At 33.3% G+C, this 57,671-nt stretch carries 54 protein-coding genes (1 of these 54 running past the window's edge); 20 read left to right on the top strand and 34 right to left on the bottom strand.

Translation table 11 applies throughout. The features are described 5' to 3' along the window. Nucleotides 1–1,877 carry the 3' portion of an excinuclease ABC subunit UvrA gene (uvrA, locus tag KO493_RS14860; protein ID WP_216068775.1) on the top strand. Its footprint begins 907 nt before the window's first position, so only the last 1,877 of its 2,784 coding nucleotides appear in the window; its start codon lies off the left edge, out of view; it ends in the stop codon at nt 1,875–1,877. Between the two features lie 123 nt (nt 1,878–2,000). On the opposite strand, the gene KO493_RS14855 is transcribed toward uvrA, so the two are convergent. Next, nucleotides 2,001–2,732, bottom strand: coding sequence for a hypothetical protein (locus KO493_RS14855; protein ID WP_216068774.1), 732 nt, complete (start codon nt 2,730–2,732; stop codon nt 2,001–2,003). Between the two features lie 592 nt (nt 2,733–3,324). Between KO493_RS14855 and KO493_RS14850 the strand changes: the two genes are divergently transcribed. Then, nucleotides 3,325–4,449: a hypothetical protein gene (locus KO493_RS14850; protein ID WP_216068773.1), complete on the top strand. Its 1,125-nt coding sequence runs from the start codon at nt 3,325–3,327 to the stop codon at nt 4,447–4,449. A gap of 84 nt (nt 4,450–4,533) precedes the next feature. Here the strand turns inward: KO493_RS14850 and KO493_RS14845 are convergent, their stop codons facing one another. Genes KO493_RS14845 through KO493_RS14830 form a run of 4 tightly spaced genes read right to left on the bottom strand, consistent with a single transcriptional unit; the run spans nt 4,534 to nt 10,056 of the window. After that, on the bottom strand, nt 4,534–5,991 hold the full coding sequence (locus tag KO493_RS14845) for a polysaccharide biosynthesis C-terminal domain-containing protein (RefSeq protein ID WP_216068772.1): 1,458 nt from the start codon (nt 5,989–5,991) through the stop codon (nt 4,534–4,536). Continuing rightward, on the bottom strand, nt 5,992–7,272 hold the full coding sequence (locus tag KO493_RS14840; protein ID WP_216068771.1) for a glycosyltransferase family 4 protein: 1,281 nt from the start codon (nt 7,270–7,272) through the stop codon (nt 5,992–5,994). Nucleotides 7,273–7,325: 53 nt separating this feature from the next. After that, a complete protein-coding gene (locus KO493_RS14835) occupies nt 7,326–9,761 on the bottom strand; it encodes a YfhO family protein (RefSeq protein WP_216068770.1) in 2,436 nt (811 codons plus the stop codon). 31 nt (nt 9,762–9,792) lie between these two features. Next, complete coding sequence (locus tag KO493_RS14830) at nt 9,793–10,056, bottom strand: DUF4834 family protein (RefSeq protein ID WP_216068769.1); 264 nt, start codon at nt 10,054–10,056, stop codon at nt 9,793–9,795. 145 nt (nt 10,057–10,201) lie between these two features. Between KO493_RS14830 and KO493_RS14825 the strand changes: the two genes are divergently transcribed. Beyond that, complete coding sequence (locus KO493_RS14825; RefSeq protein WP_216068768.1) at nt 10,202–11,212, top strand: transporter; 1,011 nt, start codon at nt 10,202–10,204, stop codon at nt 11,210–11,212. Between the two features lie 31 nt (nt 11,213–11,243). Beyond that, complete coding sequence (locus KO493_RS14820; RefSeq protein ID WP_216068767.1) at nt 11,244–12,365, top strand: GTP cyclohydrolase; 1,122 nt, start codon at nt 11,244–11,246, stop codon at nt 12,363–12,365. A 112-nt stretch (nt 12,366–12,477) separates the two neighbouring features. On the opposite strand, the gene KO493_RS14815 is transcribed toward KO493_RS14820, so the two are convergent. The 3 genes from KO493_RS14815 to KO493_RS14805 form a co-directional block, all read right to left on the bottom strand. Next, nucleotides 12,478–13,737, bottom strand: a complete 1,260-nt coding sequence (locus KO493_RS14815) for an aminotransferase class I/II-fold pyridoxal phosphate-dependent enzyme (protein ID WP_216068766.1) — start codon at nt 13,735–13,737, stop codon at nt 12,478–12,480. Between the two features lie 251 nt (nt 13,738–13,988). Beyond that, complete coding sequence (locus tag KO493_RS14810; protein ID WP_216068765.1) at nt 13,989–15,029, bottom strand: PLP-dependent cysteine synthase family protein; 1,041 nt, start codon at nt 15,027–15,029, stop codon at nt 13,989–13,991. Nucleotides 15,030–15,104: 75 nt separating this feature from the next. Continuing rightward, a complete protein-coding gene (locus KO493_RS14805) occupies nt 15,105–17,246 on the bottom strand; it encodes a S9 family peptidase (RefSeq protein ID WP_216068764.1) in 2,142 nt (713 codons plus the stop codon). Nucleotides 17,247–17,314: 68 nt separating this feature from the next. Here KO493_RS14805 and KO493_RS14800 point away from each other — a divergent pair, with 68 nt between their 5' ends. Further along, a complete protein-coding gene (locus KO493_RS14800; protein ID WP_216068763.1) occupies nt 17,315–17,638 on the top strand; it encodes a YbaB/EbfC family nucleoid-associated protein in 324 nt (107 codons plus the stop codon). Nucleotides 17,639–17,735: 97 nt separating this feature from the next. Then, the gene (locus tag KO493_RS14795) at nt 17,736–18,065 is read left to right on the top strand and encodes a YegP family protein (protein ID WP_216068762.1); all 330 of its coding nucleotides are present in this window, start codon (nt 17,736–17,738) and stop codon (nt 18,063–18,065) included. Nucleotides 18,066–18,085: 20 nt separating this feature from the next. Here KO493_RS14795 and KO493_RS14790 read toward each other — a convergent pair whose 3' ends face one another. Beyond that, on the bottom strand, nt 18,086–19,105 hold the full coding sequence (locus tag KO493_RS14790; protein ID WP_216068761.1) for a threonine aldolase family protein: 1,020 nt from the start codon (nt 19,103–19,105) through the stop codon (nt 18,086–18,088). Between the two features lie 92 nt (nt 19,106–19,197). Here KO493_RS14790 and prfB point away from each other — a divergent pair. The 4 genes from prfB to KO493_RS14770 all read left to right on the top strand — a co-directional run bounded on the left by prfB (nt 19,198) and on the right by KO493_RS14770 (nt 23,885). Beyond that, nucleotides 19,198–20,308 (top strand): peptide chain release factor 2 gene (gene prfB, locus KO493_RS14785; RefSeq protein ID WP_216068760.1). Its coding sequence is split into 2 segments (ribosomal slippage): nt 19,198–19,260 and nt 19,262–20,308, totalling 1,110 coding nucleotides; the frame shifts between segments, so codons are not numbered across the junction. After that, a complete protein-coding gene (locus tag KO493_RS14780) occupies nt 20,305–20,922 on the top strand; it encodes an HAD family hydrolase (protein WP_216068759.1) in 618 nt (205 codons plus the stop codon). Before prfB ends, KO493_RS14780 begins: the two co-directional genes overlap by 4 nt. Continuing rightward, nucleotides 20,922–21,263, top strand: coding sequence for an arsenate reductase (glutaredoxin) (arsC, locus tag KO493_RS14775; RefSeq protein ID WP_216068758.1), 342 nt, complete (start codon nt 20,922–20,924; stop codon nt 21,261–21,263). The genes KO493_RS14780 and arsC overlap by 1 nt, the downstream gene beginning before the upstream one ends. Nucleotides 21,264–21,350: 87 nt before the next feature. Continuing rightward, nucleotides 21,351–23,885, top strand: coding sequence for an outer membrane beta-barrel protein (locus KO493_RS14770; protein WP_216068757.1), 2,535 nt, complete (start codon nt 21,351–21,353; stop codon nt 23,883–23,885). Nucleotides 23,886–23,966: 81 nt separating this feature from the next. Here KO493_RS14770 and KO493_RS14765 read toward each other — a convergent pair whose 3' ends face one another. Together KO493_RS14765 and KO493_RS14760 are read right to left on the bottom strand one after the other, a co-directional pair. Continuing rightward, entirely contained in the window at nt 23,967–24,140 is a 174-nt protein-coding gene (locus KO493_RS14765) for a hypothetical protein (protein WP_216068756.1), read from the bottom strand. Nucleotides 24,141–24,234: 94 nt separating this feature from the next. Beyond that, the gene (locus tag KO493_RS14760; RefSeq protein WP_216068755.1) at nt 24,235–24,876 is read right to left on the bottom strand and encodes a peroxiredoxin; all 642 of its coding nucleotides are present in this window, start codon (nt 24,874–24,876) and stop codon (nt 24,235–24,237) included. Nucleotides 24,877–25,078: 202 nt separating this feature from the next. Between KO493_RS14760 and fumC the strand changes: the two genes are divergently transcribed. After that, a complete protein-coding gene (gene fumC / locus KO493_RS14755; RefSeq protein ID WP_216068754.1) occupies nt 25,079–26,476 on the top strand; it encodes a class II fumarate hydratase in 1,398 nt (465 codons plus the stop codon). Between the two features lie 261 nt (nt 26,477–26,737). On the opposite strand, the gene KO493_RS14750 is transcribed toward fumC, so the two are convergent. After that, nucleotides 26,738–27,316: a Crp/Fnr family transcriptional regulator gene (locus KO493_RS14750; RefSeq protein WP_216068753.1), complete on the bottom strand. Its 579-nt coding sequence runs from the start codon at nt 27,314–27,316 to the stop codon at nt 26,738–26,740. A 199-nt stretch (nt 27,317–27,515) separates the two neighbouring features. Beyond that, a complete protein-coding gene (locus KO493_RS14745; RefSeq protein ID WP_216068752.1) occupies nt 27,516–28,400 on the bottom strand; it encodes a chromosome partitioning protein ParA in 885 nt (294 codons plus the stop codon). A gap of 106 nt (nt 28,401–28,506) precedes the next feature. Here KO493_RS14745 and KO493_RS14740 point away from each other — a divergent pair, with 106 nt between their 5' ends. Beyond that, nucleotides 28,507–29,526 (top strand): formimidoylglutamase, encoded by a 1,020-nt coding sequence (locus tag KO493_RS14740; RefSeq protein ID WP_216068751.1) that lies wholly within the window; start codon nt 28,507–28,509, stop codon nt 29,524–29,526. A 7-nt stretch (nt 29,527–29,533) separates the two neighbouring features. Here the strand turns inward: KO493_RS14740 and KO493_RS14735 are convergent, their stop codons facing one another. Together KO493_RS14735 and KO493_RS14730 are read right to left on the bottom strand one after the other, a co-directional pair. Then, nucleotides 29,534–30,094, bottom strand: a complete 561-nt coding sequence (locus KO493_RS14735; RefSeq protein ID WP_216068750.1) for a GNAT family N-acetyltransferase — start codon at nt 30,092–30,094, stop codon at nt 29,534–29,536. Nucleotides 30,095–30,116: 22 nt separating this feature from the next. Continuing rightward, nucleotides 30,117–30,701, bottom strand: coding sequence for an NUDIX domain-containing protein (locus tag KO493_RS14730; protein ID WP_216068749.1), 585 nt, complete (start codon nt 30,699–30,701; stop codon nt 30,117–30,119). A gap of 200 nt (nt 30,702–30,901) precedes the next feature. Between KO493_RS14730 and KO493_RS14725 the strand changes: the two genes are divergently transcribed. Beyond that, the gene (locus KO493_RS14725; protein WP_216068748.1) at nt 30,902–31,159 is read left to right on the top strand and encodes a hypothetical protein; all 258 of its coding nucleotides are present in this window, start codon (nt 30,902–30,904) and stop codon (nt 31,157–31,159) included. A 38-nt stretch (nt 31,160–31,197) separates the two neighbouring features. Here the strand turns inward: KO493_RS14725 and ettA are convergent, their stop codons facing one another. Both ettA and KO493_RS14715 read right to left on the bottom strand, forming a co-directional pair. Next, entirely contained in the window at nt 31,198–32,889 is a 1,692-nt protein-coding gene (gene ettA / locus KO493_RS14720; protein ID WP_216068747.1) for an energy-dependent translational throttle protein EttA, read from the bottom strand. Nucleotides 32,890–32,925: 36 nt separating this feature from the next. Beyond that, nucleotides 32,926–33,108: a CAL67264 family membrane protein gene (locus KO493_RS14715; RefSeq protein WP_216068746.1), complete on the bottom strand. Its 183-nt coding sequence runs from the start codon at nt 33,106–33,108 to the stop codon at nt 32,926–32,928. Nucleotides 33,109–33,480: 372 nt separating this feature from the next. On the opposite strand from KO493_RS14715, the gene KO493_RS14710 reads away from it, so the two are divergent. Next, nucleotides 33,481–34,656: an MFS transporter gene (locus tag KO493_RS14710; protein WP_216068745.1), complete on the top strand. Its 1,176-nt coding sequence runs from the start codon at nt 33,481–33,483 to the stop codon at nt 34,654–34,656. A gap of 73 nt (nt 34,657–34,729) precedes the next feature. On the opposite strand, the gene KO493_RS14705 is transcribed toward KO493_RS14710, so the two are convergent. The 4 genes from KO493_RS14705 to KO493_RS14690 form a co-directional block, all read right to left on the bottom strand. Continuing rightward, nucleotides 34,730–35,722, bottom strand: coding sequence for a DUF4421 family protein (locus KO493_RS14705; RefSeq protein ID WP_216068744.1), 993 nt, complete (start codon nt 35,720–35,722; stop codon nt 34,730–34,732). Between the two features lie 111 nt (nt 35,723–35,833). Beyond that, a complete protein-coding gene (locus KO493_RS14700; protein WP_216068743.1) occupies nt 35,834–36,556 on the bottom strand; it encodes a pirin family protein in 723 nt (240 codons plus the stop codon). A gap of 43 nt (nt 36,557–36,599) precedes the next feature. Then, nucleotides 36,600–37,037: a MarR family winged helix-turn-helix transcriptional regulator gene (locus tag KO493_RS14695; RefSeq protein ID WP_216068742.1), complete on the bottom strand. Its 438-nt coding sequence runs from the start codon at nt 37,035–37,037 to the stop codon at nt 36,600–36,602. Between the two features lie 3 nt (nt 37,038–37,040). Continuing rightward, a complete protein-coding gene (locus KO493_RS14690) occupies nt 37,041–37,571 on the bottom strand; it encodes an NADPH-dependent FMN reductase (RefSeq protein WP_216068741.1) in 531 nt (176 codons plus the stop codon). Between the two features lie 201 nt (nt 37,572–37,772). Here KO493_RS14690 and KO493_RS14685 point away from each other — a divergent pair, with 201 nt between their 5' ends. Both KO493_RS14685 and KO493_RS14680 read left to right on the top strand, forming a co-directional pair. Further along, nucleotides 37,773–39,401, top strand: a complete 1,629-nt coding sequence (locus KO493_RS14685; RefSeq protein ID WP_216068740.1) for an acyl-CoA carboxylase subunit beta — start codon at nt 37,773–37,775, stop codon at nt 39,399–39,401. A gap of 57 nt (nt 39,402–39,458) precedes the next feature. Continuing rightward, nucleotides 39,459–39,881, top strand: coding sequence for a DoxX family protein (locus tag KO493_RS14680; protein ID WP_216068739.1), 423 nt, complete (start codon nt 39,459–39,461; stop codon nt 39,879–39,881). 55 nt (nt 39,882–39,936) lie between these two features. Here the strand turns inward: KO493_RS14680 and KO493_RS14675 are convergent, their stop codons facing one another. The 11 genes from KO493_RS14675 to KO493_RS14625 all read right to left on the bottom strand — a co-directional run bounded on the left by KO493_RS14675 (nt 39,937) and on the right by KO493_RS14625 (nt 52,693). Further along, nucleotides 39,937–40,611, bottom strand: coding sequence for a peroxiredoxin family protein (locus KO493_RS14675; RefSeq protein ID WP_216068738.1), 675 nt, complete (start codon nt 40,609–40,611; stop codon nt 39,937–39,939). A 201-nt stretch (nt 40,612–40,812) separates the two neighbouring features. Beyond that, nucleotides 40,813–41,067, bottom strand: coding sequence for a WG repeat-containing protein (locus KO493_RS14670; protein WP_216068737.1), 255 nt, complete (start codon nt 41,065–41,067; stop codon nt 40,813–40,815). A 28-nt stretch (nt 41,068–41,095) separates the two neighbouring features. Then, complete coding sequence (locus tag KO493_RS14665) at nt 41,096–42,892, bottom strand: AMP-dependent synthetase/ligase (RefSeq protein WP_216068736.1); 1,797 nt, start codon at nt 42,890–42,892, stop codon at nt 41,096–41,098. Nucleotides 42,893–43,003: 111 nt separating this feature from the next. After that, nucleotides 43,004–44,767, bottom strand: coding sequence for a signal peptide peptidase SppA (sppA, locus tag KO493_RS14660; RefSeq protein ID WP_216068735.1), 1,764 nt, complete (start codon nt 44,765–44,767; stop codon nt 43,004–43,006). A gap of 51 nt (nt 44,768–44,818) precedes the next feature. Then, on the bottom strand, nt 44,819–45,886 hold the full coding sequence (locus KO493_RS14655; protein WP_216068734.1) for an AMP-binding protein: 1,068 nt from the start codon (nt 45,884–45,886) through the stop codon (nt 44,819–44,821). Next, nucleotides 45,870–46,847: a CPBP family intramembrane glutamic endopeptidase gene (locus tag KO493_RS14650; protein ID WP_216068733.1), complete on the bottom strand. Its 978-nt coding sequence runs from the start codon at nt 46,845–46,847 to the stop codon at nt 45,870–45,872. The genes KO493_RS14655 and KO493_RS14650 overlap by 17 nt, the downstream gene beginning before the upstream one ends. Before the next feature lies 1 nt (nt 46,848). Further along, complete coding sequence (locus KO493_RS14645) at nt 46,849–47,886, bottom strand: o-succinylbenzoate synthase (RefSeq protein WP_216068794.1); 1,038 nt, start codon at nt 47,884–47,886, stop codon at nt 46,849–46,851. 5 nt (nt 47,887–47,891) lie between these two features. After that, complete coding sequence (locus KO493_RS14640) at nt 47,892–50,216, bottom strand: patatin-like phospholipase family protein (protein ID WP_216068732.1); 2,325 nt, start codon at nt 50,214–50,216, stop codon at nt 47,892–47,894. Between the two features lie 23 nt (nt 50,217–50,239). After that, nucleotides 50,240–50,917, bottom strand: coding sequence for a metal-dependent hydrolase (locus KO493_RS14635; RefSeq protein ID WP_216068731.1), 678 nt, complete (start codon nt 50,915–50,917; stop codon nt 50,240–50,242). Nucleotides 50,918–50,951: 34 nt separating this feature from the next. After that, on the bottom strand, nt 50,952–51,854 hold the full coding sequence (gene menA / locus KO493_RS14630) for a 1,4-dihydroxy-2-naphthoate octaprenyltransferase (RefSeq protein WP_216068730.1): 903 nt from the start codon (nt 51,852–51,854) through the stop codon (nt 50,952–50,954). Then, a complete protein-coding gene (locus KO493_RS14625) occupies nt 51,854–52,693 on the bottom strand; it encodes a 1,4-dihydroxy-2-naphthoyl-CoA synthase (RefSeq protein WP_216068729.1) in 840 nt (279 codons plus the stop codon). The genes menA and KO493_RS14625 overlap by 1 nt, the downstream gene beginning before the upstream one ends. Before the next feature lie 484 nt (nt 52,694–53,177). On the opposite strand from KO493_RS14625, the gene KO493_RS14620 reads away from it, so the two are divergent. Further along, a complete protein-coding gene (locus KO493_RS14620) occupies nt 53,178–53,354 on the top strand; it encodes a hypothetical protein (RefSeq protein ID WP_216068728.1) in 177 nt (58 codons plus the stop codon). Between the two features lie 54 nt (nt 53,355–53,408). Here KO493_RS14620 and KO493_RS14615 read toward each other — a convergent pair whose 3' ends face one another. Together KO493_RS14615 and holA are read right to left on the bottom strand one after the other, a co-directional pair. After that, on the bottom strand, nt 53,409–54,074 hold the full coding sequence (locus tag KO493_RS14615; protein ID WP_216068727.1) for a uracil-DNA glycosylase: 666 nt from the start codon (nt 54,072–54,074) through the stop codon (nt 53,409–53,411). Between the two features lie 12 nt (nt 54,075–54,086). Further along, nucleotides 54,087–55,091 carry a DNA polymerase III subunit delta gene (gene holA / locus KO493_RS14610; RefSeq protein ID WP_216068726.1) on the bottom strand — a complete coding sequence of 335 codons (1,005 nt, stop codon included), beginning with the start codon at nt 55,089–55,091 and terminating at the stop codon, nt 54,087–54,089. Nucleotides 55,092–55,194: 103 nt separating this feature from the next. Here holA and KO493_RS14605 point away from each other — a divergent pair, with 103 nt between their 5' ends. The 3 genes from KO493_RS14605 (at nt 55,195) to KO493_RS14595 (ending at nt 57,555) form a co-directional block, all read left to right on the top strand. Next, nucleotides 55,195–55,641, top strand: a complete 447-nt coding sequence (locus KO493_RS14605) for a type I restriction enzyme HsdR N-terminal domain-containing protein (protein ID WP_216068793.1) — start codon at nt 55,195–55,197, stop codon at nt 55,639–55,641. Next, nucleotides 55,638–56,627, top strand: a complete 990-nt coding sequence (locus tag KO493_RS14600; protein ID WP_216068725.1) for a glycosyltransferase family 2 protein — start codon at nt 55,638–55,640, stop codon at nt 56,625–56,627. Before KO493_RS14605 ends, KO493_RS14600 begins: the two co-directional genes overlap by 4 nt. A gap of 91 nt (nt 56,628–56,718) precedes the next feature. Next, nucleotides 56,719–57,555, top strand: a complete 837-nt coding sequence (locus KO493_RS14595) for an OmpA/MotB family protein (protein ID WP_216068724.1) — start codon at nt 56,719–56,721, stop codon at nt 57,553–57,555. The last annotated feature ends 116 nt before the right edge of the window (nt 57,556–57,671 follow it).

Below are 57,671 nucleotides of genomic sequence, written 5' to 3'. Positions count from 1 at the left end.
ACACTGGACTTTCAGTTTACGAAAGTGCTATATTTCCTTGGCGAGGGGACAGCATGAGTTGGTATAAGGATCAACTAGTTAACAATTCTCATAAATTTGACTTCCCAATCCACAAACCTTATTTCGAACTTTCTGAAGCTCAAAAACAACTTATTTGGACAGGAAACGAATACTTCGAAGGTTTAAATTCATTTTTTGCTGAACTAGAAGCTAAAGCTTATAAAATTCAAAACCGTGTGATGCTTTCGCGTTACCGCGGAAAAACAAAATGTAAGGCTTGTGATGGTAAACGCTTAAGAAATGAAGCAAATTATGTAAAGGTTTCTGAGGCTACAATTTCAGATCTAGTAGAGATGCCCTTAGATAAGCTTGCTGTTTTCTTTAAAGCGTTAAAATTAAACGATTACGATTTCAAAATTGCCAAAAGACTTCTAAAAGAAATCAATAATAGACTCAGCTTTTTAACCAATGTTGGTCTTGACTATCTTACTCTAAACAGAAAGTCAAACACCCTATCTGGAGGAGAAAGCCAAAGAATCAACCTCGCAACCTCCTTAGGTAGTAGTTTAGTGGGCTCGATGTATATTTTAGACGAACCTAGTATTGGATTACACCCTAAAGACACTGAAAAACTTATAGTGGTATTAAAAGCGTTAAGAGATCTAGGAAATACAGTAATTGTAGTTGAGCATGATGAGGATATCATGAAAGCTTCAGACACGATTATTGATATTGGACCCGAAGCTGGAACTTTAGGCGGAAATGTTGTCGCTGAAGGTGATTTTGAAGCTATTTTAAATTCAGAATCTCTAACAGCTAAATACCTAAATGGTGATTTAAATATTGAAACTCCAAAAACAAGAAGAACTTCTAAATATTATATAGATATTCTTGGAGCCCGAGAGCACAATTTAAAGAATATCGATGTTCGTTTTCCACTTGGAATGCTTACAGTTATAACAGGAGTGTCGGGAAGTGGAAAAAGCACATTAGTTAAAAAAATACTATTCCCGGCGTTACAAAAAAAACTAACAGATTTTAGCGATAAAGCTGGACAGTTTTCATCGCTTGAAGGTAGTTTTAGTAATATTAATCACATTGAATTTGTCGATCAAAACCCGATAGGAAGATCCTCTAGATCTAACCCTGTAACTTATATTAAGGCTTACGATGATATACGCGCATTATATTCAAAGCAGAAATTAAGTAGCATTCGAAACTATCAAGCAAAACATTTTTCATTTAATGTAGATGGCGGACGCTGTGAAACTTGTAAAGGTGAAGGTGAAGTAACCATTGAAATGCAGTTTATGGCCGATGTGCATTTAGAATGTGAAACATGCAAAGGCAAACGCTTTAAAAAAGAAGTTTTAGAAGTGACTTTCGGAGGAAAAAATATTGATGATATTTTAAATCTAACCATTGACGATGCCATCACTTTTTTTGAAGCCAATGAACAATCTAAAATTAAAAACAAATTACAGCCGCTACAAGACGTTGGTTTAGGCTATGTGACTTTAGGACAAAGCTCTTCAACCCTCTCTGGCGGTGAAGCACAACGTATAAAACTAGCCTCATTTCTAGGAAAAGGAAACAATAAAGAGAAAGCTTTATTTATTTTCGACGAACCTACAACGGGACTCCATTTTCATGACATACAGAAGCTTTTAAAATCTTTTAATGCTTTAATCGAAAAAGGCCATTCCATTATTGTTGTAGAACATAATATTGATTTAATAAAATGTGCCGATTTTATTATTGACTTAGGGCCTAGTGGTGGCGAAAACGGCGGAAATATTGTAGCTACAGGAACACCAGAGGATATTGTTAAAAACAAGAGATCTGAAATAGGCAAATACTTGTTAGAAAAGCTTTAGTGCGCTCTAATCATTACTAAAACCCAAAATCGATATTTCCCAATTCATGACTTCACCCTGAAAAAAATAATATAAAAAAAGGAGCCTCTTACAGCTCCTTTTTTAACACATGAATTAATAAATTTACTTAACAAATTTTAAAACACCTTCTTGGGTAGATAAAATATACATCCCTCCCTTCAAAGAAGATGTACTAATTTCACTAGAAATAAGGCCTTTTGTAATTGCTCTCCCTGATAAATCGTAAATAGCATAGTCTCCACTTAAAGTTTGATCCATTACGATCGCATCAATATTAGAGTTGTAAAAAGCTCCCAATTTGTTTTTGTTGAAGTCTTTCGAGCTTAACACAATTTCCTCTTCTATATTAGACACATAGTTAATGTAAGTTTTTCCACCTCCATTAGCTCCAGCCACCTGAATCACCCACAGATAACCACTTTCATAATCAACAGTCTGACCCACGGGCAGTGTGCCACTAGGCAGACTTACAGTAACTGTTGCTGCGCCGTTTGTGAAATCTGCAGCAGAAATAGTCTTCAATAAAGTTTCGTTGTCAGAACCCCAATTAAGCGCCCCATGCCCAAAACCAACTCTTAAAAGTTTGATATACAGTTCCGCCCCAACCTCCGGGTTAGATTCATCGAAATCAGTAATTTCAAAGGTTATAGCACTACTATTCGTATTATTAAACGAATGATTACCTACGCCACTCCAATCATACCCAGCAAAACTCTCTGTAGAAAGATAAGGAGTACCACCATTCATACTTGAAATATAATTCGTCTGAGCTTTCAAGTTTGTTGTGTAGGTTATCACACCCAACATCATCAACAATAAAGTAATTTTTTTCATAATCTTAAATATTTAGTTAAATTGTTTCACCAAATATAAATTTTGACGTCGTATTTTATCAAAATCACAACTCGATACAAACTCATCAACAAGATTATTAGTGGCATTTAAAACTAGATTTAAACTAGACAAATCAATAAAAACCAACTAAACCCCATGGATTGAATGACCATAAACTACATCGCTAATCACTTAAAAACAGTATTTTACGTAAAAAAAGTTGCAAACTAAAAAAAACAAGTATTCAAAACCTTATTTAAGGTTAAATCCTTCAAAACTTCAAAAGCTTAAAGGTTAATAAAGAAAAAATACATAGAATAAGAACTGTTATAAAAATTACGGTTTAAAGAAACACTTTACTCAAAACAAACGTAATTAACAAGAACCAACCAAAGTTGTTCGCTAAAGTTTTTTTATACACTCCCAGCTAGGTGCATCCAACAAAAAACAAATTAAAAAATCAGGGTTACAAGTCTCCACACGACAAATCACACATATATAACCTACTGATATTAAGTCGGTTAATGACCACTGTTGTTTTATGGCACGCTGTTTGTTTAGAAGTCATTGTTAACTTAAAAAATTTACAATTATGCAAAACATTCAAAAACTCTACAGCAGCACGTCAAAATTAAATAGACTAAAACACAAAATGCTTTTTTTACTGGTTTGCTTAAGCCTTTCTTTTTTAACAAATAACATATATGCTTACGAAAAGAATTTTGAAGCTATAAATAATTACAATAATGGCTACGGAAAGTCATTCATATTTGTGGAAAACAATATCGAATTTTCGATCTTTCCTGATGGGCAATTTGATTTTAATATTTTAAGAAACAATAACACTGTTAACGTTTCAATAAACACTAGAAACACAAGCATTAGCTTCAATTCTGGACACAATTACAACAGCTATGTGCAATATGACGAGTATGGCGCAATAATTCAAATTGAAAACACCCCAATTTACTATGATCCATATGGTCGCATTACACAAGTTGGAAATATTAATGTTTTTTATAACAATTTCGGAAACATAGCCCGTATAGGTAGTTTAAATGTGTTTTACAACACTAATAACTACTTCGCGTACACCTCAGGATACATCAATATCTATAATAGAGGATACATCTACCGCCCATGGCACAGATATTACCGTGTTCCTCGTCCGAACTACTGTGTGGTTTACTCGAGACCTTACAGAACACATTACCGTCCTGTTAGATACAACTACGTGAGACCTTTTGTTAACAACAGCAGACCACGAACTTCTATAGCCACAAGACGAGGACATCAAGTAAAGAGAAACCAAAACTACGCTACAGCATACAGAAGCACTAAAAATGTAACGACAAGAAGAAATGTAGCAAAAAATTCGAATAATAGAAAATACAACAATCGCAACAACAATAGTTACAACAACAATAAAGCTACGGCTAAAAATAGTCGGTCGGTAAATAGCAGAAACACCAAAATCAAAACGGTTAGAAATAAAACGGTTACAAAAAATCCAAATAATAAAAATACGCGTATATCAAATACAAACGCAAATAAGACTAGAAACAGTCAAAAGGTAAATCAGGTAAAAAACAACCAGAGAACATCAAAAAAATCGACTGTTTCAAGTTCAAGAGATCGTAATTCACAAAGAACTGCTCAAAATCGAACGAGCAGATCTAACAATAATACAAGATCGTCAAGCAGAACACGATCTTAAAGACTTTTTTGGTTGGTTAGTATTGAAATCCCCGCACATGTTTTTTTTAACATTGTGGGGTTTTCTTTTTCTACTAAAGTTACCTTATTTTAATTTCAAGAAGCGATTTACAAGAGATGTTAGATCTTCAGAAAAATTATAACGATACACCACCCCCCCATAAAGAATAGCAACTAAAGTTGATTTCAGTGCAATATTTACAACAGGATGAAAAGGGAATTCCCAAAAATAAAATAGCAGCACACTTACTAAAACCAAACCTCCTATCTTTAATGAATCAATTGTAAAAGGGAACATATTAAACTTACGGTAAACAAAATACAGCTTAACTGAATTATATGAAAAAATCGCTATAAAAGTAGCTAAACCCGCACCATTAATACCTAACCTAGGAATAAAAAACATATTCAACAACACCATTAGCACCACTAATACAACACCTAGCACCAATACGATTCTGTAATAATCACTATTAAACAAAATGGCATTATTGCTTCCTAATGCTGTATCATAAAGCTTCGAAATACTAATAATAAATACAACAAACAAGCCACCGCTAAACTCTTCTGGTATGATATAATACAACTCATTAATATTTAAAACAATTAACAAGAAAATAAAACCTCCTACTGCAAGCAAGTTTAAAGAACTTCGTTTATATAAATTTCCCAAAGATTCAAAATCTCTATCATTCAGATACTTAGCAGATAAAGGCATTAAAATTTGATGCATAGATCGCTGAGGCACACCAATAACAGCCGTTATAAAAATGGCTACGCTGTAATATGCAACCTCCTTAATTTCAATATAATGTCCAAGCATAACCTTATCAATATCTAACAAAACAGTAGCGATTGACCCGGCTATGATTATTAATAATGAATAATTTAGAATACTGCCTAGACTATTAAGGCGCTTAAATGAAATCACAGGAAACTTAACACTAAACGCATAAATTTTCATGACTATCATCCGAAGTATATACACCACAACAATCCCATTCATAAATTGCTCAACACCAATCACTTTAAAATATAGCAAAAACAACAAAACCATAGTGCCAACTCGGTGAAATACCTCTTTCATAAAGTTACCAACCACCGTTTGCATCTGCACTTTAGCCCATGCAAAAAACACCTCAAAATACGCCAAAGCAATCGCTATAAATACAGTATGCCACAAATAACCTTTAATAATGGCATTTTTTTTGGAAAGTAAATCAGCAATAGTTTCATAACCGAAATAAGTAATTATTACAACAGGAATAATCACTAACAAAGGCAAAAACAGCATCAATGTTAAAAAACTATTCAATGACACCCTTGTTTTGAAGGAAGAATAAAATTTTACCAAAGTATTATGCATTCCTAAAGCCATAATTGGCATTACAACATAAGCAAGTGACAACATATAACTAACCATGCCATAATACTCATCACTTAAAAATTCGGTATAAAGAAATAAAGTATTTATTGCGCCAACAAAAAAACCAAGGTAAGTAGAAAGAATATTTTTAAAAGACTGTATTGCAACGACTCCCATTTAAAGCATTTTTGACAAAGATTTTGTTAATGCTTTTCTGTGATATTTCTGCAACCCTATTGGATGTGTTTGCAACCTCCCTTTTTTAAAAGCATAATAATGCTCTAAAATAGTGTTTTTTAAAAGGTCAAAATCATTATAATTAAAACAATTCCCTGTATTGGTTTCTTTTATGATTTTTTCAACATCCCACCCCTTCGGACCAATAGCTACTATAGGTCTATTTGAAACCATATATTCAAATAATTTTCCAGGAATAATACATTTGGTTTCTTCAGAATCAATTTCAATTAGCAGTAAAATTTGTGATTTTTTCTGAAACACAACAGACTCACTGTGCGAAACATAACCCTCATCATTTAAAAAACTACTTAAACCATGAATCTTAATAGAATTAATCACATCTTCACTTACCGAACCAATAAAATTCAACTGAAAATCTTTAGAAAATTCTACATTTTCATTCACCAATTCACTTAAAGCACGCCATAAGATTTCAGGATTCCTTTTGGATAATAGAGAACCTATATGGGCTAAAGAAAACTTTGAATCCATCTTACAAGCCATTGAAACTTCATCATCATATCCGTTAGTAATAACTTCGATAGGTTTGTCTGTGATATTTAGAAATTCTGTCTTTGTCGTAAAACTTGTCACTATTATTTGATCGGCTTTATTTAACACCTGCTTTTCAAAAGACTTATGTTTTCTTTCCGAAGACGCCGTCAATTTTAATTGCTTATGATATCCAATTGTGGTCCATGGATCTCTAAAATCAGCCAACCACTGAACTCCCAGCCTTTCTTTAAGCTGCAAACCAATAAGATGCATGCTATGTGGTGGCCCTGAAGTAATAATGGTAGTAATTTTTTCTTTTTCAATATAATCAGAAAGATATCTCACAGAAGGTTTCACCCAACCCACTCGAGCATCTGGTATAAAAAAATTACCTCGAACAAAAAGCATAAGTTTTTCTAGTACTGATTGTTTTTTTTCTTCTGAAATAATCCCTTTACTAATTGTTTTAGATGAATTTTTAGAAAATACACCGGCCAATTTGTATGGCTCTTTAATTGGTTGTTTTATTACCGTTAATGCACTCGAAACTTCTGAAGATAAACTCTCATCAAGCAAAGGGTAGTTAGCGTTTTCCGGCACATAAACAACAGGTTCAATATTGAACTCAGGTAAGTATTTTATAAATTTCAACCAGCGCTGCACCCCAGGACCTCCCGCAGGTGGCCAATAATAGGCTATAATTAGCACTTTTTTTTGTTCCATTGAAATCTGTAAATTGGATTTTAAAAAATCTAAATCGCTAAATTTTAGTCTTTTTATGAGTTTTCAGGTTTGCGCCTGAATTCATAAAACAGCCCACACAACAATAAAATAACTAGTAACACCGAACTTGCAAGTGTAATTTTACTTCCGGTTTTAACAACGTCTGGATCAAACTTAAATTCTATAACATGACTTCCAGCAGGGACAGGCATACCTCTTAAAATATAGTTTACACGCATAAAATTAGCTGGTTCACCATCAACAAAAACCTTCCATCCATTACCATAATAAATTTCTGAAAAGACAGCAAAACCATCATTTTTATTGTTAGACTTATACTTCAAATAATTTGGCTTATAATCCAATAAATTAATGGATGAAACCGAATCATTCTTAAAACCACCCTTGTGTTCTCCAACAAGCTCACTAGCTACATGAGGCATGTAAACAGCAGTCATTTTCGTATTTAAACTGTCTAATTCTAAAATTTCTTCATTGGCAGAATTAACAACTTTTAAACTATCAATAAACCATGCGTTTCCATTTATCTCCTCATTTTCATACGGAAATGCATTCCCCTTATCATCCTGAGCAACGATATATTTTGTATTCAACATACTGAGGACATTTATGTTGTTTTTTGAAATATAAAAATCAAACACCTCACGATAACGTCTTAATTCCGCAGCATTATAACCATTTAATGAATTATGATAATATGAAGGCTTTGAAGGTCCAGAAACTAAATCATAAACACGATAATTAGTAGTGTCCTGTAAAATATATTTATCAACTTCTGAAGCCTGAAACGGCTTGCTCATTTTTACACCTGAAACAAAATCATCATTATTCACATAGCGTCTATCTACTCCAACTAAATCGAATAAAATAAGGAAACAAAAAGCAGTAATCACCCATTTTTCTTTCAACTTATCCTTTAAAAACATAAAAATAGCCCCTGCTGAAAATAAAACCAACACCAAAGTTCTTAAACTATCTTTTGTAAATACAGATTTCCTATCAGACCTAATGGCATCAACAAAATCCTGTCCGTAATTCTGACGATACACACCATCATTAATACCCACGAAATCAAATAAATAAGATTTAAATAATAAGAAAACCAAAGTAAGTCCTCCGGTAATTATGGCTGTAAATTTTAAAGCATTTAACTTTTCTTCTTTTTCAATTGCATTATTAAACAACCCAACCAAACCAAAAATCGCTAAAGCAGGTATACATAATTCTAAAAGAACTTGTATGGAGCTTACGGCTCTAAATTTATTATATAATGGAACAAAATCGATAAAGAAATCGGTTAAGAACCCTAAATTTTTTCCGTATGAAAGCAATAGAGATAATATCGTTCCGCCTACAAGCCACCATTTTAAACGTCCACGCACAAGAAACAATGCAAAAACAAATAAGAATAAAACAACAGCCCCTATATAAGCAGGTGCTTCAACAATAGGTTGATTACCCCAATATAAAGGCGCACGCTTCGATTCTTGTAAAGCCTGTGTTGTCGTAGCCCCTAGTTTACGGTACGCATTATATGTGGCAGATTCTTTACCAACATCTTCATAATTCCCTCCACCAACAAACCTTGGGATGAATAAATTAAAAGTTTCAACAATACCATAACTAAACTGTGTAATATAATCTCTATCTAAACCATTGGATGCTACTTTTGGTGAACCATCAGGATTAATTGTTAATTCACTTTTACTACGTTTACTCTCCTTAACATACTCTTGTGTTGCTAAAATATTTGTAGCATTCAAAGCAATTGAAAGTACTACTGCTCCAACTAAAATACCAACAGATTTATAATATTGTAGCAGAGTTTTCTTTTTATAAGCATCAACCAAATAGGCGATTCCCAATACAATCACCAAAAACATTAGATAATAAGTCATTTGAAAATGGTTTGACACCAACTCTAAACCCATCGCAACTACTGTTAACAAAAAACCCCAAATGTATCTCTTCCTAAAAACTAAAATAATACCACTTAAAACCAATGGCATATAAGCGATAGCGTGAGCTTTACTATTATGCCCCACTCCTAGAATAATAATTAAATAGGTTGAAAACCCAAAAGCTAAAGCACCAAGTGCAGCAAGTTTATAATCTACTTTTAAGCTTAATAAAAATATATAAAAACTCAATAAATAAAGAAAAAGGTAATCTGCAGGTCTCGGTAAGAAACGAAGTGCTAAATCTAACTTTTTAATGTAATTGTGTGGATATTTGGCACCTAACTGATACGTAGGCATGCCTCCAAAAGCACTGTTTGTCCAATAAGTTTCCTCGCCTGTTTTTGCTCGAAAATCGGTTTGCTGCTTACTCATTCCGATAAACTGAACAATATCGTTCTGATAAATCGCCTTTCCTTTTAAAACAGGGCTGAAATAAGCTAGGGAAATAATTACAAAACCTAGAAGTATTAATATGTGTGGTAAAAACTTTTTAAATGAAAATGGCATAGATTGGCTTTTATTCTAATGATTGCGAAAATTAATCTATTTCTTCGAAATCAACATAATCACCTACTTTTTTATTTGAAGTTTTTGTTTGTGGAATTTTATCAATAGTAACTTCTCCTTCTTGTTTAGAGTTTTCCTTTTTTGGTTCTCTTTGAAACTGACCAAATTGCCCTCCAAAACGTTCTTCAGCCTTTTTTGAAACGTATTTCATTAAAAAAGGTGCGAATATTCTTGAAAGAATTTTCAGACCGTAATAAACTAACGCAATTATAAGTATGGTTCTTAATAACCCCATTTTTTAACTTTTATTTGTAATTGATAGCAAAAATACAATTCTATCTTCTGAAAAAAAGCTGAAAAATGATAAAAAAAGTATAAAATATCTATATTTGGGGAGCGTTTAATAACTTGACAATTAAACATTTTTTGAACCACCGCCTATGAACCTAGTAAAATCTACGCTAATTATTCTATTATGCCTAGCCTCATCCCAAGGTTTTTGCCAATACACAGAAGTGATTAATTCGAATAGACCTGGTGTGTCTAGAAGTGCTTTTTCTGTAGGCACTAATGTCGTTCAATTTGAGGTTGGACCTTATTTTAATAAAGAAGAGCGAACCCCTGCAGCTACCTATGAAGCCACTGGTTTTGGTGTAGATTTCGCTGCGCGATATGGCCTACTTTGGGAACCTTTAGAGATTAGCCTGGAAGGAACTTACCAAAATGACACCAAAAAATTCGCTTCTGATTACGACACCGACTACAAAAGATCTAACTTTAAATATTTTACCATTGGTGCGAAATATTTAGTTTTCGATCCTCTTAAAAACAAACCAGAAGATAAACCGAACTTATACAGCTGGAAAGCGAATCGAGCATTTAAATGGAAGTCATTAATTCCTGCAGTCTCGGTTTATGTTGGTGGCAATATAGATTCGGCGGATAATCCGTTTACAGCTAGTGGTATTGAAGGCTTTAGTCCAAAAGTTATGATTGCCACACAAAACAATTTTGCAAGTGGCTGGGTATTTGTTATGAATTTTATTAAAGATAGAATTGGTACCGATCAATCGGATTTTCAATACATTTTAACCCTAACGCATGCCGTAAGTATGAAATGGGTTATATTTGGAGAAACCCAAGGGATTAAGAGTGATTTTTATGCGGATAATTTATTTAGACTTGGAGGCGCTTACTTGTGGAATAAAAACTTTCAACTGGACAGTGCGATTACTTTCAATACTAAGGATACGCCAGCTGTTTTTAGTGTTAATTTTGGCGCATCTTACAGATTAGACTTCCATAAGGACAAAGCTCCTAACAAAAACAATGATGTTGAAGACTTAAAAAATGGAGTTCCTAATAATGTAGGTAATACCGATAAAAAGAAAAAAGATTCTGAGCCAGAACCTATTGAAAAAAGAAAAAAAGAGGATATCGATTTTGATTGATTCTACACGCCTTAGAACGCGTTATTAAAGTATGATAAAACTTAAGGAAGTTAAAACAAAAAAGGAACTTAAAGCATTTGTTAAGTTCCCCTTTAAATTATATAAAGACTCTAAATATTGGACTCCTCCAATTATAAGCCAAGAAATCAAATCATTTAACAAAAAGGAAAACCCTGTTTTTAATGATGCTGAAGCTCGCTTATTTCTAGCCTACAAGGACAATGAAATCGTTGGAAGAGTTGCAGCAATAGTTAATTGGCTTGAAATTAATGGTCAAAACCAAAAAAAAATGCGTTTTGGATGGTTTGATTTTATTGACGATTTAGAAGTTTCTAAAACACTTTTAGACAAAGTTATTGAAATAGGAAAAAAACACCAATTAGAATATACCGAAGGCCCAGTAGGTTTTTCAAATCTTGACAAGGTAGGGGTTTTAACCGAAGGCTTCGACTCTATTTCAAGCATGGTAACATGGTATAATCACGCCTATTATATTAAACACTACGAGGCTGCTGGTTTTAAAGTTGAAAAAACATATATAGAAAGTGTTTTTCCGTTTGAAAATGTGAAACCTGAATTCTTTTATAAGGCTCAAGAAATCATAAAGAGGCGTTATAAACTAAGAGCACTTAATTTTGCTAAAACAGATGATGTGATGCCTTATGTGGATAAAATGTTTGATTTATTCAATACAACATATGCATCGTTATCTTCTTTTGTTGCCATCAACGATATTCAAAAGGCTTATTTTAAAAAGAAATTTATAAGCTTCATAAATCCCGAATTTATAAAATTTGTCCTTGATGAACAAAATGAGTTAGTTGCTTTTGCTATAGTTATGCCTTCATTTTCGGAAGCTTTGCAAAAGGCCAAAGGAAGACTATTCCCATTCGGGTTCAAACACATTTTAGACGCTAAGAAGAACAGTAAAACAGCTGACTTCTATTTAATTGGGGTGCATCCAGATTATCAAAACAAAGGTGTACATGCGGTTATTTTTAATGAATATTACGAAACATTCAAAAAACGAGGCATTGAAACCTGTTATCGCACACCCGAACTAGAAGACAATGAAGCTATAAAGAAAATCTGGAAGCATTTTGATCCTAAAGTTTTAAAACGCAGAAAAACGTTCAGAAAAGAACTTACTTAAATATTGAATGTATCCTGTTTTTTATATTACACAAAAAAGTGAAATAAATTCATAAAAAAATCCGATTCAAAACTGAATCGGATTTTTTTATTATATAAGTATCTTAGTAAAACTACTCGCCCATTGCCGCCATAACAGCTGCGGATAAGCGCTTGTAAGTTCCGTTTTCTAAACGCTCACGAATCGCATCAAAAGCATCTAATGTTTCCGAAACGTCTTGTAAAGTATGTGTTGATGTAGGTATTAATCTTAATAGAATTAAACCTTTAGGTATTACTGGGTAAACAACTATAGAACAGAATATTCCATAATTTTCACGTAAATCACGCACTAAAGCCATTGCTTCAGGTATACTCCCTTTTAAGTATACTGGTGTTACACAACTTTGAGTCGTTCCAATATCAAAACCACGCTCTTTTAAACCTGATTGTAATGCGTTAACATTTTCCCATAATTTATTTTTAAGCTCTGGCATTGTTTTAAGCATTTCTAATCGCTTAAGTGCTCCTACCACTAATTGCATTTGCAAAGATTTTGCAAACATTTGTGAACGTAAATTATACTTTAAATAATCAATAATTTCTTGATCACCTGCAATAAAAGCTCCTGTACTCGCCAAAGATTTTGCGAATGTTGCAAAGTACACATCAATATCTGCTTGTACACCTTGCTCTTCTCCTGCTCCTGCCCCTGTTGCTCCTAAGGTTCCGAAACCATGAGCATCATCAACAAATAGTCTGAAATTAAATTTCTTTTTAAGTTCAACAATTTCTTTTAAACGTCCTTGCTCACCACGCATTCCAAAAACACCTTCAGAAATCACTAGAATTCCTCCACCTGTTTGTTCTGCCATTTTAGTAGCACGCTCTAAGTTTTTCTCTAAACTTTCAACATCATTATGTTTGTATGTAAAACGTTTCCCCATATGTAAACGCACACCATCAATAATACAGGCGTGAGCATCAACATCGTAAACAATAATATCATCTTTCGAAACCAAGGCATCAATGGTAGAAACCATTCCTTGATATCCAAAATTTAAAAGATAAGACGCTTCTTTTTCAACAAAAGATGCTAATTCATTTTGAAGTTTTTCATGTAAATCTGTATGACCAGACATCATTCTAGCTCCCATTGGATAGGCAGAGCCATACTGGGCAGCTGCTTCAGCATCTACTTTTCTTACCTCTGGATGATTTGCTAAACCTAAATAATCATTTATACTCCAAGTGATAACGTCTTTACCTTGAAATTTCATACGGTTAGAAATTTCTCCTTCTAGTTTAGGAAACACAAAGTATCCTTCAGCCTGAGAAGCCCATTTTCCTAATGGTCCTTTATCCTTGTAAATTTTATCAAATAAATCTCTCATTTATTATAAATCTTGTTGCGATTAAAAATCAAAACAGAACTATAAACTCTAGTACTTTTCAACAACAACATATTAATGCTATTTATAGAAGAAAAAGAAGTAAGTTTTAGTCTGAAGTTAATTGTTGCAAAATTAATTATTTATTAGCTTTGAACATAATTTTTTGCATTCAATTATTATAAAATAAAAAAAGAGATTGTTTTTTACTTAAAAAGTAAAAAACAATCTCTTTTTCAATCAACTAATGGATCTTATTTAACGTATTGTATGCTTTCTGCGGCAGCTTCATTAATGCTGTCAAAGAAACCTTGATCATTCATCCACTTATCACTATACACTTTACTCATATATCTGGCTCCATGATCAGGAAAAATAATAACAACTTTATCATCCTTACCAAATGTTCCATCTTCACCTAACTGTTTAATAGCTTGCATCGCTGCTCCAGAAGTGTAGCCAGCAAAAATACCTTCGGTTCTTGCTATTTCTCTTGCAGTATGTGCACTTTCTTCATCTGTCACCTTAACAAAATCATCAATCACATCAAAATCTGTAGCTGCAGGAATTAAATTCTTCCCTAAACCCTCAATTCTATATGGATATATTTCTTTCTCATCGAACTCTCTTGTTTCGTGATATTTTTTAATCACAGACCCAAAAGCATCAACACCAATAACTTTAATATTAGGATTTTGTTCTTTTAAGTATTTAGCCGTTCCTGAAATAGTTCCTCCAGTCCCACTACAAGCTACTAGGTGTGTAATCTTACCTTCAGTTTGATTCCAGATTTCTGGACCTGTAGAGTGGTAATGTGCATCAATATTCAATTGGTTGAAATACTGATTAATATACACAGAACCTTTCATTTCACTATGCAAACGTTTTGCAACTTCGTAATAAGAACGCGGATCATCTGCGCTAACATGGGCTGGACATACATATACCTTCGCTCCCATCGTTTTTAGCATATCAATTTTGTCTGGCGAAGATTTAGAACTTACTGCCAATACACAATCGTAACCTTTTATGATACTAACCATAGCGATACTAAAACCTGTATTACCAGAAGTTGTTTCAATTATGGTATCGCCTGGAGAAAGAATCCCTTTCCTTTCAGCTTCCTCAATAATATAAAGTGCTATTCTGTCTTTAGAAGATTGCCCTGGATTAAAAGCTTCTACTTTTGCGTAAAAGTCACCATTAAACTTAGAAGTGATTCGATTAAGTTTGACAAGTGGTGTATTACCTACCAAATCTAATACGTTGTTATAAACGTGATTTCTTTGTTTCATAAATCCTTTTTAGTAACTGCCTTACCATTTGTAAGCAAAACAGCTTAAAACCCCACAAAAATAAAACTTTTTTTTCTACTGACCATGCATTCCTTCTAAATCTAATAAAAAGGCATACTCTAAAGCCACTTCTTTTAAACTTTCAAAACGCCCTGAAGCCCCGCCATGACCAGAATCCATGTCTGTATGAAGTAATAATTTGTTAGAATCTGTTTTTAGCTCTCTTAATTTAGCAACCCATTTTGCTGGTTCCCAATATTGTACTTGAGAATCATGCAATCCGGTAGTAACTAGCATATTTGGATACTTTATGGCTTTTACATTATCATAAGGTGAATACGACTTCATATATTGATAATATTCTACTTCATTAGGGTTTCCCCATTCGTCGTACTCTCCAGTAGTTAAGGGAATCGTGTCATCCAACATCGTAGTAACCACATCCACAAAAGGAACAGCTGCTAAAACACCATGATATAATTCTGGGTTCATATTAATAATAGCTCCCATTAATAAACCACCAGCAGAACCACCATAGGCATACAAATGCTTATTTGAAGTATATTTTTCTTCAATTAAAAATTTAGAACAATCTATATAATCTGTGAACGTATTTTTTTTGGTTAATAGTTTGCCGTTTTCATACCATTCACGACCTAAGTACTCACCGCCTCTAATATGAGCTATAACATATATAAATCCTCTATCCAGTAAACTTAAACGCACCGTTGAAAACGAAGGATCTATAGTTGATCCATAGGAACCGTAAGCATACTGTAGTAAAGGTGCAGAACCATCAAACTTCACGCCTTTTTTATAAACCATCGACATTGGTATTTTTACACCATCTCTTGCTGTAGCCCAGATGCGCTTAGATTCGTAATTTTCTTTTTTGAAATTTCCACCTAAAACCTCCTGCTCCTTCTTAATATCACTTTGCTTGGTTTTAAAGTTGTAATCAATAACAGAACTTGGTGATGTTAAAGCGTTGTAACCGTAGCGCATCGTATCACTATCGAAATCTGGATTATTCCCTAGATAGGCCGTATATGTTTCACTTTTGAATGGTAAATAATAATCTTCTTTACCATTCCAACTTATAATCCGTAAATTATTAAGTCCGTTTTCACGTTCATTAACAACTAAATAATCTTTAAAGATTTCAAGATCCTCAATAAGCACATCAGCTCTATGTGGTATAACGTCTTTCCAATTTTCTAAAGACGTATTATTTTCATGAGTCTTTGAAATTTTAAAGTTTGTAGCGCCATCAGTATTAGAAATAATGTAAAAGTAATCTTCGTAATGGGCAATACTATATTCTAAATCTTCTGTACGTTCTTGAAAAATTTTGAATTCACCATCAGGTGTATCCGCGTTTAAAAAACGGTATTCTGCAGATAAAGTACTTGAAGAACCAATAACAATATATTTCTTCGATTTTGTCTTATAAACAAAGGTGTTGAATGTTTCGTCTTCTTCGTAAAAGACTACGGTATCTGCGGTAGTTTCTGTATGTAATCTGTGCTTAAAAACTTTTTCTGAACGCAAGGTTACTTCATCCTTCATCGTGTAAAAAAGCGTCTTATTGTCATTAGCCCAAGTCGCGCTTCCCGTAGTGTTTTTTATTTTATCTGAATAAATTTCGCCTGTAACCAAGTTTTTAACCTGAATCGTATACTGTCTCCTGCTCACTAAATCTGTAGAAAAAGCAGCCATAGTATTATCTGGACTAATAGATAAGCCTCCTAAGTTAAAATAGGCTTGGTCTTTTGCCATCTCGTTACAATCGAATAAAACCTCCTCTTCAGCATCTAAGGTTCCCTTTTTTCTAACGTAAATCGGGTAATCTTTTCCTGTTTCATATTTTGTGATATACCAATAGCCATTTAACTTATAAGGCACTGTAGTATCATCCTCTTTAATTCTGGCTTTCATTTCCTCAAATAGCGTTTTCTGAAAATCTTCAGTATGTGCCATCATCGCTTTGGTATACTCATTTTCTTTATTGAGATAATCAATAACTTCAGGATGCTCTCTATCGTTCAACCAATAATAATTATCAGTTCTTTGATCATTATGAATGCTTAACTTATGTGCTATTTTTTTTGCGACTGGAGGATTCGCCTGAGTTTCATGTTCTATCATCTTATCATTTTCTTTACAAGAGTGGGCAAAAATAATGCTTAAGCATAGAATAAAGAGTTGATTTTTCATTTTATATTAATTAACACTAAATTTAGTCTATTTTTAATAATTTTGTATCAAACAAAAAAAGAAAAATTATGTTTGGAGATATGATGGGAATGATGGGTAAACTTAAAGAAACCCAACAAAAAGTAGAAGACACTAAAAAACGTTTAGACACTGTTTTAGTTGATGAATCTAGCAATGACGGAAAATTAAAAGTAACGTTAACAGCCAATAGAGCAATAAAATCTATTGATATAAACGACGAATTGTTAGAAGACAAAGAGCAATTAGAAGATTATTTAATTCTTACCTTAAATAAAGCCATTGAAAAAGCAACAAGTGTAAACGAAGCAGAATTGGCCGCTGTTGCAAAAGAAGGTATGCCGAACATCCCTGGAATGGATATGTTTAAATAAGTAAAAGTAAATTTTATAACATTTTTTTGACCTCTAGTAGTAGCAAAATAAATTTAATTCTCTTATTTTTAGTTTTTAATCTTAAATTTCAAAAATTATGTTCGAATTATTTCAAAGTGAAAACAACGAAAAATACTATTTTCATCTGAAAGCAAAAAATGGTCAAATTATCTTAGCTAGTCAAGGTTATGCAGATAAATCTGGAGCTAAAAACGGTATTGAATCTGTAAAAACAAACTGTGCAGACGACTCGAAATTTGAACGTAAAACTGCTGCTAACGGAAAGTTTCATTTTAATATAAAAGCTGCTAACGGACAAATTATTGGTTCAAGTCAAATGTACGCCGCTACAGATGGCATGGAAAACGGTATCGAATCCGTAAAAACCAATGCTCCAACTGCTGAAGTTGTTGATAAAGAAGCTTAATTTTATTGAACAGCGTCTTATTAATTGTTCGATTTCAAAATTTCTAAAAACTTATTATGCATGGTATCACTATAATTTAAATGTGTTACCATGCGTAATTTTTTATTACCCATTCCTATTATAAAAATATTTTGTTCTGCTAATTTTTGAACAAATGCTTTATCATCTGCATCATCATGTAGTTCAAAAATCACAATATTTGTTTCAACAGTTTCAACAGACTTTACTTTAGACAATTGTGTAAGTGCCTCCCCTATTTCTTTAGCTTTTTTATGATCTTCTTTTAGCCTATCAATGTTGTGATCCAAAGCATAATTTCCTGCAGCCGCTAAATATCCAGCTTGCCTCATGTTGCCTCCAAATATTTTACGAATACGCAAGGCATCTTTCATGATTTCGGCATTTCCCACCAAAACAGACCCTATTGGGCAGCCTAAACCTTTGCTTAAACACACCGAAATTGTATCAAATACTTTACCGTATTCTAGTAACGAAACGTTTGTTTCAACAATCGCATTCCATAATCGTGCGCCATCTAAATGAAATCCTAAGCTATTTTCAACACATACCTTTTTTATTTCTAAAATTTCATTAATATCCCAACAGGCCCCACCACCTTTATTTGTGGTGTTTTCAACTTCAACTAAGCTGGTTTTACTATAATAATAATCTTCTGGATTAATAGCTTCTAAAACTTGCTCGGCGGTAAACATTCCCCTATTTCCATCTATCAACTTACACGACACACCACTATTAAAAGATGCGCCTCCCGATTCGTAATTATAAATATGAGCATATTTATCACAAATAATCTGTTCGCCGGGGTTTGTGTGCAGCTTAATAGCTGTCTGATTTGCCATCGTACCGCTAGGAAAGAACAACGCCGACTCTTTACCAAATAAATTGGCTACTCTTTGCTCTAATAAATTAACGGTAGGATCTTCTCGAAATACATCGTCACCAACTTTAGCCTCCATCATAGCCGTTAACATTTCTGCTGTTGGTTGAGTTACTGTATCACTTCTAAGGTCTATTATCATTCTAGAGGTTTTAATGTAAAGCTATAAAATTATACTCAGAATTGTTTTCAACTGCTTGATTAAATCCTATTTTTGTTCAAAAGTAAAATGACATGATAACATCCGATCAAATAAAAGATCTTAATACCCGCCTCGATAAACTTAGGCACTATCTTTGACATAGATGCCAAACTTATAGAAATACAAAACGAGGAAGAACAAACCTTCGACCCCAATTTCTGGAACGATCCCAAAGCTGCTGAAGTCATTATGAAATCGCTTCGCGTCAAGAAAAAATGGGTTGAAGATTACAAAACCATTAAATCGCTTATAGAAGAACTTGACTTGCTTTATGAATTCCATAAGGAAGGCGAATATACCGCTGAAGAAGTTCAAGAACACTATGACAAAACTGCTGTACTATTAGAAGATGTTGAATTCAAAAACATGCTTTCGGAAGAAGGTGACAGTCTAAGTGCTGTGCTTCAAATTACCGCTGGTGCTGGTGGTACAGAAAGTTGTGATTGGGCCAATATGCTCATGCGTATGTATTTGATGTACGCCGAAAAAAGTGGTTTCAAAATAAAAGAACTTAACTTTCAAGAAGGTGATGTTGCTGGTATAAAAACAGTGACATTAGAGCTTGAAGGTGATTTCGCGTTTGGTTGGTTAAAAGGTGAAAATGGCGTACACCGCTTGGTTCGTATTTCACCATTTGATAGTAATGCCAAGCGCCATACCAGTTTTGCTTCCGTTTACGTTTATCCGCTTGTAGATGATACGATTGAAATAGATATCAACCCTGCTGATATAGAAATCACTACAGCCCGTTCTAGTGGTGCTGGTGGACAAAATGTGAATAAAGTTGAAACCAAAGTACAACTGCTACACAAGCCTACTGGTATACAAATACAATGTTCTGAAACACGTTCTCAACACGATAATAGATCGAGAGCCATGCAAATGTTAAAGTCACAATTGTATGAAATTGAACTTCAAAAACAACTGGCACAACGCGAAGACATTGAAGCCGGTAAAATGAAAATTGAATGGGGGAGCCAGATTAGAAACTATGTTATGCACCCTTATAAATTAGTTAAAGATGTACGTACTGGTCATGAAACAGGAAATGTAGATGCTGTTATGGATGGAAATATTCAAGAGTTTCTAAAGTCTTACCTCATGACAATGGGCCAAAAAGTTGAAGACGACAATCAATTATGAGTAAAATAGACACGATTATATTCGACCTTGGAGGCGTGCTTATCGACTGGAATCCTGAGTATGTTTTCTTAGACGTTTTTAATGGGGATCAAGAGAAAACACGCTGGTTTTTAGACCATATTTGTACAAGCGATTGGAACGAAAACCAAGATGCCGGTTATCCTTTAGTCCAAGCTACCGAAGATCGTGTTAAACTTTTTCCTGAATACGAAAAAGAAATTCGCTTATTCTATGGTAATTGGGAAATGATGCTAGGTGGTGCGATTAAGGGTACGGTTGACATTCTTAAAAAACTCATAGACTCCAAGACGTATAAAGTGGTTGCTTTAACCAATTGGAGCGCTGAAACCTTCCCTATTGCTCAAGAAAAATTTGAGTTTTTACAATGGTTTGATGCTATATTGGTTTCAGGAGAAGAAAATACTCGAAAGCCTTTTAAAGATATTTACGAGCTTACTTTAAACCGATTCAACATTAAGGCTGAAAACGCTGTTTTTATTGATGACAATTTAAGAAACATAGAGGCTGCTAAAAAAATAGGTATTCACGGCATTCATTTTACCTCCTCAGAAAAACTAGTAAAACAATTAGAGAACTTTAATATAAAACTATAATGATTAAAATATATCACAATAACAGATGTAGTAAATCACGTTGCGGACTTCAAATTCTTGAAGAATCTGGGAAAGATTTTGAAATTGTTAAATATTTAGAAGATGTGCCATCGGAAAAGGAATTAAAAAACATCATTAAACTTCTCAATATTAAACCCATTCAGCTGGTTAGAAAAAACGAAGCCATTTGGAAAAGTGAATTCAAAAATAAAGATTTAAGTGATGCCGAAATAATCACTGCCATGGTTAAAAACCCAAAGTTAATTGAGCGTCCAATAGTAATTAATGGGAATCAAGCAGTTATAGGTAGACCACCTGAAAATATTTCTGAGATTATATAATCTCAGGTGTTTTTATTAACATAACATTAACCATTCGTCCTTAAACCATGATATAAATTTACGGTCTTACTCGACAAACAACGACTAATGCACAAATTAATTCCATTACTCTTTACCTTTTTATTTATTTCAAATTTTAGTTACTCTCAAAAATCTATTAAAGGAAAGGAGCTAACCATAACGGGTACTGTTATTGACGAAGAAACCAAACAGCCTTTAGAATACGCAACGATTTCGTTTTTTAGCAAAGCTGAAAATAAAATTGTTGAAGGTGGCATCACTAATGAAAACGGAAAATTCAGTATTCCAATTTCTAAAGGCACTTACGATATTGCCATAGAATACATTTCCTATACTACAATTACACTTCCTAATAAAGTAATAAATTCAGATTTAGATATAGGGGCTATTTCATTAACTATCAATATGGAAGCCTTAGATGCCGTTGAAATCATTGCTGAAACGACTACGGTTCAAATTAAATTAGACAAAAAAATATATAATATTGGAAAAGATTTGACCGCAGCAGGTGGAACCGTTAGCGACGCCTTAAACAATGTACCTTCTGTTTCGGTTGATGTTGAAGGGTCTATCAGTTTAAGAGGCAATGAAAACGTTAGAATCTTAATAAACGGAAAACCTTCTACAATGGCTGGTTTTGGAGACTCAAATATACTAGCTCAATTACCAGCAGAAGCCATCGAACGTGTTGAAGTGATTACTTCGCCTTCAGCAAGGTACGATGCCGAGGGAACAGCAGGAATTCTAAATATTATTTTAAGACAAAAAGAAACGCTTGGTTTTAACGGATCTATAACTGCTTCAGTTGGAAATCCTGATTATGCAGGAATCTCTAGTAATTTAAACTACAGAACTGAAAAATACAATCTTTTTTCAAACCTAGGATATCGCTACTATGATGCGCCTAGAAACAGTAAGACCAATACACATTATTTTGATAAAATTGAGAATGGTCAAACCGTAGCTCCAGAATTTGAAAATATTAATGAAAATCAAAGGGTTACGCGTTTAAATCGCAATTTTAACGCCAGTTTGGGTATGGAATATTTCCTTACCGATAAAACCGCAATTACTGGAAGCGTTTTTTATAGAAATGGTGAAGATGCCGATGAATCTTTAAACTATAGTAAGCGGTTCAACACCAATATCTTAGAAGAAGAAACCCTTAGAAAAGAAATCGAAAATGAAGCAGGTAAAAGTTTCCAATTTGCTTTAAATTATGTCACTAAATTCAATGATGAAGGCCATGAATTGACTGCCGATTTTCAATATGAAAATAAAGATGAAGACCAGTTTTCTGATATTAATGAAATTTATATAACCACTAACCAAACGAATCCTGATCCATTTCAGCAAGAAAAAATTAATCAAACTGAAAAGGAAAAAGAATATTTAATTCAAGCCGATTATGTATTACCCATTGGTGAAGACTCTAGATTTGAAGCTGGTTTTAGAGGAAATTTTCAAAATGAAATCAAAGATTATACATTAAGACAAGAAGATCTTAATTCAGGAGATTTTTTTGTCAATGATACCATCTCTAATATTTTTGATTACACTGAAAATATTTCAGCATTTTACACGCAATACGGTACTAAATTTGGAGAATTCTCCTTTCTATTAGGCCTTCGCTTAGAAAACACACAATTAAAGGGGGTTATCGATTCTCAATTAACAGACCAAGAACTTGAAGACGCTTTTGGTTTTCCTATAGATCTGGATTTTAACAATAATTATCTTGGCCTATTCCCTACCGTAAATCTTATCTATAACCTAGCTAAAAAGGATGATAATAAAGAAGAAAGTATCACTTTTGGTTACAATAGAAGAATAAACAGACCGAGAGGATATTACATAAACCCTTTCCCTTCAAGATCTAGTAGAACAAATGTGTTTCAAGGAAACCCAAACCTTGCACCAGCTTTTTCAAGCGCTTTCGATATTGGTTACTTAAAACGATGGGATAAATTAACTTTAACAACATCTGTGTATTACCAGCACGAAACAGGTTCCTTTGAGCGTGTACAAGAAGATACTGGTAGACAAACTTCAGATGGAATTGATATTATTAGAACGATTCCTTTTAATTTATCTTCAAATGATAGAACAGGTGCAGAAGTTGGTGTGCTCTATAATCCTTATAAATGGCTAAGATTAAATTCTAGTTTTAATTATTTTCAGTTTAAAAAGGATGGCGAATTTAATGGTGTTGATTATGGCAACAGTGACAATAGTTGGTTTGCTAGATTTAGCAGTAAAGTCACCTTACCGGGAGAAATAGATTGGCAAACTAACATGAATTACAGAGGTCCAAATTCAAACGCACAAAGCACTACAGAAGGTGTTTTCTCTATGGATTTAGCCTTTAGTAAGGAAATTGGTGATCACGTTACAGCTTCTCTAAATGTTCGTGATGTTTTTAACTCTAGAAAATATATCTCTCTAACAGAAACCGAAACATTTGAAAGAGAGAGTGAGTCACAATGGAGACAACGTCAAGTCAACCTTTCTGTTATTTATAGATTCAATCAGAAAAAACAAGACCGCGAGAAAAGGAACAATCACGATCACGGTGGAGATGATGACGATTTTGAAGGTTAATATTTTATAAAAAATAACAAAACATAAAAAAAGAGGTTAATTTGAAATTAACCTCTTTTTTTTATAATAAACTTATGTTTTCTAAGCTTGGCGCTTAGCTTTCTTTTCTTCTTTAATTTCTTTTAACTTTTCAATTATAGATCCCCCAATCCAGTAAGGCACTATAAATGTTACTAAAAAAATCATCAACCAAAAACCTAAAGTTAAAATGGTTAAAAATGCTAAAAAGCCTAAATATTGATCAAAATCAAACATAATGTAAAGTGTCGGTTATAAAATCTGTCGCAAATATAATGTAAAGACCTTTGTTATACAAAATCAATATAAAATTTATTAACAGAGTTTTCAACTAATTTAAGTTGGGCTGTGGTGTTGTTCTTAAGTAAGGTTTAATTTCCTCAAACCCTTTAGGAAATATACTTGGTATATCTGCAGTAGCCACAGAAGGTACAATAACACAATCTTCACCATTTCTCCAATTCGCAGGAGTAGCCACTTTATGATACGCTGTTAATTGTAATGAATCAATAACACGCAAAAGTTCTTCAAAATTCCGCCCTGTAGATGCAGGATAAATAATCATCAATTTCACTTTTTTATCAGCACCAATAACAAATACCGATCGTACTGTTAAATTACTATCTGCATTTGGATGAATCATATCATATAATTCTGAGACTTTTCGGTCTTCATCTGCAATAATTGGAAAATTAACTATGGTTTCTTGCGTTTCATTAATATCTTTTATCCAACTACGGTGAGAGTCTAAGCCATCTACGCTTAAGGCGACCACTTTTACATTTCTTTTGTCAAATGCCGCCTTATATTTAGCTACCGTACCTAATTCTGTTGTACAAACAGGTGTATAATCTGCTGGATGTGAAAATAAGATACCCCAGCTACCCCCTAGCCATTCATGAAAATTAATTGTTCCTTCTGTAGATTCTGCCGTAAAATCTGGAGCTTCATCTCCCAATCTAATTGTTGCCATAATATGATCTGTTTAGTTAAAAATTAAAATTAGTTAAATCACATAAGTGACTCATATATGCTAAGTTACTTAATTTATATTTTTTTATCAGATCAAAATCATTATATAATTGTTAAAAAAGTAATCTAAAAATTACATGAATCCTATTCTTAAAAACTGGTAAAAGCCGTAACTTTACATCTTAGAATTTAATACTTTCAAAATGAGTTACAGAATAGAAAAAGATACTATGGGCGAGGTACAAGTACCAGCCGATAAACTTTGGGGTGCACAAACAGAACGCTCTAGAAACAATTTTAAAATTGGACCTGCGGCTTCTATGCCATTAGAGGTTGTATACGGCTTTGCTTACTTGAAAAAAGCGGCTGCTTATACAAACTGTAAGTTAGGTGTTATGGATGCTGAAAAGCGTGATTTAATTTCTCAAGTATGTGATGAAATTTTAGAAGGTAAGCATGATGATCAGTTTCCTTTAGTGATTTGGCAAACAGGTTCTGGTACTCAGAGTAACATGAATTTAAATGAAGTAATTGCCAACAGAGCACATCAATTGGCTGGAAAAGTTATTGGCGAAGGCGAAAAAACAATTCAACCTAACGATGATGTTAATAAATCACAATCTTCAAACGATACCTTTCCTACAGGTATGCATATCGCTGCTTACAAGAAAATTGTAGAAACAACGATTCCAGGAGTAAAACAATTAAGAAATACTTTAAATGCTAAATCTAAAGCGTTTAGTAATGTCGTTAAAATAGGGAGAACCCATTTAATGGACGCTACACCAATAACATTAGGTCAGGAAATATCTGGCTATGTGGCTCAGCTAGATCATGGTCTTCGTGCTCTAGAAAACACATTACCCCATTTAAGTGAATTGGCTTTAGGCGGAACAGCTGTCGGAACAGGATTAAATACTCCTGCTGGTTATAGTGAAGTGGTTGCAGATTTTATTGCTGAATTTACAGGTTTGCCATTTATAACAGCTCCAAATAAATTTGAAGCTTTAGCAGCTCACGATGCACTAGTCGAAACACATGGAGCATTAAAGCAACTAGCAGTTTCTTTAAATAAAATTGCTAACGATATTAGAATGATGGCTTCTGGCCCGCGCTCGGGTATTGGAGAAATTATTATTCCAGCTAACGAACCAGGAAGTTCTATAATGCCAGGAAAAGTTAACCCTACACAATGCGAAGCGATGACAATGGTTTGCGCACAAGTTATGGGTAACGATGTTGCCGTTTCTGTTGGTGGATTACAAGGTCATTATGAATTAAATGTTTTTAAACCTGTTATGGCTGCTAACGTGTTGCAATCTGCGCAATTAATTGGAGATGTATGTGTGAGTTTTGAAGAAAACTGTGCTGTAGGTATTGAACCAAACCAAGAAGTTATTAATACGTTATTAAACAACTCATTAATGCTTGTAACTGCTTTAAATCCTAAAATTGGTTATTATAAAGCTGCTGAAATCGCCAACACGGCCCATGCAAATGGTACAACATTAAAAGAGGAAGCGGTTAGATTAGGACATGTTTCGGCTGAAGATTATGACGCTTGGGTAAAACCAGAAGATATGGTTGGAAGTTTGAAATAATCATTCAAATACTAAGATATAAAAAAGCAGGTAATAGAAATTACCTGCTTTTTTATGGTTGGTTGGTTGGTTGGTTGGTTGGTTGGTTAATTAGTTAGCTAGTTAGTTGGCAGTCCATAAAAAAATAAATCTTTAAATGAATTACTCAAATATAGAATTATCTTGTTAACCTTATATTAACATTTGTTAATAATGTTAACAAAACCTTAAATTTTAACATTTACTTACAAAACAAGACATATTTCGTAGTAAAAAACCTACCTACTTGATGTCTTTTAGTTTTTTTCTAATTCTACTAAGTTGAACAGGGGTTATACTTAGAAACGTTGCTATTTGATATTGTGGTATCAGTCTTTCTAAATCTGGCATTTCTTTACATAATTTCAAATAGCGTTCTGTAGCGTCCATAGAAATGAGTTCCAATTGACGCTCTTCATATTTTATGAAAATATGCTCTAAAATTTTATTATATAAAGAACTTACATTAATATCCTTTTTACAGAGTGTCATAAAGTCTATAAAATTTAATTCATAAACTTTACTGTCTGTTAAAGCTTCATAAACCAATTTAGATGGTTTTTTTTGAATTAATCCCGTAAAGGCGCCTACAAAGCTAAAGGGCGTAAAAAAACTTTTAGTATACTCCTTTCCGTCCTCAGAACTCAAATAAGCGCGCATCATTCCCGAAACGAGCATATATATTTTTGTAGGCACCTCTCCCGTTTTAGAGACTTGAGTTCTCGCTTTAAGTTCTTTTAGCTTAGATATATTTAATAACTGCCTATAAGTCTCTTCAGAAACATCTAAAAAAGTGTTTAAAAAAATATAATTAGAATCCATAATGTAATCTATTGAAAATTATTTACAAGGTACTGGGAGGGAGATCATACCAAAATAATACGTGAAAATTTCATCTAAATATATACAAATTATAGGAATAAGTAACATTTACGATGTATACCGTAATTTAAATGAAGTCATAAAAAAAACCTCAAACTATAACATTTGAGGTTTTTGGCTTTAAGTGTATTGAGTATTATTATTTTAATGTAAACTCTGAAGTTGATACTAAATCTTTTTGATTAAAAACATTTACAATGTAACGTCCTTTTTCAAATTTATTATCATCTTTTAAAGCTACAAATTCACAAATATTTAAATTTGCATTTTCATAATTGAATTTACTAATAATACTATAGTTTAAAATTTTATCTTCAAATTCTACTTGTTCGTTAAGTCCTAAAGTATTGTTTTTGGGGTCGATAACTTGAACATACAATTCTTGATCTCCTGCTTGAACTAAAGCGTTTTTAGCAACTGTAAAGCAAACACGTATTTTATCTGCTCGTCTAGCACGTTCCGTTGGAATTACTTTACCAGAAGTTCTTTCAATAACTCCAGATCCTTTTAAATCTAAGGTATTTAATATAGAAGCATTTTCAACGACTTCAGCTAATGCATTGTTTTGTACCAATAATGAATCAGTAAAAACAGTACGCTCTTCTAAACGAACACGTGTGCTATCTAATGAGGTTGCTAAATATGAATTTTCAATTCTTAAAGAATCATTTTGAGCCATGATAGCATCCATTTCTTTCTGTAATGACACATATTTTTGTTTATATCTCCATAAACTTTTTACATTCGTTTCAGAAATTTTTAAAGAATCTATTAAGCCTTGAATACGACCTCTAGCTTCAATTAAATTGTTATTAGTAATTTCGCTTTCGCTAATCGCATCATCATATTGCTTAGCCATAGCGTTTAAATCGTTCATTACTAATTGCTTTTGTTCTACCAACTCTTTTTTGTCGTCGTTAGACTGTTTATAAAGGTTCATAGTATAAAATCCTGTTCCTAAAAATAAAACAATAGCGATACCTAAAGCAATTTTTAATCCAGAACTCGTTTTGTTATTTTCCATAATTTTGTTGTTTTAATTTTGATAAAGTTAAACGTAATTTTTATTATTTGGTTTGTTAAGGTTATAAAATTATTATAATGTATTTTTAATATTCAAACTTAAATTCATGGATAAACTGGTTTTATTTAATAATGCTAAACGTAATAACCTACTAAACAAACGCTTGGGAGAATCCAAGTTTGGCCAACACGTAAAAATGCTGTCCAACGTCAGTCATATATACGAGCAACTTTTAAATTTGGATGTTGAATTTGTAATAGTTGGGCTGCCTGAGGATCTAGGTGTTTTTGCAAATCATGGCAATACAGGTGCCTCAAAAACATGGGAAACTACTTTAAAAGTATTATTAAATATTCAGAGCAACGATTTTACGCATGCAGATAAAGTATTAGTTCTAGGTCACTTAGACTTTTCTTCAGAACTTAAAACCTTAGAAAAGCTCAACTCCTCTAAAAAGAAAGATATTCTAAAAGCAAGGAACCTCGTTGACAAAATAGATAGTTACGTCTCACATGTTATTTATCAAATTATATTGGCTGGAAAGAAACCTATTATTATTGGTGGTGGTCATAACAATGCTTACGGCAACCTAAAAGGGTCTAGTTTAGCCTTAGGAGATGCTTTGAATGTCATTAATTTTGATGCGCATTCCGATTTTAGAGCCGAAGAAGGACGCCATAGTGGAAATGGTTTTAGTTACGCTTTCGCGGAAGGCTTTTTAGACCATTACTTTGTTTTTGGATTACATGAAAATTATACATCAGACCGTATTTTTAGAACATTAGAAACTAATAAAAACCTGAAATACAACACATTTGAAGCCTTAGAGGTTAGAAATGAATTGAAATTTAAAAATGAACTTAACCGTGCGTCCGAATTTATTTGCGAGACACCTTTTGGAATAGAAATTGATTGTGATGCTATTGAAAATACACCGAGTAGTGCCATGTCGCCTAGCGGATTTAGCATAAAAAAAGCGAGACAATTTTTACATCACTTTGCGAAACAAAAAAAGGTTACCTATTTGCACCTTTGTGAAGCTGCTCCTACAAAAAAGAAATCCGATCAGGTTGGCAAACTCCTTACCTATTTAATTACTGACTTCATTAGGGCTGTTAAAACTTAGTTTTTTTTTAACTTTCTGTATAATCGCTTTTGTTAATTTCATAACAAATGCATTTTTGAAATTCGGGGTGTTCCTTTAAATTTGGATGATTAAAAGCTGTTAGTTTCTTCATTCCTAACTTTTTCATAACCAACTCCGATTTAAAATTCTGCACCGTACAAGTGGCTATGATCTTATTTAGTTTCAAAGTTTCAAAAGCAAACTCAAGACATTTTTTTGCACCTTCAGTGGCGTAACCTTGTCTCCATGCGCTCTGTTTTAATCGCCAACCAATGTCTGTAGCTGGTGTAAAATCGCTTTCATATTTCTGATGAGCTAATCCTATGAAGCCTATAAACTCTCCTGTGTCTAAAATTTCAGTGGCAAAATAATTATAACCCTTTTTTATATAATGATTTTGAAGTCGCTCAATGAAATCAGCAGTTTCATTGCGAGTTAAAGTTTTTGGGAAATAGGACATGACCTCTGGATCTGCATTTAATTTTGAAAACGCATCCAAATCACTTTTATCCCAATTACGAAAACCAAGTCTCTCAGTTATGAAAATATATTTTTTATTGGTTTTCATTGCTCTCCAAGGCATTTATTTACTACTCTAATAACTTATGAATCTGTGCATATTGTAAAAGCACAATTGTTCTTGTATCATTAATTTCTCCACTGTTCAACATGTTTACGGCATCGGTAAAAGGCATTTCCAACACCTCAATATCTTCGTGTTCACCTGCTACCCCACCACCTTCACTAACTTTCATATCATCGGTATATTCCCCTATAAAAAAGTGCATTTTTTCCGTCAGAACCCCTGGTGAAGAATAGGCTTCAAAAACTTTTTTAACTTCTTTTAAACGGTAGCCAACTTCTTCTTCAGTTTCTCGTATCACACATTTTTCAGGATGGTCTTTATCTAACATGCCTGCACAGATTTCAACCAACAGTCCATCCTTATTATCATTCAAATAAGTTGGCATTCTAAACTGTTTGGTTAAAATTACCGTTTTCTTGGTTGTGTTATATAGTAGAATTCCTGCGCCATCTCCCCGATTATATACTTCACGCCATTGAGTAACCCATTCACCATTAGACATTAGATAGTCAAAACTGAACTTTTTAAGTATATAATAATTATCGGAAAGCAATGCGCTTTTAATATTTTTAACGTTGTTATTTGTCATTTTATAACCTTTATTTTTTAATAAACTCAAATTAGATTTCATGATTTCAATAAAAAAACATAGTTATTTTTTATAAAACCATCAACAAAACAATTAAAATTGAAAAACTAATATACTTTCTAAGAAATTAGTTTTAAACAGTTTTCAATCAATTAATTAGCCTATATTTGATTGACTGAACACTTTAATTCGCATTTTTCATGCAACTTATTAACCTCCTAAATCAACAATTAGCACTACCAATTGCTAACCAAATAGGTATACTAAATATATTAATTATTATATTTATTTGCTTCGGAATACTGTTAATAATTGGTCTTCGAAAATCATATCAACTCAAAAAGGAAAATGAACGTTTAGAAGCCATGAATGCTATGATGGATAGTAAAAATGATGATGACGAAGAAAAACCGTATCAGGATTTTACTGATGGTCACATGTATGGCGGAAATAACTAAAAAAAAACGCCCACTTTTCAGTGAGCGTTTTAAATATGTTATCTAACTAATTTTCTATATTTAATTCGTTTCGGCATTAAATCTCCGCCAAGTCTACTTTTCTTATTCTCCTCATATTCAGAAAATGAACCTTCAAAGAAATATACTTGAGAGTCGCCTTCAAAAGCTAGAATGTGCGTACAAATTCTATCTAAGAACCATCTGTCGTGAGAAATAACAACGGCACATCCAGCAAAGTTCTCTAAACCTTCCTCTAGCGCTCTTAGTGTATTTACGTCCAAATCATTCGTAGGCTCATCCAGAAGTAAAACGTTTCCTTCTTCCTTTAAAGTCATAGCGAGATGCAGTCGGTTACGTTCACCACCCGACAACAAACTCACTTTTTTATTTTGTTCACCACCAGAAAAGTTAAAACGACTTAAATAGGCTCTAGAATTTACTTCTTTACCTCCCATTAAAATGAGTTCTTGCTCGTCGCTAAAATTTTGCCAAATGGTTTTTTCAGGATCTATATTAGAATGACTTTGATCTACATAAGCGATTTTAGCAGTTTCTCCAACCGTAAACTCTCCTTTATCTGGAGTTTCCTCCCCCATAATCATTCTAAAAATAGTTGTTTTACCCGCACCATTCGGACCAATAATACCAACTATTCCAGCTTGAGGTAAATTGAAGTTTAAATCGTCATATAATAACTTATCATCATAACCTTTCGCAACGCCTTTAGCTTCAATCACGTTGGTTCCTAAACGTGGTCCGTTTGGAATATAAATTTCAAGTTTTTCATCAAGTTGTTTTTGATCTTGACTCATTAACTTATCATAATTTTTTAAACGTGCTTTCTGTTTGGTTTGACGCCCTTTAGCGCCTTGTTTAACCCATTCCAACTCACGTTCTAATGTTTTTTGACGCTTAGAAGCAGACTTACCTTCTTGTGCCATACGTTTAGATTTTTGATCTAACCATGAAGAGTAGTTCCCCTTCCAAGGTATTCCTTCGCCTCTATCTAATTCTAAAATCCAACCAGCTACATTATCTAAAAAGTATCTATCGTGAGTTACCGCAATAACAGTTCCTTTATATTGTGCTAAGTGGTGCTCTAACCAATGTACAGATTCCGCATCCAAGTGGTTGGTAGGCTCATCCAGAAGTAAAACATCTGGCTCCTTTAAAAGTAAACGACAAAGTGCTACTCGGCGTTTTTCACCTCCAGATAACACACCAATTTTTTTATCGCCATCTGGAGTTCTTAAGGCGTCCATAGCGATTTCTAATTTGGTATCTAATTCCCATGCATTTGCAGCATCAATTTGATCCTGAAGAATGGCTTGACGCGCCATTAACTTCTCCATTTTATCGGCATCAGAATACACTTCTTCTAAACCAAAACTATCATTAATTTTATTGTATTCATCAAGAATAGCCACCGTTTCGGCAGCTCCTTCACGAACCACTTCCATTACGGTTTTATCATCATCAAGTTTAGGCTCTTGCTCTAAATACCCTACAGAATAGTCTTGCGAAAAAACCACATCACCTTGATAATTCTTATCAACCCCTGCAATAATTTTTAAAAGTGTTGATTTTCCCGAACCATTAAGACCTAAAATCCCAATTTTAGCGCCATAGAAAAAACTTAAATATATGTTTTTAAGTACTGGTGTATTAGCACTAGGAAATGTCTTGGTTAACCCAGACATTGAAAAAATTATTTTTTTATCATCACTCATTATAATCGTAAATTTTACTGAATTACTAAATCAAAATTAAACACGTCCTTTTAACGCATTAAATACCCATGCTACCGCAAAAAAACCAATACCTACTGCTGCAAATCCCCAGCCAGCTACATCATTATACCTAAAAGCTCCAAGAGCAATTAATGATAATCCTACAATTATCATGATCCATGTTGCCCAAGCTAACACTGTATTTTTATTCATTGCCATAATATATTTTCTAGTTTAAACGCTTAGCTATTTTATAAAGTTACAAAACGTAATAGTTCTTAATCCCCTCTTTTAAATCAAAAAAGGATTTTCTTTGTGGCCTTGCGTAAATTTGAAAAACAAATATCGCATTTTTAGTAGTATTATATAATAATTTACATAAAGATTATAGTTCGAAATTTTAAAATAAGTTAAATTATTGACTCATAGTAATGTCGATTTAGTAATTAAACTTAGAGTGGCTACAGAAACTACACTGTTAACCTGATAAATTAAGTAGTTATTTAATTTTTATTTTAATACCAGATAAAATAATCTTTCTACTCTAAACTTTACATTTGTCTCTAATTAAATTAATGAATTCAATTTATAATGAATAAAGCCCTATTATCCTTGGCCATTGGTGGATTTGGCATTGGTTTAACCGAATTTGTTATTATGGGAATCTTACCTGAAGTTGCAGAAGCCTTCAACATTAGTATCCCAGTGGCAGGCCATTTTATTTCAGCTTATGCGTTAGGAGTTGTTTTAGGCGCGCCAGTTCTAACGGTAATAGCAAGTAAATGGCCTGCTCATAAAGTGCTTTTTGTACTAATGCTATGGTTTACCATATTTAATACGCTATCTGCATTTGCAACGAGCTACACTTCATTTATTGTTTTAAGGTTCTTGGCTGCTCTTCCTCATGGTGCTTTTTTCGGTATTGGGGCTGTTGTAGCCGGGAAATTATCACGACAAGGCAAAGAAGCCCAAGGCATTGCTATCATGTTTAGTGGATTAACTTTTGCAAACCTTCTTGGGGTACCATTAGGGACTTTTCTCGGAAAACATTTTTCATGGAGTGTTTCTTTTTACATGGTAGGTATTGTTGGCGTTCTAACCGTTTTAAGCATCAAATATTGGATGCCTCAATTAAAGCAATCTTCGGAAGTAAAATTTATTGAAGAGTTTAAAATTTTTAAACGTTTGGAACTTTGGCTCATTATATTATTAACCACTATAGGAACTGGAGGATTCTTTGCTTGGTACAGTTATATAGCACCTTTAATTACTGATGTAGCAGATCATGCCCCAGAAATGGTGTCAATTGCTATGATTTTAGCTGGCTTAGGCATGGTAATCGGTAATTTCTTAGGCGCCAAATTGGCTGAGAAATTTTCGCCTATTTACGCTATAATTATTACCCTTGTTTGTATGGCGATATGTTTAGCATTAAATACATTTTTAGCTTCTGATAAAATATTAGTTTTAGTTATGACCTTTATTATTGGAATGGTTACGTTTTCCTTATCTACTCCTATTCAAGTCGCTATTATTAATGCGTCTAAAGGTTCTGAAACTTTAGGCTCATCGCTCAATCAAAGTGCTTTCAATATTGGAAATGCCTCAGGGGCTTACTTTGCAGGTATACCCATCGCTATGGGATATGGCTATACTTCAGCAGATTGGGTTGGTGCCATAATGGCTGGGACGGGTGTTCTAATTGCCATTGGTATTATTCTTTTAAGAAAACAACAAAAGCGAAGAATGATTTCTAAAACATTATAGTGCTTTACAGTCTTAATAAAAAGAAATAACGAACTCAATAATTGTTATTAACTCGAAAACAACATTAAAACAATTACTTTTTCTTTCTTCCTGATAATTTATACCCGAACGCTATTTTAGCCTTTGTAAGATTGAATGCATAATTATTATCATAGCCTAAATCTGTAGAGTACAATCCGCCACCATAAATAATACTTAAGTAATAACGATCGACATTATATCCTACGGCAAACGAATAGTCTAATTTTAAAAGTAAATGGTTTTTGGGTTTATAAGAACCATCCATTAATGTTACTTCCTTATATACACCTCCTATTCCTGGCATGAGATTACATGATAATGTAATGTCTTTTGGCAGCCTAAATACCGACAAAACGCCTCCTAATATACCTACAGCTGTGCTGTTATAGCGTTTTATATGTGCTTGTTCATTAAAAAGTAATTTCGCACTATCTACTAAAACATCATCTTCCGCCGAAAAATAATCATAAAACAAAAAAGCACCATAACCTCCAGTTATATAAAATTTCTTGTCTAATTGAGACAAGCCAGCTTTTAGCATAGAATATGAAAATTCTATCTCTGGTACCGTATGCAAAGCATTTACACCAACTGTAAAGGATTTAATATCATCCCGAAAAACCTTTTGAGCACCGTAATTGTTTTTAACACTAAAACCTTTGTAAGTTTGAAAATAAAAATTGATATAATTTTTTTTACCTAATATGGTAGTACCCTGCAAATCAAACCTATTGGTTACCTCTTCTTTATTTCCTTTAATATTAAATGCGATATCAATTAATATCTTACTACTTGCGAAGCCTAAACCTACACCATATCTGTTGTTGGGTACGTAACGTGATCTAAAATCGTTATTACTAATTCGAAACTGCTTTGATTTATAATTTGTAAATAATCGTAGTGAGTAGTTTTCAATATTATGGTCTATAAAAAGCTTATCGACCAATTCAACAAAATTCAATGAATCGAGTTCCTTAAGAATAGGTGCCTGTGCTGAAACTGTACTCGAGGTGAGTAATAATAGAACAATTATTTTTTTAAACATATCATTTATGACCGTATGAATAAAGATTAGTTAAAAATACATTAATTATATACGTCACCAATATTTATAATATAAACACTAGGAAAACATTTTTTTAATACCTAACTATTACTAAAACTGCATAGGCACCTCAATAAACAAAATAGAGGTATTATCAATAGCTTTAATAGAAAAAGACGGTGTTTCACTAATTCCTATGGCATCACGCGTTTCTAAAATTTCATTTTCAATCACTGTTTTTCCGAAAACCACCATAACATAAACACCATGATTTTTACTTTTTATTTCATATTGATAAGACTGATCTTCGGTTAAATCAATTCGTGAAATTTTAGCATCTTGGTGAATTTTCAAAACGCCTTCAGTAACATCACCCATTGAGGTCACTAAGGCCTGAAGCTTATTTTGTCGGTCTTCTTCATCAAATGCCTTTTGGTCGTAACGGGGTTCTACATTTTGCTGATTAGGAATAACCCAAATTTGAAACAGGCTTAAATGCGCTTTATGCGAACCGTTAATCTCGGAATGTTGAATTCCTGTTCCTGCAGACATCACTTGCACTTCTCCTGGAAATACAGACTCCCATGAATTATGCATAGAATCTCTATGTTTTAACTCGCCTTTTAGAGGAATCGTGATAATTTCCATATTGTCATGAGGATGTGTTCCAAAACCCATTTTAGGAGCGATCACATCATCATTTAAAACACGCAAAGCTCCAAAATTGATTTTACTAGGATCATGATAACCTGCAAAACTAAACGAATGATTAGCCTGTAACCACTCATGATTGGCATAACCTCTACTATCTGCTTTATGAATTATTTTTTTCATAGAATTACACTTTCTTTTAATTTTATTTCAAACCACGGGTGATTCATCTTATTTTATCCAATAAATCACTTAACTGACTTGCTTCATCTTCTGTTAAATTCTCTAATAAATCTTGATTTAAATCCTTAGAAATGTCATCTAACAATTGTAATCCTGATATTGTGATTTCAATATGCACCACACGTCTATCTCCAGGACATGGCAATCTATCTATTAAATTTTTAGCGCATAATTTATCCATTAATCTGGTCGTATTCGGCGAGCGCTCTAACATGCGTTCTTTAATGGTTTGAACGCTTATAGGTTCTCCTGCCCCCCTTAAAATTCTTAAAATATTAAACTGCTGGGGTGAGATTCCAAAAGGTTTAAAAAATTCATTTTGAATGTTATTTACCCAATTTGCCGTGTAAATGATATTAATTAAAGCTTTTACCTTAGCATTTGGAAACTTCGAGTTTATATCTTTTGAAATATCTCCCATGGCTTATAACACATTTTTAAAAGCTTCAACTTTCTTGATTAGATCTGAATTAAAGCCTGCTTCAGTAATTCTATTATCTGAGAAATTATCATTGAAAAAAGGCAAAGAAAACACGTCAATTATTTGGGCATTGTGAAATGGAAATCGCCCTCTAGCAATTTCTAAAACTGACTGTCCCCCTCTACCTCCTGGTGATGTTGCCATAAGCAGCATAGGTTTTCCAAAAAACGTTTTGCTTTCAATTCGGCTCATCCAGTCAAATAAATTTTTAAATGCTGTTGAGTAGGCACCATTATGTTCTGCTAAGGATAAAATAATTCCGTCTGAGTTCTTAATTAAACCTATAAACGCATGTGCTTCTTCAGGCACCCCCTTGTCAGCTTCTAAGTCTACACCATAAAGTGGTAATTCAAAATCATTTAAATCTAAAATATTAACCGTGACATCTTCTAATAAACTTCCTGCGTAAACAGCAAGTTGCTTATTGATTGAAGATTTACTGTTACTTCCCGCAAATGCGATTACATTTTTCATAATTTTCTATTTATTAAACAAATATACTTCAAAATAATTTATTTACCAAGGTATATATTACCATGTATATTATATATTTTGTCATTTTCATTTTGAAAACAACATCATAAATTGATTAATATCACGAAACGATTACGATTTTACTTTCACACATTAAGTGAGATTAGCTATTTTTGTCCTTAGCATTATAACTATACAAACATGGATCTTAACTTCAATAAAAACGAAGATCACAATAAGCTATTACTCTCAGACCTTAAACGACGCTTTCTAAAAGTGAGTTATGGCGGAGGAAAAAGTCGTATTGAGAAATTACATAGTAAAGGCAAAATGTCGGCAAGAGAACGCATAGATTTTCTTCTTGATGACAAAGCCAAGTCTATTGAAATTGCCGCATTTGCAGGCGAAGACATGTACCAAGAACATGGAGGATGTCCTTCTGGAGGAGTTGTCGTAAAAATTGGATACATTCAAGGGAAGCAATGTGTTGTAGTTGCTAATGATGCCACCGTAAAAGCTGGAGCCTGGTTTCCTATTACGGGTAAAAAAAATCTACGCGCTCAAGAGATAGCTATTGAAAACAGATTACCAATTATCTACTTGGTAGACTCTGCCGGAGTTTATTTACCATTACAGGATGAAATTTTTCCAGATAAAGAACATTTCGGACGAATTTTTAGAAACAATGCTACAATGAGTAGTATGGGTATTACTCAAATTGCTGCGGTAATGGGGAGCTGTGTCGCTGGAGGTGCCTACTTACCTATTATGAGCGATGAATCTATTATTGTAGATAAAACAGGAAGTATTTTTCTTGCTGGAAGTTATTTGGTAAAAGCAGCCATTGGAGAATCTATAGATAATGAAACTTTAGGGGGTGCGACAACGCATTGTGAAATTTCTGGTGTTACTGATTATAAAGCTAAAGACGACCAAGATGCGCTAACAACCATTAAAAATATTGTTGGTAAAATTGGTGATTATGATAAAGCTGGATTTAACCGTATAGAACCCAAAAAACCTACTAAAAAGCCTGAAGAATTATTCGGCATTATCCCGAAATCTCGAGCCGACCAATACGACATGTATGAAGTGATTAAGCGCTTAGTAGATCACTCTGAATATGACGAATATAAAGCTGGTTACGGACAAACCATTATCACCTGTTATGCTCGAATAGATGGTTGGGCCGTTGGAATTGTTGCTAACCAAAGAAAATTAGTGAAAACCCAAAAAGGCGAAATGCAATTTGGAGGTGTCATTTATAATGATAGTGCAGATAAAGCCACGCGTTTTATAGCCAACTGTAACCAAAAGAAAATTCCGTTGGTATTTTTACAAGATGTTACAGGTTTTATGGTAGGAAGTAAAAGTGAACATAGCGGTATTATTAAAGATGGTGCTAAAATGGTAAATGCCGTTAGTAATTCGGTGGTTCCAAAATTCACGATTATCATCGGAAACAGCTATGGTGCGGGTAATTATGCGATGTGTGGAAAGGCCTACGACCCGAGACTTATTGTATCTTGGCCTAGCGCCGAATTGGCCGTTATGAGTGGAAATTCTGCTGCTAAAGTATTGCTTCAAATTGAAAAAGCCTCCTTAGAAAAATCTGGAGAAAAAATCACGCCAGAAAAAGAAGCTGAATTATTCAATAAAATTAAAGACCGCTACGACAACCAAGTTTCGCCATATTATGCTGCAGCTAGAATATGGACAGATGGCATTATCAATCCTTTAGATACCAGAACATGGATTAGTATGGGGATTGAAGCCGCCAACCACGCGCCTATTGAAAAACCTTTTAACATGGGTGTGCTGCAAGTTTAATTTTTAAAAGTGCTCAATATTTTGTATCTTAATGATTGATAATCAACGACTTCAATCATGGACACCATAAAATCATTAAATAAATGGGCTAATACACATACCTATCTACCTCTAGATATGGTTCGTATCGCTTTAGGTGTATTTCTGTTCTTTAAGGGCATTAACTTTATGTCGAATACAGAAATGCTTATGAAACTTTTTGAACCCGTTCAAAACTTTGCTGGTAGTATGTTAATACTTCACTATGTAGCACCCGCACATTTAATTGGAGGTATATTAATTGCCTTCGGACTCCTAACCCGCTGGGCAATCATGGCTCAACTACCAATACTAATTGGTGCTATCCTTATTAATTTTGCTGGAGAAATGCATACAGGCAACCTTATTTTGGCCGTTTTTTCACTGTTAGTATGTGGTTTCTTTTTGGTGTACGGTTCTGGTAAAAATTCTTCCGATTATTATTTAAAAATGCAGCAGTAGCACCATTAATTTTTCAAAAACTTTATTAAGGACTTTATTAAGCTTTCAAGCACTACTATTTTGATTCAACTTCTTTATGTTGTTTCATTAATTGAGGTAAGCCTTTTAGAAATTCATATAATGCGCGTACTCCACCAATAAGAAGTGTTCTCAAGGCAATACGCAAGGGCGGTTTAACAACGCTATAATAATCCTTAGACTCAATCTTATCAGGATTTAATAACACCTTTTTTAATGCATCTATATTGGCCCAATTTGCTCTAAACTTTATTATCCCATCTTTACCAATTACATAAGTCATATTTGGCATGCTTCCATAGAGTTTGTGCGCAATTCCATCTACTGTGTCTACTAACACCTCTCTTTTTTCATTGTATAAATCACTTGTCGCTTTTGCATTACCCATCTTTTCAGCAAAATTTGTTATTTCCTTTGTTCTACCGCCTGGATGGGCTTCTCTTACATATAATAATAAAAAATGAACGTCTGGAAATTGTTCTTTTAACAGATTCATAGGGCCTGTTGTATTGGCATACATCGGACAAGTAATACTACCTGTATCTAAAACGATAGTTTTATCTAAGAAGTCAGAAAATTTAACTGTTTTCCCGTCTAATGTTGTGGCTTCAAAATCAATATACTTCGCTCCTGCTTTGGGACCTTTGAAGTTTTTGAAATTATAATCTCTAGGATTAAAATGCTCATAGTTATAAGAATGCTCTTTTCCCATAGATTATATTATTAATTGACTTTCGTTTTATCGAAGACAGCTCATTTTTTTATATGACTATAATGTGTTTAAACAACTAATTTAGCAATTACAAACCAAGTAGAACCCCGGTAACCATCCGAACGTGAGGTTTTATGAAAACAGACTCTAATTAGCTATTAATTTGACACGATGAATGCATGGGTTTTATATTAATCAAGCCTATTTTGATTTCCAAACGAACTCTCCCAAGTTATTGATGTAACCTCGTCTTTTTTTATCCTTAACATAAGCAAGTACATTTTTAAAAGGTAGTGCTATTTTAAATTTTTCAGAAATCACCATTTCCCCAGTTTTGTTTATATAACCTGTGGTTTTCATACCGGGTCTTTTAGCAACTGCTAATCCTTCTGTAAACCTAAAGCATGATGCGAATTTTGGTTCAATACCCCATACGCCTTTTGTGTTTATGTCCATTAACAGAATATATCAAATATGCAAAAAACTACTCCTTGTACATTTTATCGATAAGCTCTTTGTATTTTTCTTGAATGACTTTTCGTTTTAGTTTTAAGGTTGCTGTAATTTCGCCAGCCTCAATACTAAACTCTTTTGGTAGTAGTGTGAATTTTTTAATTTTTTCAAATCTTGAAAACTCTTTTTGTAAATCCTCAAAGCGCTTTTCAAACATGGCTTTAATTTGCGTATTCGCAATTAAATCTTCTATGTTTTTAAAACTAATTTTGTGCTCTTCGGCGTATTTTTTAATGTTTTCAAAGCTTGGAACCGCCAATGCCGTGACATACTTTTGTTGATCTCCAATAACTGCAATTTGTTCAATAAAAGCATCACCAACCAAAGTGGTTTCTAACTTTTGAGGAGCAATATACTTTCCGCCAGAGGTTTTCATTAAATCCTTAATTCTGTCGGTAATGATTAAATTATTGTATTTATCCATTTTTCCTGCATCACCGGTTTTAAACCAACCATCTTCAAAAACTTCAGCTGTAGCTTCGGGTTTCTTATAATAGCCTCGCATCACTCCTGGCCCCTTCACTAAAATTTCGTTGTTTACAGCTATTTTAACTTCGGTACCATTAATTATTTTTCCTGAAGAATTAAACTCAAAAAACTGGTTACCATAAAGCGAAACCGTGGCCGTGGTTTCTGTTAATCCGTAACCACATTTAATATTTAGTCCAAAGGAATGAAAAAAAGACACCATATCTGGAGCCAAAGCAGCACCACCACATGGCATGAATTTGATATTCCCACCAAATACACCTCGTAACTTACTAAGCACAAGCTTATCTGCAATTTTGTGCTTTAATTTTATTGCTAATGGTACTTTTTTATCTAATCTAAGATATTTATTATGGTAAGTATTTCCAATGCCCAAGGCCCAACTAGCAAGCTTCATTTTTGATGGAGAAGCTTCTTTTCTTTTGTCTTGAATCGCATTAAAAATTTTTTCAAAAATTCTTGGAACGGTACACATTAAAGTCGGTTTAACCTCTTTTAAAACCTCTGCTATTTTTTTCGGGTCTTCGTTAAAATAGACTTGAATGCCTTGATGCAAGCAGAAAAACACCCAAATACGCTCATAAATATGACTTAATGGTAAAAAGCTTAACGACACATCACTACTATTTACATTCAATTCTTCTACATGCGCCTCAAGCACAGATGCAAAATTATTATGATCCAACATAACGCCTTTAGGCTCTCCTGTTGTTCCTGAGGTGTAAATAATACTGGCTAAATCTGTAAGTTTATAATCGGCAACACGATTTTCTAATTCAACCTCAATACTTTTAGGAAAGTCGGCATTTATAAAATCAGTCAAATAAACCGCGTTATTAAAGTTATTTAAATCAACGGTTTGGTTTAATACGACAATTAATTTGAGATATTTATTATGGTTTGAAATTTGTTCAGCTTTATCAAACTCCTCCTGATCACCAACAAATAATACACTTATTTGAGCGTCATTTATAATATATTCTGCTTCTTTTTTTGAATTTGTAGCGTAAATAGGCACCGTAACCGCTCGAGTTCCCATAATACCAAAATCAGCAATAATCCATTCCGTCATATTCTGAGCAAATATCCCAATATTGGATTGCTCATTTATTCCAAAATTAATTAGAGCCTTTGAAACTTGCTCTACTTGATGGTAAAACGTGCTCCAAACGACCCCTTCCCATACATTTTTGTTTTCATTTTTGTGAAAAACAATCTCTTTGTCTGCAAACAGCTTAGAGTTATCCTTAACTACTTTTAATAAATGTCTATTATTCATAAACTTCCATATTTTTTTAATTTAAAGTAATTCTCGAATACCCTTAATGTGTCGTAATTTACTATTCTACTGAACTTTCATGTCCTCTTAAAAATAATGAATGAGAAAATTTTATTTAATCTCGGTACTAAAAGGAAACAATAACTGTACTCCTTTTTTCTCTGTCATGGCTTTTATTTCCTTTAACATCTTGTAGTTTTCTGAGCCAAGTTCTTCCTCTAGTATGGTTTCTTTGGCTTTTACCAAACCAAACTTACGAAGCATTTTATCTAAATCCTTTTCGAAAACCGGAAATTCATTAATTCTATATTTCTCAATACCTGCAGCTTCTGCGGCACGTTTCAAAGCTAGATCTAAACCTCCTAGTTCATCTACTAAGCCAATAGAAATGGCATCTGCACCTGTCCAAACACGCCCTTGTGCAATCGTTTCAACTTCTTCTCTAGTTAGGTTTCGCCCATCGGCAACACGTGTAGAGAATAAATCGTAAATATCAATAATTCCTTCTTTTATAAATGCACGTTGTTCTTCATTTAGAGGTTCGAAAAAACTATAAGTTACAGCGTTTTTATTCGTTACTACTTGTTCTGCATTAATCCCCATGTTTTCAGACAATTGCTTTCCGTTAGGTAACATTCCAAAAACACCTATACTTCCAGTAATTGTTGATGGTTCTGCGATAATTTTATTAGCATTTGATGCGATATAATAACCACCAGAAGCGGCCAAATCGCCCATAGAAACTATAACTGGTTTAACTTTTTTTGTTAATTCTATTTCACGCCAAATAAGTTCACTAGCAAGGGCCGATCCACCTGGAGAATTAATTCTAAGAACTACAGCTTTAACTTTATCATTTTCTCTTGCTTTTTTCAAGGATTTATTCATCGCCCCTTGACCTACACTGTTTTCATCTCCTTCACCATAAATAATATTGCCTTGTGCATAAATCACCGCTATTCTATCTTTTGCTGAATAATCTTTTATTTTAGTAGAGGCATATTTGGAGTAGTCTAGAATTGAAACAGATTCCAGTTCCTCCTTAACTTTCACACCAATCGCTTTCTTAATACCATTCACATATTCATCATGATATGCAATTTTATCAACCAAACCCGAAGTTTTTGCTAATTTTGGATTCCTAGCTAACAAACTATCAGCTATAACATTCAATTTTTCCACAGAAACATTTCGGCTTAACGAAATATCTTGTTTCATATCATTCCAAAGTGAATTCAAGAAAACCGTAATTTGTTCTCTATTATTATCACTCATTTCATTAGTTAAAAAAGGTTCAACTGCACTTTTGTATTTTCCTAAGCGCACTACTTCCATTTTAACACCTGATTTTTCTTGAAAATCTTTGAAATATAGACGTTCCGAATACAATCCTTTAAATTCCATCATACCCGCTGGGTTGATAAAAATAGTATCGGCAACAGAACTTAAATAATAATCTTTCTGTGAAAACACATCGGCGTAAGCCACAACAAACTTCCCAGATTCCTTAAATTTTAATAAAGCGCCACGCAATGCCTTTATTTGCGTAACTCCTGCATCTACAAAATTGTTATCTATTGAAATACCTTTGATATTGTTATCTGTGGCCGCATAATTAATAGCATCAATGATATTAAACAAACCATTTTTCTTAGACTCGTTTAAAAATGAATATTGTTTGAATTCGACTTTACCGGCATAATCTTTAATCGGAAAATCTAATTTCAAATTTAAAACTGAATTTGGCTTCACTTGTACGGTTTCACTAGAACCAGAACCTGCAATTAATCCAATAACAACTAATCCAATTACACATAGTAAACAAAATAAAATAATACCAGTTAATGTAGATAAAACGCGTTTAAAAAAGCTCATAAATAAATGTTTCCTTGTAAGTATAAAAAATGCAGATTTTGTTACAATTTACTATTGCACAGAGTCTAAAGTACGTTGACGGTGAATTTTACCAGAAGAGGTTTCAGTAAACTTCGCGACATGAATTATTTCTTTTGGTTTTTCATATTTCCCTAATTCTTCAAAAACTTCGTCTTTTAAATTATTGCTTTCGCTCTGAATCACTAAAACTAACTTTTCTCCCAAAGTATCATCAGGTTTTGAAGAAATGAAAAAATCTTCTTTTATTTTACTTTGTAATTTACGCTCAATTTGTTCTGGATACAGCTTAATTCCACCTGAATTCACGACGTTATCATAACGCCCTAACCATTCAAAACTGTCTCCAGTGTGAATTTTAACAATATCGTTTGTAACGATAGTTTCATCTGAAATTGCAGGAGCTTGAATTACCAAACAATCACGATCGTCTGTAGAGATGGTAATATTTGGCAGCGTTTTAAAATAAGCAACTTTCTCATTTTTATCTAAATTATTAAGTTTTCTTACTGCAATATGAGATACTGTTTCCGTCATTCCATAAGTTTCATAAACGTTTGGTTTTTTATCTTGAATTAATTCTAAAATATGTTTAGAAACCATCCCGCCACCAACAATAACAGCTTTAATACTATCTAAATGGTTAGCAAAGTTTTTTAGTTGCATTGGTGTGAAAGCGCAAAAATCATATTTTTTTTCATAATCAATTCTAGGAAGAACAGAAGGCTGAACCATATCCAGCTCTAAGCCTAAAATAATAGCTCTTACAATTGTCATTTTTCCCGCAATAAAATTTGAAGGCAAACAATGTAATACTTTAAAACCAGGTCTTAAATTAAAGAAATCTCCGGTAGCAATGGCAGAATTCACCATGGCTTGTTTTTTTATTTTTAGCTTTTTGGGCTTGCCTGTAGAACCAGAAGTTTGTACTTCTACATAATCATAATCATCTAACCAATCTAATAAAAAGAGACCGAGTTCTTGTTGAAATGGTAAACCTTCTTTGACATAGCTATAAGCCACCTCCATTAAATCTTCATGTTTATAACTTACATTATCTAACTTAAACCTGTTGTGTACATTTTTATAATTCGGCATCATAACTTTTCATTTTTATATTATTCTCTATCTCTGGTTCCATTAATTTTCCTGAAAGTTTGCCTTTCCAATCAGTCCAATTATATTTTTTTGAAAATACAAAAAGTAACGCTGGAAACACAATAAAAACGGGAACAAATATTTCTATTAACCCCATCTCTGAAGGGTCTGATAAATCTTTAAATAAGGAGTGGGTTTGAAAGGCGGTCCAATCGGCCGAAACTAATAGTGCTGTAAATAAATTATTGGCTGCATGAAAACCTAAGGCCAATTCTAGCCCTTCATCCATTAGGGTTATTATTCCTAAAAACAGCCCTGTTCCTATGTAATAAACCATAATCACATAGCCTAATTGTTCCACCTCTGGGTTTGCAATATGCATAAGGCCAAAACCTACAGATGTAATCAATAACGGCATCCATCGATTTCTAAAAACAATGCCAAATCCCTGCATTAAATAGCCTCTAAAAAAGTATTCCTCAAAACTGGTTTGTAACGGAATAAAAATCACTGCTATTACAAATAAAATTAAAAACGGTTGCAACTGAAAATTCCATTGATAATCTTCGGGAGCTAAATAATACTCAAGACATATAAATCCTGTTGAAACTGCACCCCAAAGCACAAAAACAAACCAAAATCGCGACCAATCAATCTTTTTTCTAACCGTTGTTAAACTAACAATTGGCAACTTATGTAAGCCTACACTTGTTATAAAAACCCCCAATAAACCAACAGCAAATGAAAACAACATAAAAAACAAAAACATGTTGCTACCTAATAAATCAATCATTTCTGGAATCGTTGACACCTCTACTTCTGCATCACTAACTATGGCTTTTACAGTCAACGCACCTACCAACGGCAGCATACCTATTATTTGCCAGGAACAAAAAATTATTAAAACACCTACGATATACCGCCACCACTCGTGTAAACCTTTAAAGGCTTGCTCTATGTACATATTATTTTAAGTTAAAATTCCAGTTTAATGATTTACTATATTTTAAATGACCTTTGTCTACCTGTAACGGACTCTCGAAATTATTAGTAAACAAGCCGCCAGTACCGAGGCCTTGAGGTAACTTACTGTTTTTCAAAAAAGTATATTGCGCAATAGCGTTTAAACCCACATTGCTTTCTAAAGCACTAGTGACCCACCACCCGATGTTCAGGTTTTCAGCAGTTTTAATCCATGTATCGCTTCCGCGGAAACCACCAATCAAACTAGGTTTTAGTATGATGTATTGGGGTTTTATAGCTTGGAGTAAATCCTGCTTATTTTCTTCGGAAAAAACACCAATTAATTCTTCATCTAAAGCAATTGGTAAAGGTGTTTCTTCACATAATTGTGCCATGTTTTTAATTTGTCCTTGCTTGATAGGTTGTTCAATAGAATGCAAATTTAAATCGGAAAGCACTTTTAATTTCTCTAAGGCTTCAGAAGGTAAAAAAGCCCCATTAGCATCTACTCGTAGTTCGATGTCTTCGGCTGAAAATTCTTTTCGTATCGATTTTAAAAGATCTATTTCTGTTTGAAAATCAATTGCACCTATTTTCATCTTGATGCAGGTAAATCCAGCCTCTAGCTTATCCTTAATTTGTTGCTTCATAAAAGCCTCACTTCCCATCCAAATTAAACCATTTATGGAAATACCTTGATTTTCTTTAGTAAAATCTGAAGGAAATAATTCGAATGCATTTTGAGCTTCTAAGGATTTAAAAGCCATTTCCAAACCGAACTGAATGGAAGGGTAATCGGTAAGTTTATCCAGTAATACTTCTAATCCTAAATTTATATGCTCACAAGTCCATTTTAAAACCGCTTCATAATCTGAAGTATCGTCAATACTTAGTCCGCGAAAAACGCCACACTCACCAACACCTTGTTTATTATTTTCTTCTAGAATTAAAAACCAAGTTTCCTTTTGTTTTAAAACCCCGCGAGAAGTCCCACTTGCCTGTTTAAAATCTAAAATATATTTATAGTACTGTGCTGTCATTTTCATTAATTAGACCTTCCTAATTGAAAACCAATCCCTAAAAACACTCGAATTCTATCTAAATCATTCACATAAGAAACATCTAAGTTTATAGGGCCTAACAAAGAGTGGTATGAAAACGTTGAGCCGACCGAAAAAATAGCACTTACGTCTTCTCTTTCATTCCAGCTTCCTTCAGGAGAAAAAGCATGGTCTACATAATCCCCAAAACCCCCAAAACCTACCGATGCTAAACTACCATGTGGCTGAATAAATACTTTTTTAAAAGGGTGGTATTGTACCCCAAGTTTAACGGACATAAATTGTGTAGCAATCAGCTCATCTTCATCGAGACCTGCAAAAACAAAAGCATCCCTTAAAGGGCGAGTTACATTGCCTCCTATATAATATTTGGCGCCATCCCCCTGATCATTAAAGCTAATATCATCTCCTGTTAAATCTTGCTGAAACACAAACGCGCCTTGCGCTCCAATAATCATTGAGAATGCCCCACTAATAGGGACACGGCGTTCATAAACAACATTTGCCTTAGTATAATCATTAGTATCACCGTTTATATTTTCGCTATCATCGGTATACCTTAAATCCACCTTATGAACAAAAGATTGATTGACTGAAGCGTGTACAAAAGTTCCTCGCTTGGAGTAAAAAACTTCATCAAAACTATTATAATTAAAATGAACGTCTACCCCAATATCTTTAAATTTATAGCGTTCTAACCCAAAATCTCCATCACTTCCGGGTTTTATTTCAGATTCTAATCTCACTGTGCTAGACAACAAGCCGAACCCAACATAACTTTTATTTACAATTAGGTTCCTATTAAACTGAAAATCAAAATTTAAAGTATTACTTTTTAACAAGTCTAATCCAAAACCATTAACAAACACTTTTTGCTTAAGTTTTAACCATAATAATTCAGAGCGCCACCACCATTTGTGATCTTGTCCAAATATTTTTTGGTGCTGTAGTCTTAGTTTAGGTTGTTCTGAAATATCAAACGTGAATAAAGTACGAGATGCATCTCCAAGTATGTTTCTGCCCGTGTAATTTACAATAGCCCCAAGATCTCTATAGGTATCATAATGTAATGCTACCCTTACTTGGTGTTTGGACTTCTCAACCCCATTTAATTCAAGTTGTAATAAACTATCCTTAACTTTAGGAATAACCACAATTTGATTAAATAGATTGGTTCCCATCAGTTTATTTACGCCATTTACGATATCTTTTGGAGTATAGGGGGTTACATCATCTAATTCTATTCGAGATTTTACTAACTCTAAATTTCCTTCACTAATTTTTTTATAAACTATGGTATCTAAAGTAAACTTTTCAGGTGCCTCGGGCACACTAACTTTTCTTTGTTTAAACCCTTTCAATTTCTGGGCTAATTCCGATAAAGCATCGGTTTTCTCATTAGTTGCGATTTTTCCTTCTTCATATATTCCATCACTTTTATTAAAATCTCCCGTTGAGAATGTTAAATTAGGTGTATGGTTTATTAATACATCACACAATTTTCGGTTAACTGGATTTTTTATATTGCTCACCAACATACTGGTTTGAAATAAAAGTGACGCGATATTATCCAACTCCTCTTTATCTTTCAATCCTCCACCTACGTCACTACCTATAATAATATCAGCTCCTAATTCCTTAGCTACATCTGTTGGAAAATTATTCAAAATACCTCCATCAACTAATAAGGTCTCATTGTAGTCTACCGGTTTAAAAACAGAAGGTATAGACATACTAGCCCGCATAGCGGTAAGTAATGAACCTTCTTTCATAACAACCTCTTTACCATGAACAATATCAGTTGCGATGGCTCTATACGGTATTGGTAAATGATCAAAGTTATGTACCCCATAAACAGGATAAGTTAAAATAGCCAAAAATTCCCTTAAGTTTTGATCATTCAATAAGGCTGTACTAATAGAAGGCTGATTATTCTTCCAATTTAAATCTAATAAATAGTTGTCAAATTCACTTTTTTCTTCGTTACCTACTAAAGATAAGGTAACACTACCCCCTAACAAGTGATTCCAATCTAATTCTGTAATCAATTTAGCAATATCGTTACCCGAATACCCCATTGAATACAAACCACCAACAACACTTCCCATACTGGTTCCTATAACCAAATCTGGAACAATACCTAATGAATCTAATTTTTGAAGAACAGGAATATGGGCTATTCCTTTGGCCCCTCCTCCACTTAAAACTAAGGCCACTTTTGGTTTTTTGTTGTGTTCTTGAGCATTTAAAGGAAATTGAACAAGTACTATAGCAATAAGTAAGAAAAATAATTTAATTTTCTGGTTCATATTAGGGGCTTAAATTTTTTGAATTATAACTCTATAAAATGATTTATTTCAAGTAGCATTAAATCTTTATCTTTTTCAAAGAATTTTCGTTTAGCATCCTCATGATCAATTTCAATGTATCCAAAAGTATCGTAATGGTACCCTAAAACTTTATCACATTGAATAAAATCACTAGCTAAAATGGCATCGTCAATGCCCATGGTAAAATTATCACCAATTGGTAATATCGCTAAATCTAACTTTGTTTGAAGCGGTATTAACTTCATATCATAGGTCAAAGCCGTATCGCCAGCAATATATATATTTTTACGTTCACCTTCTATTACAAACCCTCCTGGCTGACCACCATAAGATCCATCTGGGAATGAAGACGTGTGAATTGCATTTACGTATTTTACCATACCAAATTCGAAATCCCATTTACCGCCATGATTCATTGGGTGACCTTCGATACCTAGTTTCTCGTAATATGAAACTATTTCAAAATTCGAAACAACAACAGCTCCAGTTCGCTTTGCTATGGCCTCCACATCTACAATATGATCTTGATGCGCATGAGTTACTAAAATATAATCCGCCTTAAGATTATCGATATCAACATCTGAAGCTTTAGGGTTTGCAGAAATAAATGGATCAACAAGTATATGAACATCATCTACTTGAATTCCTAAACTTGCATGCCCGTAAAATGTTATTTTCATCTTATTAAAATTAGAAGATTAAATTACAAAAATTCTATAACAATTGACCGATTCCCATTAACAATGCTAGTAAAACGGTCGTTAATGCCAATTTCTTTAATTCTGGATCTAATAACGCCAAATCGTTATTATTATTAACTGTTTTTAAATGAATTACTAAAGGGATATATGCTATAAAAAAGACTAAATTATAAACGGAAGTATAAAATATAACACCAAATAAAGCTGAAGCAGTAATGGCCGATACAATTAAAATATTGTGATAAATTTTCACTTTTTTGGCACCTAACTTCACGGCAAGCGTAATTTTATTTGATTTTTTATCTGAAATTCTGTCCCTCATATTATTAAGGTTCAAAACTCCTGTACTTAAAAGCCCAACTGTTATCGCAGGTAGAACAGTTAAAAAACTGATATTTTTAGCATATAAAACATAGCATCCGATCACACTTACGAGTCCGAAAAAAATAAAAACAAAAATATCACCTAGACCTTTATAACCAAATGCACTACTACCAACAGTATATCTTATTGCCGCAACCACTGAAGCGATGCCCAAAACTAAAAACACTAAAGAAAGCAGGAAATGTTCTGCCCCAAAAGCTGTAAAAATTAATAATATAGCTAAGAAAAGTGCAATAATAACATTAATTACAATTGCTGTTAAAAGTTGTTTTGGAGATATTTTACCCGATTGAATAGCACGTTGTGGACCGATTCTATCGTCGTTATCTGTACCTTTTACACCATCACCATAATCGTTTGCCAGATTGGAAAGTATTTGTAAACTCAGGGTTGTCAAAATAGCTATAATACAAATACTCCAAGAAAAAACTTGGTTGTATTGTGCCAAACAAGACGCTAAAATAATTCCCGAAACAGATAAAGGCAGTGTTCTTAAACGCATCGCGGAAATCCACGTGGAAAAATTCCTCATTATGGAATCCATTTTTTATCAAAATTAGGCTTACGTTTTTCAAGAAAAGCATTACGCCCTTCTTTAGCCTCTTCAGTCATATAGGCCAAACGCGTAGCCTCACCAGCAAAAACTTGTTGCCCCACCATACCATCATCGGTTAAATTCATAGCGAATTTCAACATTTTAATTGAGGTTGGTGATTTCGCCAATATTTCCTGAGCCCACTCAAAAGCTGTACTCTCTAAATCATCATGTGGAATTACAGCATTTACCATACCCATCTCGAAAGCCTCTTGCGCTGAATAGTTTCTTCCTAAGAAAAAGATTTCTCTAGCCTTTTTCTGTCCAACCATTTTAGCTAAATATGCAGAACCATAACCACCGTCAAAACTTGTAACATCTGCATCTGTTTGCTTAAATATAGCATGTTCCTTACTTGCTAAAGTTAGATCGCAAACTACGTGTAAACTATGTCCGCCACCTACAGCCCAACCTGGAACCACAGCAATAACTGCTTTTGGCATAAAACGAATTAAACGTTGGACTTCTAATATATTTAACCTATGATAACCATCTTCACCAACATAACCTTGATGTCCACGAGCTTTTTGATCGCCTCCACTACAAAATGAATAAACCCCGTCTTTCGTAGAAGGTCCTTCGGCAGATAATAACACAACACCTATATTTACATCTTCATTCGCGTCATAAAAAGCATCGTACAATTCACTAGTTGTTTTAGGCCGAAAAGCATTTCTAACATCAGGCCTGTTAAAGGCTATTCTAGCAACACCATCACATTTTTTATATGTAATGTCTTCATATTCTTTAACTGTAACCCATTTAGGTTCTTCCATATTAATAATTTTAGCCAAAAATAATTTTTATTTCCTTAAAACACATATTTCATGGCCTAAAAAATGACTTTATTTGAAGATAATCACAACTACTAAAATGAAAAATTTTTGTTAAGATGTCACAGTTAAAATGTTTAAAAAAGAAAATTTACCCTAATTCTATTGAACGAATTAGTTGTGATTTTTTTTAAGCAAAAATCCAAACTTGATGATTTTTGCAACAAACAATGTACCATACAGCCTAAAAAAGGGTATAGCTATAGATAAATCGGGTATCATTTCTCAAAAAACATTAGAAATTCTAAGATTATGCCAATTTTTTAACTTGAATTTTAGATAGTTCTAAAAAAAAATAAATAGGTATACCTACGTATTGCGCTGTAGTCTTTTATTGGTTAAATTTGCAAAAGACTATATCTTATAGATATACCTGATGCCAATAGCGCACTTAATATATCTATAACAAGATTAAAAACAACTACTTATGATATTAACAACTACCATAATTATTTCTGCATTAGTAGCTTTTAATTTTTTACTATTAAAATTTAGCTGTAATAAAGTTAAGAAAGCTACAAACAAAAACAGAACTCCAATCGTATTAAAACCTCAAAGTAGAATACAAACGCTTTCACCACGTTTAGCGGCTACAGGAAGTTAATCTGGATAACGACAATTTTAAAAAATTATTATCCAGTATATAATTTTTAACAAGTCACCATTTAATTGTGGCTTTTTTTATTTCATTTAAATATAAATTTGTTTTACTAAAACTTCTATTTCCAAACCAGTACCCTCTGTTAGCACTTAAAGGAGAAGGATGCCCTGAAGTTATTACCTTATGTTTGTCTAAGGCTATTAATTTTACTTTTTTCTTAGCGTATCCACCCCAAAGTAAGAATACTACATTTTTCTTTTTTTCACTTATTATTTTAATAACCGCATCAGTAAAAGATTCCCAACCTTGTTTTTGGTGACTACCAGCCTCGTGAGCTCTCACAGTTAAGGTTGCGTTTAAAAGTAATACCCCCTGCCCTGCCCAACGTTCTAAATTACCCGTTATAGGATAAGCTTCCTTTAAATCAGTTTCAATTTCTTTAAAAATATTAACTAAAGACGGAGGATGTTTAACGCCTTCATTAACAGAAAAACACAAACCATTTGCTTGCCCAAAACCATGATAAGGATCCTGACCAATAATAACTACTTTTAAATCTTCAAAAGTACAAGTGTTAAATGCACTAAAAATTTGATCCTTTGGAGGAAAACATTGATTATTTTCATATTCCGAAGCTATAAAAGTCATTAAATCCTTGAAATATGGCTTATCGAATTCGCTCTCTAAATGTTGCTTCCAGCTTTCTTGTATTTCAGCAATCATAACCTTTTATAATTAATTTAGAATTCTAACCATGAGTTCTTTAAGCAAATCACCTTGCGGAACAGCATTAGACCCTACACCCTTACTTTTTACATCAAACTCCCTTAAGGTTGCTACAACAGCACTAACCTTTCGCATAGGGTAATTTTTACCAGCGGTAATATACTCATTCACAAAATATGGATTCACCTTAAGGGCTTGGGCTACATGACGTGGAGATTTATCAGATAAACCATGAAAATGTAAAAGTTGAGAGAAAAAGTTGAACATTAAGGACACGGTCACAACCATGGGATTGTCCTTAGGATTTTCTGCAAAATATTTCACAATTTTATATATTTTAACTGTGTTTCGCTCACCTACTGCTTTTCTAAGCTCGAAGTTATTGTAGTCTTTACTGATTCCTATATTCTCTTCGATGTGTTCTGGGGTGATTTGCGTTTCTTTAGGAAGTATGATTTGAAGTTTTTCTAATTCATTGTTTATTTTACTCAAATCAGTCCCTAAAAACTCAACTAGCATTTGCGCTGCTTTTGGGGTAATGGTGTACTTTTTAGATGCCAGTACACGTCTTATCCAATCTGAAACTTGGTTTTCGTAAAGTTTTTTACTCTCAAAAACAACACCTACTTTATTAATGGCCTTATAAAGCGCTTTTCGCTTATCTAACTTTTTATATTTATAATTGATTACTAAAATTGTTGTTGGCTGCGGGTTAGCGGCATAAGCAGCAAATTTTTCAATTGTGCGGGATAAGTCTTGTGCTTCTTTAACAATTACCACTTGATGTTCTGCCATCATTGGGAAACGTTTTGCGTGCCCTATAACATCTTCAACACTAACATCTCTGCCGTATAATACCATTTGATTGAAGCCACGTTCTTCTTCCGACAGAATTGTTTGTTCAATATAATCGGAGATTCTATCAATATAATAAGGCTCTTCACCCATTAAAAAATAGATTGGCTTTAAATTCCCTTTCTTTATATCGTTTACTAATTGTTTGACTTCGTCCAAATCAATAAAATTTCAGATTAAAAAATAGCCAATTCCAACAATTATCTTAGGATATTTGGTATTTCTATAATGTAGCTTAACTTTGAAAAATAAACATTACACTGTGCAAGCGCTTAATTTTCCAGAATATTCGTTTCGATTCAAAAATAAAGAAAATAAAGTATCTATTTTTGATCCTATTCGTAAAAAATTTGTGATTTTACAACCTGAAGAATGGGTGCGACAACACTGTGTTAAATACCTAATTTCCGTTAAAAAATTTCCAAAATCGCTAATAAACGTTGAGAAAGAACTTACCATCAATACTTTAAAAAAACGCTATGATATCGTTGTTTTTAATACAGATGGAACTATTCACCTCATTGTAGAGTGTAAAGCACCAAAAATTACTATTAGCCAAACGACATTCGATCAAATTTCGCGTTACAATTTAGAATTAAACGCGACTTATTTAATGGTTACAAACGGACTTAATCATTATTATTGCCAAATGGATTTTAAAAATGAATGTTATACTTTTTTAAAAGACATCCCTAATTACACCTCATGAAAATAGCTGTTGTTATATTAAATTGGAATGGAAAGACATTGCTTGAACAATTCTTACCTTCAATCATTGCAAATTCTAAAGAAGCACAAATTTATCTCGCAGATAACGCTTCTACAGATGATTCAGTTAATTTTGTAATCAACAACTTCCCTACTGTAGAAATTATACAAAACAATACAAATGGAGGATATGCCAAAGGCTATAATGATGCATTAAAAAATATAGATGCTGATATTTTTTGTTTATTAAATAGTGATATTGAGGTTACAAAAAATTGGTTAACACCTATTGTTAATTCCTTTATACAAGACGAAAACACTGCTATTATTCAACCAAAAATATTAGATTATAAAAACAAAGCCTATTTTGAATACGCAGGTGCAGCAGGCGGATTTATAGACAAATTTGGCTACCCCTATTGCAGAGGTCGAATTTTTGAGAGCATAGAAAAAGATGACGCTCAATACGATGATAACATAAACATATTTTGGGCCACTGGAGCCTGTTTGTTTATAAGACGAAGTGTTTTTAAAAAACTTAATGGTTTGGATGAGCATTTTTTTGCCCATATGGAAGAAATTGACCTATGCTGGCGCGCAAAAAATCAAGGATATTCAATTAAATACGTGGGAGCTTCTAAAGTTTACCATGTTGGTGGAGCGACATTGAACACCCAAAACCCTAAAAAAACCTATCTTAATTTTAGAAACAGCTTGTTCATGTTAACAAAAAACGCAAATGGTTTTTTGTTTGGCATAATACTTGTTAGAATGTGCCTCGACGGCATTGCAGGTATCAAATTTCTTGCTGAATTAAAACCAAAACATACGCTTGCAATAATTAAAGCACATTTTAGTTATTACAGACAACTGAATCGATTATTAAAACAGCGAAAATTAACAAAACAACATATAAAGTATCAATCTAGAACATCCATAGTTTTTGATTATTTTATTCGTAAAAAAAAGGTTTATACCAGTTTATAAATCTTAAGCAAAAGTTTTGTTAAATTGTATTTGTCAGCCGAATTTTATATATTTTTGTTAATCAATTTAGAAAGTTAATCCGAACACCATTATGAAAAGAATCTTATTACTTAGTGCTTCTGCCATGCTTATTTTAAGCTCATGTGTATCAAAAAAACAATTTACAGATTTACAAGCAAAACAAAAAGAAACACAAGATTTGCTTAATTCTGCAACTGTAAAGTTAAATTCTTGTTTAGAAGATAGAGCAACATCTTCTGCACGTGCGAAAGCATTAGAGGAGCAAGTAGCAGATTTACGTAAAAGCAACGATCATTTAACTATCCTATCTTCAAAAGGTGCTAGTAATGTTGAAAAAACGTTAGAAAGCATTAAAGAGAAGGAACTTAAAATTACGCGTTTGCAAGATGCATTAACACAAAAAGACAGTGTAACTTTAGCTTTAGTAACAAGTTTAAAGCGTGAAGTTGGTATCAACGACCCTGACATTGAAGTAAATGTTGAAAAAGGCGTGGTATTTATTTCTATAGCTGATAAATTATTATTCCAAAGCGGTAGTTACAACGTAACATCTAGAGCCAAAGAAGTTCTTGCTAAGGTTGCAAAAGTTGTAAATAGCAAACCTGATTTTGAATGTATGGTTGAAGGTCACACTGATTCTGTACCTTATAGCAAGGGTGTTTTAATCGACAATTGGGACTTAAGTGTTAAACGTTCTACTTCTATCATTAGAGTTTTAGAAAGTTTAGATGTAAACCCAGGGCAATTAATCGCTGCAGGACGTAGTTCTTATGTACCTTTAGTAGATAATGACACTGCTGAAAACAGAGCTAAAAACCGTCGTACACGTATCGTAGTGTTACCAAAAATTGATCAGTTTTATGACATGATCGAAAAAGAAATGAAAAACCTTGCTGATGGCAACTAGGCAACACATTTTATAAAATTTCAAAAGCTCAACTTTTCAGTTGGGCTTTTTTTTTTGATTAATTACGTCTATCAATTACAAACAATCTAAAAAAGGCTCAACCATAAAACTTGGGG

The sequence above is a fragment of the Pseudotamlana agarivorans genome (assembly GCF_018860245.1).
Lineage (GTDB): Bacteria > Bacteroidota > Bacteroidia > Flavobacteriales > Flavobacteriaceae > Pseudotamlana > Pseudotamlana agarivorans_A.
The sequence above is the reverse complement of the archived record's forward strand: the minus strand, read 5'-3'. Positions and strand labels throughout refer to the sequence as shown.

Excerpts from the sequence above, each read along its gene's own strand:
- KO493_RS14855 (WP_216068774.1), bottom strand. The coding sequence starts at position 2,732 with ATGAAAAAAATTACTTTATTGTTGATGATGTTGGGTGTGATAACCTAC.
- KO493_RS14850 (WP_216068773.1), top strand. The coding sequence starts at position 3,325 with ATGCAAAACATTCAAAAACTCTACAGCAGCACGTCAAAATTAAATAGA.
- KO493_RS14845 (WP_216068772.1), bottom strand. The coding sequence starts at position 5,991 with ATGGGAGTCGTTGCAATACAGTCTTTTAAAAATATTCTTTCTACTTAC.
- KO493_RS14840 (WP_216068771.1), bottom strand. The coding sequence starts at position 7,272 with ATGGAACAAAAAAAAGTGCTAATTATAGCCTATTATTGGCCACCTGCG.
- KO493_RS14835 (WP_216068770.1), bottom strand. The coding sequence starts at position 9,761 with ATGCCATTTTCATTTAAAAAGTTTTTACCACACATATTAATACTTCTA.
- KO493_RS14830 (WP_216068769.1), bottom strand. The coding sequence starts at position 10,056 with ATGGGGTTATTAAGAACCATACTTATAATTGCGTTAGTTTATTACGGT.
- KO493_RS14825 (WP_216068768.1), top strand. The coding sequence starts at position 10,202 with ATGAACCTAGTAAAATCTACGCTAATTATTCTATTATGCCTAGCCTCA.
- KO493_RS14820 (WP_216068767.1), top strand. The coding sequence starts at position 11,244 with ATGATAAAACTTAAGGAAGTTAAAACAAAAAAGGAACTTAAAGCATTT.
- KO493_RS14815 (WP_216068766.1), bottom strand. The coding sequence starts at position 13,737 with ATGAGAGATTTATTTGATAAAATTTACAAGGATAAAGGACCATTAGGA.
- KO493_RS14810 (WP_216068765.1), bottom strand. The coding sequence starts at position 15,029 with ATGAAACAAAGAAATCACGTTTATAACAACGTATTAGATTTGGTAGGT.
- KO493_RS14805 (WP_216068764.1), bottom strand. The coding sequence starts at position 17,246 with ATGAAAAATCAACTCTTTATTCTATGCTTAAGCATTATTTTTGCCCAC.
- KO493_RS14800 (WP_216068763.1), top strand. The coding sequence starts at position 17,315 with ATGTTTGGAGATATGATGGGAATGATGGGTAAACTTAAAGAAACCCAA.
- KO493_RS14795 (WP_216068762.1), top strand. The coding sequence starts at position 17,736 with ATGTTCGAATTATTTCAAAGTGAAAACAACGAAAAATACTATTTTCAT.
- KO493_RS14790 (WP_216068761.1), bottom strand. The coding sequence starts at position 19,105 with ATGATAATAGACCTTAGAAGTGATACAGTAACTCAACCAACAGCAGAA.
- KO493_RS14780 (WP_216068759.1), top strand. The coding sequence starts at position 20,305 with ATGAGTAAAATAGACACGATTATATTCGACCTTGGAGGCGTGCTTATC.
- arsC (WP_216068758.1), top strand. The coding sequence starts at position 20,922 with ATGATTAAAATATATCACAATAACAGATGTAGTAAATCACGTTGCGGA.
- KO493_RS14770 (WP_216068757.1), top strand. The coding sequence starts at position 21,351 with ATGCACAAATTAATTCCATTACTCTTTACCTTTTTATTTATTTCAAAT.
- KO493_RS14765 (WP_216068756.1), bottom strand. The coding sequence starts at position 24,140 with ATGTTTGATTTTGATCAATATTTAGGCTTTTTAGCATTTTTAACCATT.
- KO493_RS14760 (WP_216068755.1), bottom strand. The coding sequence starts at position 24,876 with ATGGCAACAATTAGATTGGGAGATGAAGCTCCAGATTTTACGGCAGAA.
- fumC (WP_216068754.1), top strand. The coding sequence starts at position 25,079 with ATGAGTTACAGAATAGAAAAAGATACTATGGGCGAGGTACAAGTACCA.
- KO493_RS14750 (WP_216068753.1), bottom strand. The coding sequence starts at position 27,316 with ATGGATTCTAATTATATTTTTTTAAACACTTTTTTAGATGTTTCTGAA.
- KO493_RS14745 (WP_216068752.1), bottom strand. The coding sequence starts at position 28,400 with ATGGAAAATAACAAAACGAGTTCTGGATTAAAAATTGCTTTAGGTATC.
- KO493_RS14740 (WP_216068751.1), top strand. The coding sequence starts at position 28,507 with ATGGATAAACTGGTTTTATTTAATAATGCTAAACGTAATAACCTACTA.
- KO493_RS14735 (WP_216068750.1), bottom strand. The coding sequence starts at position 30,094 with ATGAAAACCAATAAAAAATATATTTTCATAACTGAGAGACTTGGTTTT.
- KO493_RS14730 (WP_216068749.1), bottom strand. The coding sequence starts at position 30,701 with ATGACAAATAACAACGTTAAAAATATTAAAAGCGCATTGCTTTCCGAT.
- KO493_RS14725 (WP_216068748.1), top strand. The coding sequence starts at position 30,902 with ATGCAACTTATTAACCTCCTAAATCAACAATTAGCACTACCAATTGCT.
- ettA (WP_216068747.1), bottom strand. The coding sequence starts at position 32,889 with ATGAGTGATGATAAAAAAATAATTTTTTCAATGTCTGGGTTAACCAAG.
- KO493_RS14715 (WP_216068746.1), bottom strand. The coding sequence starts at position 33,108 with ATGGCAATGAATAAAAATACAGTGTTAGCTTGGGCAACATGGATCATG.
- KO493_RS14710 (WP_216068745.1), top strand. The coding sequence starts at position 33,481 with ATGAATAAAGCCCTATTATCCTTGGCCATTGGTGGATTTGGCATTGGT.
- KO493_RS14705 (WP_216068744.1), bottom strand. The coding sequence starts at position 35,722 with ATGTTTAAAAAAATAATTGTTCTATTATTACTCACCTCGAGTACAGTT.
- KO493_RS14700 (WP_216068743.1), bottom strand. The coding sequence starts at position 36,556 with ATGAAAAAAATAATTCATAAAGCAGATAGTAGAGGTTATGCCAATCAT.
- KO493_RS14695 (WP_216068742.1), bottom strand. The coding sequence starts at position 37,037 with ATGGGAGATATTTCAAAAGATATAAACTCGAAGTTTCCAAATGCTAAG.
- KO493_RS14690 (WP_216068741.1), bottom strand. The coding sequence starts at position 37,571 with ATGAAAAATGTAATCGCATTTGCGGGAAGTAACAGTAAATCTTCAATC.
- KO493_RS14685 (WP_216068740.1), top strand. The coding sequence starts at position 37,773 with ATGGATCTTAACTTCAATAAAAACGAAGATCACAATAAGCTATTACTC.
- KO493_RS14680 (WP_216068739.1), top strand. The coding sequence starts at position 39,459 with ATGGACACCATAAAATCATTAAATAAATGGGCTAATACACATACCTAT.
- KO493_RS14675 (WP_216068738.1), bottom strand. The coding sequence starts at position 40,611 with ATGGGAAAAGAGCATTCTTATAACTATGAGCATTTTAATCCTAGAGAT.
- KO493_RS14670 (WP_216068737.1), bottom strand. The coding sequence starts at position 41,067 with ATGGACATAAACACAAAAGGCGTATGGGGTATTGAACCAAAATTCGCA.
- KO493_RS14665 (WP_216068736.1), bottom strand. The coding sequence starts at position 42,892 with ATGAATAATAGACATTTATTAAAAGTAGTTAAGGATAACTCTAAGCTG.
- sppA (WP_216068735.1), bottom strand. The coding sequence starts at position 44,767 with ATGAGCTTTTTTAAACGCGTTTTATCTACATTAACTGGTATTATTTTA.
- KO493_RS14655 (WP_216068734.1), bottom strand. The coding sequence starts at position 45,886 with ATGATGCCGAATTATAAAAATGTACACAACAGGTTTAAGTTAGATAAT.
- KO493_RS14650 (WP_216068733.1), bottom strand. The coding sequence starts at position 46,847 with ATGTACATAGAGCAAGCCTTTAAAGGTTTACACGAGTGGTGGCGGTAT.
- KO493_RS14645 (WP_216068794.1), bottom strand. The coding sequence starts at position 47,886 with ATGACAGCACAGTACTATAAATATATTTTAGATTTTAAACAGGCAAGT.
- KO493_RS14640 (WP_216068732.1), bottom strand. The coding sequence starts at position 50,216 with ATGAACCAGAAAATTAAATTATTTTTCTTACTTATTGCTATAGTACTT.
- KO493_RS14635 (WP_216068731.1), bottom strand. The coding sequence starts at position 50,917 with ATGAAAATAACATTTTACGGGCATGCAAGTTTAGGAATTCAAGTAGAT.
- menA (WP_216068730.1), bottom strand. The coding sequence starts at position 51,854 with ATGAGGAATTTTTCCACGTGGATTTCCGCGATGCGTTTAAGAACACTG.
- KO493_RS14625 (WP_216068729.1), bottom strand. The coding sequence starts at position 52,693 with ATGGAAGAACCTAAATGGGTTACAGTTAAAGAATATGAAGACATTACA.
- KO493_RS14620 (WP_216068728.1), top strand. The coding sequence starts at position 53,178 with ATGATATTAACAACTACCATAATTATTTCTGCATTAGTAGCTTTTAAT.
- KO493_RS14615 (WP_216068727.1), bottom strand. The coding sequence starts at position 54,074 with ATGATTGCTGAAATACAAGAAAGCTGGAAGCAACATTTAGAGAGCGAA.
- KO493_RS14600 (WP_216068725.1), top strand. The coding sequence starts at position 55,638 with ATGAAAATAGCTGTTGTTATATTAAATTGGAATGGAAAGACATTGCTT.
- KO493_RS14595 (WP_216068724.1), top strand. The coding sequence starts at position 56,719 with ATGAAAAGAATCTTATTACTTAGTGCTTCTGCCATGCTTATTTTAAGC.